At 70.8% G+C, this 53,145-nt stretch carries 61 protein-coding genes and 1 tRNA gene (2 of these 62 running past the window's edge); 26 read left to right on the top strand and 36 right to left on the bottom strand.

The window, feature by feature from the left end; all coding sequences use genetic code 11:
• From recJ to hemC, 5 genes are all read right to left on the bottom strand, one after another.
• Positions 1-718, bottom strand: partial view of a RecJ family nuclease gene (gene recJ / locus NKG98_RS12990; RefSeq protein WP_254766345.1) — the 5' end (the start) only. It extends 752 nt beyond the left edge of the window; 718 of the gene's 1,470 nt are visible here — the first part of the coding sequence; its start codon is at positions 716-718; the stop codon falls past the left edge of the window.
• Between the two features lie 41 nt (positions 719-759).
• Positions 760-1,869, bottom strand: a complete 1,110-nt coding sequence (locus NKG98_RS12995) for a CapA family protein (RefSeq protein WP_254769473.1) — start codon at positions 1,867-1,869, stop codon at positions 760-762.
• Between the two features lie 126 nt (positions 1,870-1,995).
• Positions 1,996-2,733 (bottom strand): uroporphyrinogen-III synthase, encoded by a 738-nt coding sequence (locus NKG98_RS13000; protein ID WP_254766346.1) that lies wholly within the window; start codon positions 2,731-2,733, stop codon positions 1,996-1,998.
• Positions 2,726-3,505, bottom strand: coding sequence for a uroporphyrinogen-III C-methyltransferase (gene cobA / locus NKG98_RS13005; RefSeq protein ID WP_254766347.1), 780 nt, complete (start codon positions 3,503-3,505; stop codon positions 2,726-2,728). The genes NKG98_RS13000 and cobA overlap by 8 nt, the downstream gene beginning before the upstream one ends.
• A gap of 1 nt (position 3,506) precedes the next feature.
• Positions 3,507-4,646, bottom strand: coding sequence for a hydroxymethylbilane synthase (hemC, locus tag NKG98_RS13010; protein WP_254766348.1), 1,140 nt, complete (start codon positions 4,644-4,646; stop codon positions 3,507-3,509).
• Positions 4,647-4,748: 102 nt separating this feature from the next.
• On the opposite strand from hemC, the gene NKG98_RS13015 reads away from it, so the two are divergent.
• Both NKG98_RS13015 and NKG98_RS13020 read left to right on the top strand, forming a co-directional pair.
• Positions 4,749-5,111, top strand: coding sequence for a group I truncated hemoglobin (locus tag NKG98_RS13015; protein WP_254766349.1), 363 nt, complete (start codon positions 4,749-4,751; stop codon positions 5,109-5,111).
• Between the two features lie 115 nt (positions 5,112-5,226).
• Positions 5,227-7,551 (top strand): nitric-oxide reductase large subunit, encoded by a 2,325-nt coding sequence (locus tag NKG98_RS13020; RefSeq protein WP_254766350.1) that lies wholly within the window; start codon positions 5,227-5,229, stop codon positions 7,549-7,551.
• Positions 7,552-7,571: 20 nt separating this feature from the next.
• Here NKG98_RS13020 and NKG98_RS13025 read toward each other — a convergent pair whose 3' ends face one another.
• The 6 genes from NKG98_RS13025 to NKG98_RS13050 form a co-directional block, all read right to left on the bottom strand.
• Complete coding sequence (locus NKG98_RS13025; RefSeq protein WP_254766351.1) at positions 7,572-8,243, bottom strand: hypothetical protein; 672 nt, start codon at positions 8,241-8,243, stop codon at positions 7,572-7,574.
• A gap of 222 nt (positions 8,244-8,465) precedes the next feature.
• On the bottom strand, positions 8,466-9,809 hold the full coding sequence (gene hemL / locus NKG98_RS13030; protein ID WP_254766352.1) for a glutamate-1-semialdehyde 2,1-aminomutase: 1,344 nt from the start codon (positions 9,807-9,809) through the stop codon (positions 8,466-8,468).
• Between the two features lie 69 nt (positions 9,810-9,878).
• A complete protein-coding gene (locus NKG98_RS13035) occupies positions 9,879-11,537 on the bottom strand; it encodes an ammonium transporter (RefSeq protein ID WP_254766353.1) in 1,659 nt (552 codons plus the stop codon).
• Between the two features lie 403 nt (positions 11,538-11,940).
• Positions 11,941-12,948 (bottom strand): porphobilinogen synthase, encoded by a 1,008-nt coding sequence (gene hemB, locus NKG98_RS13040; RefSeq protein WP_254766354.1) that lies wholly within the window; start codon positions 12,946-12,948, stop codon positions 11,941-11,943.
• A gap of 51 nt (positions 12,949-12,999) precedes the next feature.
• Entirely contained in the window at positions 13,000-14,079 is a 1,080-nt protein-coding gene (locus NKG98_RS13045; RefSeq protein WP_254766355.1) for an SDR family oxidoreductase, read from the bottom strand.
• Positions 14,076-15,659, bottom strand: a complete 1,584-nt coding sequence (locus tag NKG98_RS13050) for a succinic semialdehyde dehydrogenase (protein WP_254766356.1) — start codon at positions 15,657-15,659, stop codon at positions 14,076-14,078. The genes NKG98_RS13045 and NKG98_RS13050 overlap by 4 nt, the downstream gene beginning before the upstream one ends.
• 116 nt (positions 15,660-15,775) lie before the next feature.
• Between NKG98_RS13050 and NKG98_RS13055 the strand changes: the two genes are divergently transcribed.
• The 3 genes from NKG98_RS13055 (at position 15,776) to NKG98_RS13065 (ending at position 18,681) form a co-directional block, all read left to right on the top strand.
• The gene (locus NKG98_RS13055; RefSeq protein ID WP_254766357.1) at positions 15,776-16,939 is read left to right on the top strand and encodes an acyl-CoA dehydrogenase family protein; all 1,164 of its coding nucleotides are present in this window, start codon (positions 15,776-15,778) and stop codon (positions 16,937-16,939) included.
• 55 nt (positions 16,940-16,994) lie between these two features.
• Positions 16,995-17,411 carry an HIT family protein gene (locus tag NKG98_RS13060; RefSeq protein ID WP_254766358.1) on the top strand — a complete coding sequence of 139 codons (417 nt, stop codon included), beginning with the start codon at positions 16,995-16,997 and terminating at the stop codon, positions 17,409-17,411.
• A 97-nt stretch (positions 17,412-17,508) separates the two neighbouring features.
• Positions 17,509-18,681 carry an MFS transporter gene (locus NKG98_RS13065; protein ID WP_254766359.1) on the top strand — a complete coding sequence of 391 codons (1,173 nt, stop codon included), beginning with the start codon at positions 17,509-17,511 and terminating at the stop codon, positions 18,679-18,681.
• Between the two features lies 1 nt (position 18,682).
• Here the strand turns inward: NKG98_RS13065 and NKG98_RS13070 are convergent, their stop codons facing one another.
• Positions 18,683-19,069, bottom strand: coding sequence for a thiol-disulfide oxidoreductase DCC family protein (locus NKG98_RS13070; protein WP_254766360.1), 387 nt, complete (start codon positions 19,067-19,069; stop codon positions 18,683-18,685).
• Between the two features lie 101 nt (positions 19,070-19,170).
• Here NKG98_RS13070 and NKG98_RS13075 point away from each other — a divergent pair, with 101 nt between their 5' ends.
• Positions 19,171-19,494, top strand: a complete 324-nt coding sequence (locus NKG98_RS13075) for a 4Fe-4S dicluster domain-containing protein (RefSeq protein ID WP_254766361.1) — start codon at positions 19,171-19,173, stop codon at positions 19,492-19,494.
• 63 nt (positions 19,495-19,557) lie between these two features.
• On the opposite strand, the gene NKG98_RS13080 is transcribed toward NKG98_RS13075, so the two are convergent.
• Together NKG98_RS13080 and NKG98_RS13085 are read right to left on the bottom strand one after the other, a co-directional pair.
• Positions 19,558-19,722: a DUF6757 family protein gene (locus NKG98_RS13080; RefSeq protein WP_254766362.1), complete on the bottom strand. Its 165-nt coding sequence runs from the start codon at positions 19,720-19,722 to the stop codon at positions 19,558-19,560.
• A 37-nt stretch (positions 19,723-19,759) separates the two neighbouring features.
• Complete coding sequence (locus NKG98_RS13085; RefSeq protein ID WP_254766363.1) at positions 19,760-20,551, bottom strand: PHP domain-containing protein; 792 nt, start codon at positions 20,549-20,551, stop codon at positions 19,760-19,762.
• Between the two features lie 156 nt (positions 20,552-20,707).
• Here NKG98_RS13085 and NKG98_RS13090 point away from each other — a divergent pair, with 156 nt between their 5' ends.
• Positions 20,708-20,995, top strand: coding sequence for a DUF5789 family protein (locus NKG98_RS13090; protein WP_254766364.1), 288 nt, complete (start codon positions 20,708-20,710; stop codon positions 20,993-20,995).
• A gap of 25 nt (positions 20,996-21,020) precedes the next feature.
• Here the strand turns inward: NKG98_RS13090 and NKG98_RS13095 are convergent, their stop codons facing one another.
• The gene (locus tag NKG98_RS13095; protein ID WP_254766365.1) at positions 21,021-22,028 is read right to left on the bottom strand and encodes a DUF5784 family protein; all 1,008 of its coding nucleotides are present in this window, start codon (positions 22,026-22,028) and stop codon (positions 21,021-21,023) included.
• Positions 22,029-22,195: 167 nt separating this feature from the next.
• On the opposite strand from NKG98_RS13095, the gene NKG98_RS13100 reads away from it, so the two are divergent.
• A complete protein-coding gene (locus tag NKG98_RS13100; protein WP_254766366.1) occupies positions 22,196-22,369 on the top strand; it encodes a DUF5786 family protein in 174 nt (57 codons plus the stop codon).
• 113 nt (positions 22,370-22,482) lie between these two features.
• Here NKG98_RS13100 and NKG98_RS13105 read toward each other — a convergent pair whose 3' ends face one another.
• Positions 22,483-23,400, bottom strand: coding sequence for a YkgJ family cysteine cluster protein (locus tag NKG98_RS13105; RefSeq protein WP_254766367.1), 918 nt, complete (start codon positions 23,398-23,400; stop codon positions 22,483-22,485).
• 105 nt (positions 23,401-23,505) lie between these two features.
• On the opposite strand from NKG98_RS13105, the gene NKG98_RS13110 reads away from it, so the two are divergent.
• Positions 23,506-23,751: a DUF7561 family protein gene (locus NKG98_RS13110; RefSeq protein WP_254766368.1), complete on the top strand. Its 246-nt coding sequence runs from the start codon at positions 23,506-23,508 to the stop codon at positions 23,749-23,751.
• 3 nt (positions 23,752-23,754) lie between these two features.
• Here NKG98_RS13110 and NKG98_RS13115 read toward each other — a convergent pair.
• Positions 23,755-23,839: transfer RNA gene (locus NKG98_RS13115), tRNA-Glu, on the bottom strand.
• 162 nt (positions 23,840-24,001) lie between these two features.
• On the opposite strand from NKG98_RS13115, the gene NKG98_RS13120 reads away from it, so the two are divergent.
• Positions 24,002-25,810 (top strand): helicase C-terminal domain-containing protein, encoded by a 1,809-nt coding sequence (locus tag NKG98_RS13120; RefSeq protein ID WP_254766369.1) that lies wholly within the window; start codon positions 24,002-24,004, stop codon positions 25,808-25,810.
• Between the two features lie 165 nt (positions 25,811-25,975).
• On the opposite strand, the gene NKG98_RS13125 is transcribed toward NKG98_RS13120, so the two are convergent.
• The 3 genes from NKG98_RS13125 to NKG98_RS13135 all read right to left on the bottom strand — a co-directional run bounded on the left by NKG98_RS13125 (position 25,976) and on the right by NKG98_RS13135 (position 29,192).
• Positions 25,976-26,770, bottom strand: coding sequence for a helix-turn-helix transcriptional regulator (locus NKG98_RS13125; RefSeq protein WP_254766370.1), 795 nt, complete (start codon positions 26,768-26,770; stop codon positions 25,976-25,978).
• A 222-nt stretch (positions 26,771-26,992) separates the two neighbouring features.
• Positions 26,993-28,075, bottom strand: a complete 1,083-nt coding sequence (locus NKG98_RS13130; protein WP_254766371.1) for a class I SAM-dependent methyltransferase — start codon at positions 28,073-28,075, stop codon at positions 26,993-26,995.
• Complete coding sequence (locus NKG98_RS13135) at positions 28,068-29,192, bottom strand: 60S ribosomal export protein NMD3 (protein WP_254766372.1); 1,125 nt, start codon at positions 29,190-29,192, stop codon at positions 28,068-28,070. The genes NKG98_RS13130 and NKG98_RS13135 overlap by 8 nt, the downstream gene beginning before the upstream one ends.
• Before the next feature lie 509 nt (positions 29,193-29,701).
• Between NKG98_RS13135 and htpX the strand changes: the two genes are divergently transcribed.
• Entirely contained in the window at positions 29,702-30,577 is an 876-nt protein-coding gene (htpX, locus tag NKG98_RS13140) for a zinc metalloprotease HtpX (protein WP_254766373.1), read from the top strand.
• On the opposite strand, the gene NKG98_RS13145 is transcribed toward htpX, so the two are convergent.
• On the bottom strand, positions 30,578-30,892 hold the full coding sequence (locus tag NKG98_RS13145) for a HalOD1 output domain-containing protein (RefSeq protein WP_254766374.1): 315 nt from the start codon (positions 30,890-30,892) through the stop codon (positions 30,578-30,580).
• Between the two features lie 307 nt (positions 30,893-31,199).
• Here NKG98_RS13145 and pspAB point away from each other — a divergent pair, with 307 nt between their 5' ends.
• The 3 genes from pspAB (at position 31,200) to radA (ending at position 34,094) form a co-directional block, all read left to right on the top strand.
• The gene (gene pspAB / locus NKG98_RS13150) at positions 31,200-31,805 is read left to right on the top strand and encodes a PspA-associated protein PspAB (protein ID WP_254766375.1); all 606 of its coding nucleotides are present in this window, start codon (positions 31,200-31,202) and stop codon (positions 31,803-31,805) included.
• Positions 31,806-31,872: 67 nt separating this feature from the next.
• Entirely contained in the window at positions 31,873-32,943 is a 1,071-nt protein-coding gene (locus NKG98_RS13155; RefSeq protein WP_254766376.1) for an outer membrane protein assembly factor BamB family protein, read from the top strand.
• Positions 32,944-33,062: 119 nt separating this feature from the next.
• Positions 33,063-34,094: a DNA repair and recombination protein RadA gene (gene radA, locus NKG98_RS13160; protein ID WP_254766377.1), complete on the top strand. Its 1,032-nt coding sequence runs from the start codon at positions 33,063-33,065 to the stop codon at positions 34,092-34,094.
• 4 nt (positions 34,095-34,098) lie between these two features.
• Here radA and ddfA read toward each other — a convergent pair whose 3' ends face one another.
• The 9 genes from ddfA to NKG98_RS13205 form a co-directional block, all read right to left on the bottom strand.
• A complete protein-coding gene (gene ddfA, locus NKG98_RS13165; protein ID WP_254766378.1) occupies positions 34,099-34,428 on the bottom strand; it encodes a DdfA family disk-determining factor in 330 nt (109 codons plus the stop codon).
• An 86-nt stretch (positions 34,429-34,514) separates the two neighbouring features.
• Complete coding sequence (locus NKG98_RS13170) at positions 34,515-34,907, bottom strand: hypothetical protein (protein WP_254766379.1); 393 nt, start codon at positions 34,905-34,907, stop codon at positions 34,515-34,517.
• A gap of 142 nt (positions 34,908-35,049) precedes the next feature.
• A complete protein-coding gene (gene sufU, locus NKG98_RS13175; protein WP_254766380.1) occupies positions 35,050-35,469 on the bottom strand; it encodes a Fe-S cluster assembly sulfur transfer protein SufU in 420 nt (139 codons plus the stop codon).
• Positions 35,470-35,556: 87 nt separating this feature from the next.
• Positions 35,557-36,801 carry a cysteine desulfurase gene (locus NKG98_RS13180; RefSeq protein WP_254766381.1) on the bottom strand — a complete coding sequence of 415 codons (1,245 nt, stop codon included), beginning with the start codon at positions 36,799-36,801 and terminating at the stop codon, positions 35,557-35,559.
• An 80-nt stretch (positions 36,802-36,881) separates the two neighbouring features.
• A complete protein-coding gene (locus NKG98_RS13185) occupies positions 36,882-37,700 on the bottom strand; it encodes a DUF8054 domain-containing protein (RefSeq protein ID WP_254766382.1) in 819 nt (272 codons plus the stop codon).
• A gap of 78 nt (positions 37,701-37,778) precedes the next feature.
• The gene (locus tag NKG98_RS13190) at positions 37,779-38,072 is read right to left on the bottom strand and encodes a DUF424 domain-containing protein (RefSeq protein WP_254769474.1); all 294 of its coding nucleotides are present in this window, start codon (positions 38,070-38,072) and stop codon (positions 37,779-37,781) included.
• A gap of 38 nt (positions 38,073-38,110) precedes the next feature.
• Positions 38,111-38,875: a tetratricopeptide repeat protein gene (locus NKG98_RS13195; protein WP_254766383.1), complete on the bottom strand. Its 765-nt coding sequence runs from the start codon at positions 38,873-38,875 to the stop codon at positions 38,111-38,113.
• Positions 38,876-38,950: 75 nt separating this feature from the next.
• Entirely contained in the window at positions 38,951-40,192 is a 1,242-nt protein-coding gene (locus NKG98_RS13200; protein WP_254766384.1) for a cation:proton antiporter, read from the bottom strand.
• A 5-nt stretch (positions 40,193-40,197) separates the two neighbouring features.
• Positions 40,198-40,623, bottom strand: a complete 426-nt coding sequence (locus NKG98_RS13205) for a hypothetical protein (protein ID WP_254766385.1) — start codon at positions 40,621-40,623, stop codon at positions 40,198-40,200.
• A gap of 88 nt (positions 40,624-40,711) precedes the next feature.
• On the opposite strand from NKG98_RS13205, the gene thpR reads away from it, so the two are divergent.
• The 4 genes from thpR to NKG98_RS13225 are packed head-to-tail and all read left to right on the top strand — an operon-like array spanning position 40,712 to position 42,427.
• On the top strand, positions 40,712-41,269 hold the full coding sequence (thpR, locus tag NKG98_RS13210) for an RNA 2',3'-cyclic phosphodiesterase (protein ID WP_254766386.1): 558 nt from the start codon (positions 40,712-40,714) through the stop codon (positions 41,267-41,269).
• 53 nt (positions 41,270-41,322) lie between these two features.
• Complete coding sequence (locus tag NKG98_RS13215) at positions 41,323-41,475, top strand: 50S ribosomal protein L39e (protein ID WP_254766387.1); 153 nt, start codon at positions 41,323-41,325, stop codon at positions 41,473-41,475.
• Positions 41,476-41,484: 9 nt separating this feature from the next.
• Positions 41,485-41,763, top strand: coding sequence for a 50S ribosomal protein L31e (locus tag NKG98_RS13220; protein ID WP_254766388.1), 279 nt, complete (start codon positions 41,485-41,487; stop codon positions 41,761-41,763).
• Between the two features lies 1 nt (position 41,764).
• Positions 41,765-42,427: a translation initiation factor IF-6 gene (locus NKG98_RS13225; protein ID WP_254766389.1), complete on the top strand. Its 663-nt coding sequence runs from the start codon at positions 41,765-41,767 to the stop codon at positions 42,425-42,427.
• A gap of 124 nt (positions 42,428-42,551) precedes the next feature.
• On the opposite strand, the gene NKG98_RS13230 is transcribed toward NKG98_RS13225, so the two are convergent.
• Entirely contained in the window at positions 42,552-43,022 is a 471-nt protein-coding gene (locus NKG98_RS13230) for a hypothetical protein (RefSeq protein WP_254766390.1), read from the bottom strand.
• A 323-nt stretch (positions 43,023-43,345) separates the two neighbouring features.
• On the opposite strand from NKG98_RS13230, the gene rpl18a reads away from it, so the two are divergent.
• The 6 genes from rpl18a to NKG98_RS13260 all read left to right on the top strand — a co-directional run bounded on the left by rpl18a (position 43,346) and on the right by NKG98_RS13260 (position 47,858).
• Positions 43,346-43,522, top strand: coding sequence for a 50S ribosomal protein L18Ae (gene rpl18a, locus NKG98_RS13235; protein ID WP_254766391.1), 177 nt, complete (start codon positions 43,346-43,348; stop codon positions 43,520-43,522).
• Positions 43,519-43,965 carry a prefoldin subunit alpha gene (gene pfdA / locus NKG98_RS13240; RefSeq protein ID WP_254766392.1) on the top strand — a complete coding sequence of 149 codons (447 nt, stop codon included), beginning with the start codon at positions 43,519-43,521 and terminating at the stop codon, positions 43,963-43,965. The genes rpl18a and pfdA overlap by 4 nt, the downstream gene beginning before the upstream one ends.
• 9 nt (positions 43,966-43,974) lie before the next feature.
• Positions 43,975-45,312, top strand: coding sequence for a signal recognition particle-docking protein FtsY (gene ftsY / locus NKG98_RS13245; protein WP_254766393.1), 1,338 nt, complete (start codon positions 43,975-43,977; stop codon positions 45,310-45,312).
• A gap of 66 nt (positions 45,313-45,378) precedes the next feature.
• The gene (locus NKG98_RS13250) at positions 45,379-46,089 is read left to right on the top strand and encodes an SCO family protein (protein WP_254766394.1); all 711 of its coding nucleotides are present in this window, start codon (positions 45,379-45,381) and stop codon (positions 46,087-46,089) included.
• Positions 46,086-46,910, top strand: a complete 825-nt coding sequence (locus NKG98_RS13255) for a sulfite exporter TauE/SafE family protein (RefSeq protein ID WP_254766395.1) — start codon at positions 46,086-46,088, stop codon at positions 46,908-46,910. Before NKG98_RS13250 ends, NKG98_RS13255 begins: the two co-directional genes overlap by 4 nt.
• A gap of 102 nt (positions 46,911-47,012) precedes the next feature.
• A complete protein-coding gene (locus NKG98_RS13260; RefSeq protein WP_254766396.1) occupies positions 47,013-47,858 on the top strand; it encodes an NmrA/HSCARG family protein in 846 nt (281 codons plus the stop codon).
• Between the two features lie 24 nt (positions 47,859-47,882).
• Here the strand turns inward: NKG98_RS13260 and NKG98_RS13265 are convergent, their stop codons facing one another.
• From NKG98_RS13265 to NKG98_RS13275, 3 genes are all read right to left on the bottom strand, one after another.
• Positions 47,883-48,524 (bottom strand): rubrerythrin family protein, encoded by a 642-nt coding sequence (locus NKG98_RS13265; RefSeq protein WP_254766397.1) that lies wholly within the window; start codon positions 48,522-48,524, stop codon positions 47,883-47,885.
• Positions 48,525-48,620: 96 nt separating this feature from the next.
• Complete coding sequence (locus tag NKG98_RS13270) at positions 48,621-48,857, bottom strand: hypothetical protein (RefSeq protein ID WP_254766398.1); 237 nt, start codon at positions 48,855-48,857, stop codon at positions 48,621-48,623.
• Positions 48,858-49,035: 178 nt separating this feature from the next.
• Entirely contained in the window at positions 49,036-49,914 is an 879-nt protein-coding gene (locus tag NKG98_RS13275) for a sulfurtransferase (protein WP_254766399.1), read from the bottom strand.
• 274 nt (positions 49,915-50,188) lie between these two features.
• Here NKG98_RS13275 and NKG98_RS13280 point away from each other — a divergent pair, with 274 nt between their 5' ends.
• Positions 50,189-50,983, top strand: coding sequence for a sulfurtransferase (locus tag NKG98_RS13280; protein ID WP_254766400.1), 795 nt, complete (start codon positions 50,189-50,191; stop codon positions 50,981-50,983).
• A 4-nt stretch (positions 50,984-50,987) separates the two neighbouring features.
• On the opposite strand, the gene NKG98_RS13285 is transcribed toward NKG98_RS13280, so the two are convergent.
• Both NKG98_RS13285 and NKG98_RS13290 read right to left on the bottom strand, forming a co-directional pair.
• Positions 50,988-52,406 carry a dihydrolipoyl dehydrogenase gene (locus NKG98_RS13285; RefSeq protein WP_254766401.1) on the bottom strand — a complete coding sequence of 473 codons (1,419 nt, stop codon included), beginning with the start codon at positions 52,404-52,406 and terminating at the stop codon, positions 50,988-50,990.
• Between the two features lie 45 nt (positions 52,407-52,451).
• On the bottom strand, positions 52,452-52,664 hold the full coding sequence (locus tag NKG98_RS13290; protein ID WP_254766402.1) for a type II toxin-antitoxin system HicB family antitoxin: 213 nt from the start codon (positions 52,662-52,664) through the stop codon (positions 52,452-52,454).
• 134 nt (positions 52,665-52,798) lie between these two features.
• On the opposite strand from NKG98_RS13290, the gene NKG98_RS13295 reads away from it, so the two are divergent.
• A protein-coding gene (locus NKG98_RS13295; RefSeq protein WP_254766403.1) for a signal recognition particle protein Srp54 crosses the window boundary here: on the top strand, positions 52,799-53,145 show its 5' portion. The gene runs 1,042 nt beyond the window's last position; 347 of the gene's 1,389 nt are visible here — the first part of the coding sequence; it begins with the start codon at positions 52,799-52,801; its stop codon lies off the right edge, out of view.

A 53,145-nucleotide genomic window follows, 5' to 3' on the forward strand; every position in this document is an offset into this window, starting at 1 on the left:
CGTTCGAGATGCCGGGGACGTGGACGTCCGTGGCGTACTCGAGCAGTTTCGGGAGCGGCCGGGTCTGTTTCCCGTAGAGCGCGAGGTCGGTCGCGGTTTCGAGGACGCCGGCCGCCTCGCCCTCCTCGACGATGGCCGCGTTCGCGCCGCGCAGTTCGCCGCCGGAGGCCTGCATGTCGCCGACGGCGCCGACGACGGCCAGCGCGGCGAGGTCGCGGTTGTCCGCCCGGGGCGCGTCGGCCGCGGTGCCGCCGTCCGTGGCGGCCCGTCCGTCGGTCACGTCCGCCAGCGCCCGCGCGAGGACGTAACTCGCGCCGGCGCCGGACAGTTCGGAGGCGCCGTCGATGCCGAACAACAGCGGGTTGAGGTGGTACTCGGTGTCGGCGTCGGCGGGCCGGTGGTGGTCCGCGACGACGGGCGTGAACGCGCCCCGTCGCTCGTGGTCGGTTATCTCGTCGAGTTGGCCGCTCCCGAAGTCCGTAAAGAGCACCGTCTCGTAGTCCGTCGCCGCGATCCGCGCGATCGCCTCGGCGTCGAGTTGCTTCTCGAAGACCGCCTCGAACGGGACGCCCGCGCGTTCGAGCGCGCTCGCGGCGATCGCGGCGCTGGTCAGCCCGTCGGCGTCGATGTGGGAGGCGAGCAGGACGCGATCCGCCGCCGCGAGTCGCTTCGCGCACGCGGCCGCTCGCTCCTCGAGTTCGGGAACCGGCCCTGCCATCGGTCGTCACTGGGTCGGCTTGCGTCATAAAGTCGCGGTTGCTAGAGCGGGAGGACGAGCCCGTTCCCGTCCTCGGCGCGCTCGAACGCGTCGGCGGTCCCGAACGGCGCCGAGCGCTCGCGCATCGTCTCGCGCGCCCACGCCGCGGCCTCCGGGCCGGCGGGGCCGACCGCGAGGTCGTCGATCACCACCGGGTGGAGGCGCAGTTCCTCGAGGCCGTCCGCGCCGACGACGAGTTCGAACAGGAAGCTCCGGTCGTTTCGCAGCGTCTCGTCGACGGCGTAGTCGTCGAGCAGGTCGCCCGCGTCGTGGACGATCACGCCGTCGCCGTAGGTCTCGACGCCCTGGAAGACGTGCGCGCTGTGGCCGTGGACGACGGCGACGCCGCGGTCGATCAGCCACCGCGCGAACCGGACGTACCGCTCGTCGGGGTAGGCGACCCAGTTCGGCCCCCAGTGGATCGACGCGACGATCAGGTCGGGGTCGGCCGCGCGGGCGCGGGCGAGCGCCGTCCCGACCCGGTCTAACACCCCGCCGACGGTCGGGTCGGCCTCGGCGTAGGCGATGCCGGGAGCGTCGCGCGTCGCGCCGTACTCGGCGAAGTGGTCGGCGATCGAGAACGCCGCGACCTCGAGGCCGCCGACGCGGACGACCGAGGGGGTGAGAGACTCGTCGAGGGTCTCCCCCGCGCCCGCGGTCGCGACGTCGCTCCCGCCGAGCGCGTCGAGCGTGTCCCGCAGCGCCGTCGGCCCGTAGTCGAGCGCGTGGTTGTTCGCGAGCGCCGCCCACCGAACCCCGGCGCGCTCGAGCGCCGGGACGGCCCACGCCGGGTCCGCCCGGAAGTAGTACGCCCGGTCGGGGAACCGCTCCCCCCGCGTCGAGAGGCAACACTCCAGATTGACGAACAGGCCGTCGAGCGCGTCGAGACGGTCGAGGAGGTCGGTCCACGGTCCTGCGGGCACCACGTCGGCGTACCGCTCGTCGAGGTTCCGCCCGAGCATGACGTCGCCGCCGAAGCCGAGGGCGACGGTCTCGCCCGGATCGAGGTCGGGATCGACCTCGGCGTCGACCCGCGGCGGTTCGGCCGCCGGCGCCGAACAGCCGGCCAGCGTCGCCGAGGCGGTCGTCAGCGCCGCGGTCGCGGCGGTCAGCACGTCCCGTCGGCTCCTCGCGGGGCCGGACGAATCGGCGTCGGGTCGGTCCTCTCGCACGGTTTCACTCGGTCCGTGCCCGCCTCCACGTTGGAGAACGGGAAAACGACTTCGACCGACGGTCGGCTACTCTCGGCGCGTCGCCGCGACCGTCTCGCGGGCCAGCGCCTCGAACGTCGCCTCGCTCGCGACCACGTCGACGTCGATCCCGTGGTCGGCCGCGGTCTCCCGCGTCGGTTCGCCGATGACGCCGACGACGGCCTCGTCGAGGCCGGCGATCGCTTCCTCCCGGACGCCCCGCGCGTCCGCGGCACCGAGGAAGTGTTCGACCGTAAGCGAGGAGGTGAAACAGGCGGCGTCGAGGTCGCCGTCGGCGGCCAGTTCGGCGGACTCGCCGCTCCCCGCGGGGCGGACGAGCCGGTAGAGCACCGTCTCGTGGCTGTAGGCGCCCGCGACGTCGAGACCGTCGAGCAACACCTCGCTGCCGTGGTCGCTGCGGGCGACCTCGACGCGGGCGCCGTCGGCGCCGTCGTCCGCCAGCGCGTCGACGAGGCCGGCGGAGGTGTACTCCGCGGGGACGAGGTCGACCTCGTAGCCCGCCTCGCGGAGGGCGTCGGCCGTGGCGGGGCCGATGGCGCAGACGGCCGCCTCGCCGGGGTCCCAGCCGGCGTCGCCGACGAGTTCGGCCCCGGTCTTGCTCGTCAGCACGACGCGGTCGGCGTCGGTCCGGGGGACCGCCCCGGTCGGTTCGACCGCGAGCATCGGGTCCGGCACCGGCGTCGCGCCCAGCGAGTCGAGCAGGTCGACGGCCTCGTCGATTCTCTCGTCGTCCGGTCGGAAGACGGCGACGGTGGGCTCAGCCATCGTCGACCACCGCCGCGTCGTCGCGTTCGTTCGCCAGCCACTCGACGACCCGCTCGCGGGTCGCCGCCACCTCGCCGATCACCGTCACGGCGGGCGGTTCGATCCCGGCCTCGTCGCGGACGTCGACGATCGTTTTCAGGGTGCCCGTCGCCACCCGCTGGTCGGGCCACGTACCGCGCTCGACCAGCGCGACCGGCGTGTCGGGGGCCATCCCGGCCTCGCGCAGCGCGGTCGCGTAGTCTGGCAGCCGACCGACGCCCATCAGGACGACGATGGTCCCCCCGGTGGCCGCCAGCGCCTCCCAGTCGACGGCCGACTCCTCCTTGGCGGGGTCCTCGTGGCCGGTGACGAACGAGACCGAGGAGGCGTGGTCGCGGTGGGTGACCGGGATGCCGGCGACCGCGGGCGCGGCGACCGCGGAGGTGACCGCCGGGACGACCTCGAACGGCACGCCGTGGGCGGCGAGGTACTCGGCCTCCTCGCCGCCGCGGCCGAAGACGAACGGGTCGCCGCCTTTCAGCCGGACGACGGTCTGGCCCTCGCGGGCGAGTTCGACCAGCCGCTCGTTGATCTCCGCCTGCGAGGTGCGCTCGCCGCCGGCGCGCTTGCCGACGTCCTCGGCCCGGTCGTCGGGCACCAGGTCGATGATCTCCGGACCCGGCAGTTTGTCGTGGAGGACGACGTCGGCCGTCTCGAGCAGGCGCTTCGCCCTCACCGTCAGCAGGTCGGGGTCGCCGGGGCCGCTGCCGACGAGGTAGACCGTGCCCGTCACGTCACTTCCCCTCCGGCTCGTCCGCGGCGTCGGGCGACTCGTCGTCGCCCGCGGCCTCCCGGCGGGCGCGCTCGATCAGGTCGCTGGCGCCGCGGTCGGCGAGGTCGCTCGCGAACTCCCGCGCCGCGCGGCCGTGGGTCTCGACCGGCAGGTCGCGGGTCGCGACCACCGACTCCTCGCCGTCGCGGTCGAACACCTGCACGCTCGCGTGGACGTACTCCCCCTGGACGACGGCGTAGATGCCGACCGGCGCGATACAGCCGCCACCGAGTTCCGCGAGGATCGCCCGCTCGACGGTCGTCTCGACCCGCGTCCGCGGGTGGTCGATCGCCTCCCGGAGCGCCCGCGCGGTCTCGCCGTCGGCGGCGGTCACCGCGAGCGCGCCCTGACCCGGCGCGGGGACGAACGTCGTGGCCGGGAGCCGCTCGTACTCGACGTGGTGGGCCAGCCCGCTCCGGTCGAGCCCCGCCTCCGCCAGCACGAGCGCGTCGTACTCGGTCTCGACCTCGCGGCCGAGCGCCTGCCGTTCGATCTCGGAGAGGTCGTCGAACCACTCGTCGACCGTCCGGTCGAACTCGGCCTCGAAGTCGTCGTTCCCGGCGTTGCCCTTCCGCTCCCTGTCGGCCTCGCTTCGCTCCTCGTGTTCTGCCTGCAACGCGGGCGCGAGTAGCTTCTCGATTCGCGTGTCGACGTTCCCCCGGATCGGCTCGACGTCGAGGTCGGGGCGCTCGGCCAGCACCTGCGCGCGCCGGCGCAGGCTCGACGTGCCGACGACGGCTCCCTCCGGCAGTTCGTCGAGGCTCGACCCGTCGGCCGTGACGAGGGCGTCCCCCGGCGGGCCGCGCTCGGGGACCGCCGCGGTCACGAGGTCGTGGGGCTGTTCGGTGGGCATGTCCTTCATCGAGTGGACCGCGCCGTCGACGTCGCCGTCGAGGACGCGCTCGTCGAGTTCGCGGACGAACGCCCCCGTCTTCCCGAGGCGGTGGATCAACTCGTCTCTGATCTGGTCGCCCGTCGTCTCCACCGCTTCGAGGCTCACCTCGTAACGGCGCTCTTCGAGGGCCGCTTTCACCCCAGCGGCCTGCCGTCGGGCGAGCGGAGAGCCTCGCGTCGCCAGTCGAACCGTCCCGCGCGTTCTCATGGGCGACAGTCCGCGCCTCGGGTATGAAAAGCGTACGCTCTGCCCGCGCACTCGCGCCGACGGACGGAGTGATTTACGTTCGGACGGCCGAAACCGTCACGCATGAGCGACACGCTCTACGATCGCCTCGGCGGCGAGGACGCCATCGGCGCCGTCGTCGACCGCTTCTACGAGCGCGTCCTCGACGACGAGCGCCTCGCGCCCTTCTTCGAGGACGTCGACATGCGCGGACAGCGCGCCCACCAGACGCAGTTCCTCTGTGCGGTCACCGGCGGCCCCGTCGAGTACACCGGCCGGGATATGGAGACGGCCCACGCTCACCTCGACGTTCGCGAGGAGCACTTCGCGGCCATCGTGGGCCACCTCGCGGCGGCCCTCGAGGAGTTCGACGTCGACGCGGCCGACCGCGAGGCGGTCCTCGACGCGTTCGGGAGCTACGAGGACGCCATCGTCTCCGCGGACTGACTGACGTGTTCGCCCGCGACCCGTAGTCCGGTAGCCGAACACGTTCCCATCCTTTTCCATCCCGCAGGAACCGACGCGCCGGTTGAGGGTCGCGTACGGGAAAGCCCGAGGTGTAATGAAAGTACGCCGAAAGACGCTGGCGACGGCCCTCGCGGCCATCTTCGTCGCGAACCTCGTCGTGATGAGCGGCGGCGCGTGGCTCTCCTACGAGGCACAACCCGAGATCCCCGAGACGATCGTCGGTCCCGACGGCGAGACCGTCGCCACGGCGGACGACGTACAGACCGGCAAGACGGTCTTCCAGGAGAACGGGCTGATGAATCAAGGGTCGATCCTCGGCCACGGGAGCTACTACGACTCCGATTACACCGCCGACGCGCTCGAGTCGAAGACCGCACACATGCGGGACTACTACGCCGAGGCCGAGTACGGCGCGGCGTCCTACGACGACCTCGACGCCGGCGAGCGGGCCGCCGTGGCCGAACGGGTCCGCGAGGAACTGGATTCGAGCGGCTACGGCTCGCAGGTCGAGTACTCCGCGGCGGAGGTGTACGCCCACGAGCAGGTCCGCGAGGAGTACGTCGAGCGCTACCACGAAGGCGACCGCGAGCGCGGCGTCCCCGCGGGACAGATCCCCACCGCCGAGGAGGCCGAGCAGTTCGCCGACTTCGCGCTGTGGACCGCCTGGATCTCCCACACCGACCGCCCCGGCACCGACGTCTCGTTCACCAACGAGTGGCCGTTCTCGCCCGCCGCGGGCAACGACGCCGCCGGCGCCGCGATGACCTGGAGCGTCGTCGCGATGGTCCTGCTCGTCGCCGGCGCGGGCGCCGCCATCTGGCTCTACCGGGCGGTCGAACTCCCCGAACCCGAGGCCGAGGGGGTCTCGATCCCGCACCCGCGGGAGATCGACCTCACGCCGAGTCAACTGTTGAGCGCGCGGTTCGTGCTCATCGGCGCGCTCCTGTTCGTCGCCCAGACGCTGCTCGGCGGCTTGCTCGCCCACTATTACGTCGAGCGCGACGGCTTCTTCGGCCTCCACGAACTCGCGGGGATCGACATCCTCGCGTACCTGCCGTGGTCGATCGCGCGCACGTGGCACGTCGACCTCGGCATCCTCTGGATCGCGACCATCTGGCTCGGCGCCGGCCTCTTCCTCGCGCCGCTGCTGACGGGCTACGAGCCCAGACGGCAGGCGCTGTACGTCAAGGGACTGATCGGCGCGTTACTCGTCGTCGCCGTCGGCGGCCTCGCCGGGGTCTGGCTCGGCACGCACAACTACTTCGGCGACCAGCTCTGGTGGCTGCTCGGCAACGAGGGCCTCGAATACCTCGAAATCGGCCGGATCTGGCAGGCCGGCCTGCTGGTCGGCTTCCTCGGGTGGACCTACCTCGTCGCCCGCGGGTTCAGGCCGCTGTTGCGCCGCGAGCCCCGTTACGGGCTGGCGCACATGATCGTCTACGCCGGCGGCTCGATCGGCCTGCTGTTCATGGCCGGCTTCATGTACACGCCGGAGACGAACATCGTGACGACCGAGTTCTGGCGCTGGTGGGTCGTCCACATGTGGGTCGAGGGCGTCTTCGAGTTCTTCGTCCTCGTGGTGATCTCGCTGACGCTCGTCTCGATGAACCTGCTCTCGAAGCGCTCGGCCGAGAAGGCGGTCATCTTCCAGGCCATGCTCGTGATGGGCAGCGGCATCATCGGCGTCTCCCACCACTACTGGTGGGTCGGCCAGCCCGACGTCTGGGTGCCCATCGGCAGCGTCTTCTCGACGCTCGAGTTCATCCCGCTGCTTTTCATCCTCTACGAGGCGCTCCACGAGTACCGCGCGATGATGGACGCCGGCACGTCGTTCCCCTACAAGATGGCGTTTTACTTCATCATCGCCTCCTCGGTCTGGAACTTCTTCGGGGCCGGCGTGCTCGGGTTCTTCATCAACCTGCCGCTGATCAACTACTACGAGCACGGCACTTACCTCACCGTCGCACACGCCCACGGCGCGATGTTCGGCGCGTTCGGCTTCCTCGCGATGGGGATGGCCGTCTACATCCTCCGGGTGACCACCCGCAGCGACGCGTGGAGCGAGCGTCGCCTGCGCGCCGCGTTCTGGCTCTCTAACGTCGGCCTCGCGTTGATGCTGTTCCTCTCGCTGCTCCCGGTGGGCTTTCTCCAGCTCGAAGTCGCGTTCACCGAGGGCTACGCGGCCGCCCGGAGCCTCTCGTTCTACGGCTCCGGGACGGTCCAGACGCTGATGTGGCTGCGGATGCCCGGGGACACCCTGGTGATCCTCGGCTCGGTCGTCTTCGCCTGGGACGTCGCCGCGAAGCTGCTGTTCCAGCGCAAGCCGACCGCGACCGAGGAGTCCGACTCGCACGTCATCGCCGACCGCGTCTTCGCCGAGGGCGGGGACGACGGCCCCGCTGTCGCCGGCGACGACTGAGGATCCCCTCCGCCATCCGCCTACGGCGTTCCGAGCGTCCGCCGTCGCTTCGCGAGGTAGTACGCCGCCAGCGCCGGCTGGACCACCGGGACGAACAGGCTCACGAACGCCGCGCCGAGGTAGGCCGCCGGGTTCGGCCGCCACGACGCCCGCCGCGTGCTGACGTAGGCGGCGTCCCGGTGGATCGACACGGGAAACGCGCCGACCGCGATCGCACCCGCCACCCCGGCGGCGGTCGTCACGAGGCCGGGAATCGCGAGGACGTAGCCGACGGCGGCCGCCGCGAGGCCGAGGACGCTCGCCGCCAGCGAGAGGGCGACCACCAGCCACCACTCCGACCGGCCCGCGGGGGTGCCGAACCGCCGGTGGCGCCGGTAGAGGTAGAAGACGCCCGCGGCGGGCGCCCAGAGGAACGCGAACGCCGCTTCGAGCCACGGGATCGGCAGCCACTGGCCGGTCTCGCGGACCTGCCGCGCGTCGAGGAAGAGTGCGACCGTCATTCCGAGGGTCAGCAGGGCGTAGCCGAAGCTCCCGACGAGCACGAGCGTCCACCCGAGCAGCGGGACGGCGGGGTCGACCTCCCGGAGGACGCCGACGGCGCCGACGCCGACGACCGGCGGGAAGAGGTAACACAGCCGCTCGGCGACCCGCGCCGGATCGAACCGCCGGTCGCCCTCGGTGACGCGTCCCATCGCCTCCCGGGGATTCCCGTCGCGCGTGGATACGTCTACCGGCCGTTCGAGTTCGACGGCTCGCGGCACCTGCGGCGCTCGCGGCGTCCACGCTCCGCCTCGAAAAAATGGCGATGCCCTGTACTCCCTGTTGGCCACGACTGGCCGGGCGAACGGCCAACGGCCCGCGTCTTCAGCGTTGGGTGGCCTCGCAGCGGCTGACGGGGCGCGAACCGTTTAGGTTTAGAGCGCCTCCCGGTAGGCTTCGAGGGTGCGGTCGACGTCCTCCTCGGTGTGAGCGTAGCTGACGAACTGGCTCTCGAACTGGTTCTGGCTGAGGAAGATCCCCTGCTCTTTCATCTTCCCCCAGAAGATCCGCCGCCAGCGCTCCGTCTCGGCGCGTTTCACGTCGGCCGCGTTCTTCGGACAGTAGTCGTAGCGCGGGCAGTCGGGGTTCTGCGTACAGCCGGCCTCGCAGTGGCCCTCGCGGCCGCCGCCCGGCCCCTCGCGGGTGAACACCACCTTGAACATGCTGCCGGTGCCGACGACGGTGTAGTTCGGCGCCCGGTCGGCGAGGATCTCGGTCAGGCCCGCGCGCAGGCGCTCGCCCAGCCGGTCGACGTGCTCGTAGACGTCGTTCTCGGCGGCGAACGTGAGCGTCTCGAGGCCGGCGGCCATCGTCACCGGGTGACCCGAGAACGTGCCCGCCTGGAAGACGTCGCCGGAGGGGGTAAACTGCTCGACGATCTCCGCTCTCCCGCCGATCGCGCCGACGGGGAAGCCGCCGCCGACGATCTTCCCGAAGGTGGTGACGTCGGGGGTGACGCCGAACTCGCTTTGGGCACAGCCCAGACCGCCGACGCGAAAGCCCGTGATCACCTCGTCGAAGAGCAACAGCGCGTCGTGTTCCTCGGTGATCTCCCGGAGGAACTCGAGGTAGCCGGGGACGGGGTGGACGATGCCGTAGTTCGCGAGGATCGGTTCGGCGAGGACCGCCGCGATGTCGTCGCCGTGTTCCTCGAAGACCTCGGTCATCGCCGCCTCGTCGTTGAACGGGACCGGCAGGGTGTGCTCGGCGAACGCCGCCGGGATCCCCGCCGAGGAGGGTTTCGGGTTCTCGTGGTCGCCCTCGACGAGCGTGGACTCCTGTGCGCCGTGGTAGCCACCCTGCATGACGACGACCTTGTCCCGGCCGGTGTACCCCCGCGCGAGGCGGACGGCGGAGGTCGTCGCCTCCGTGCCCGAGTTGACAAAGCGGATCTTCTCGACGCTCGGGACGTGCCGGACGACGAACTCCGCGAGGTCGACCTCGACCTCGGTGGGGGCGCCGTACATCGGCCCCTCGCTCGCTCGCCGCTGGATCCCCGCCTGCACGGGTTCGGGGAGGTCGTGGCCCAAAAGCAGCGGCCCCAGCCCCATCACCCAGTCGACGTACCGGTTGCCGTCGGCGTCGATCACGTGGCCGCCGTCGCCCTTGCGGACGAAGAACGGGTAGGGCTCGATCGCCGCGCGAACGGCCGAGTTGACGCCGCCGGGCATGACCGACAGCGCCCGATCGTACAGCGCGCGAGACTGCTCGTCGTTCATGCGCGACCGTTGGGAGCGGGACGGCAAAGTAGTACCGAGGTCGTCCCGTGCCGACCTCGCGACGAACCGTCAGACCGCTTCGGCCCCGCTCTTGCCGGTACGAACCTGCACCGCGTCCTCGACGGGCAGGACGAATATCTTCCCGTCGCCGGGTTCGCCGGTGGTGGCGGCCTCGCGGATCGCGTCGACGACGTCCCCCGCGGGCACGTCGGCGACCACGCACTCGATTTTGATCTTCTGGTGGAGGTCGACGGTGTACTCCTCGCCGCGCCACTGGCCAGTCTTCGCGGGCTGGGAGCCCCGGCCGGAGACGTTGGTGACGGTCAGCGAGGGAGCGCCGACCTCCGCGAGGGCCGTCTTGACCGCGCCGAGGCGGTCGGGCCGGACGATGGCGGTGACCATCTCGATTCCGGACCCGCCGTCGGTCGACAGTTCGCGGTCGTCGCGACCGCCGTCGGTCGCGAGTTCGGGCTTGCCGAACTCGGGGTAGGTGTCGACGCCGTGTTCGGAGACGTCGAGGCCGTCGCGCTCGTGTTCGGGCGTGACGCGGGCCTGACCGGCCAGTTTGAACGCGCCGAAGACGGCGCCCGTCGCGGCGACCGTCCAGACGGTGATGACGGCGACGCCGACGACCTGCGCGGCGAGCAGGTCGGCCGAGAAGCCGTCGACGTGGACGAACGGCAGGGCGAGCACGCCCAGCACGCCCGCGCTCCCGTGGACGGGGAACACCGCGCAGACGTCGTCGATCTTGAGCGTGCGTTCGACGACGCCGAAGACGATCGGCAACTGGGCGCCGGCGAGGAACGCGACCGCGACCGCGCCCCACCAGGTGACGACGTCGGCGATGCCGGTCACGCCGACGAGGCCGGCCAGCAGGCCGTTGGCGACGTAGAGCGTGTCGACCTTCTTCGTCCGGTACAGCGAGACGGCGGCCGCGCCGAGCGCGCCGGCGGCCATCCCGAGGGTGGTCGCGAGCGCGACCCGGCCGACGTACGCGAAGTCGCCGAGGACGAGGTCGCCGCCCTCGACCGCGAAGACGGTCGCCGCGGTGCCGACGTTGAAGCCGTACCAGCCGAACGCCAGCACGAGCGTCCCGAGGACGGCGAAGGTCATCGAGTGGCCGGGGATGACGTTCGCGGAGCCGTCGTCGTTGAACCGGTCGAGACGCGGGCCGATCACGTACGCCGCGGTGAGGCCGGCGATGCCGCCCATCCCGTGGACGATCATGCCGCCGGCGAAGTCGTGGAAGCCGACGCCGAAGACGTCCGCGAGGAAGCCCCCGGCCCAGGTGAACCCCTCGACGACGGGGTAGATGACCGCCGCCAGCAGGAGGGTGTAGGTGACGTACGCGCGCAGTTTCGCCCGGCCGGCCACCGCGCCGGAGACGATGGTCGCCGCGGTCATCGCGAAGACGGCGCCGAAGAGCCAGTCGACCCACGCGTTCGGGTCGGACTCGGTCATCGTCCCGACCAGATCGGCGAGCGCGACCTCGCCGTCGCCGGTCGCCGCGCCGACGACGCCGGCTAGCCCGGCGCCGACGACGAAGAACGCGAGCACGCCGACGCTCCAGGTCAGCAGGTTCTTCGTCAACTGGTTCGCCACGTTCTTCGAGCGCACCTGACCGGATTCGAGCATCGCGAACCCGGCGTGCATGAAGAAGATGAGAAAGCAGACGACCAGCACCCACAGCAGGTTCACGCCCTCGGCGAGGACGGCGGCGTCTACCATCCCGTCACCTCCGCACCCGTGGCTATCGGCCGCCCGTCTAGTAGACGGTCGTTTGATTCTTTGCCATTCAACCGCGCGTTTGTCTTCCGAATCACGTTCGAGTGGCACGAGATAGCAGTGTATAAGGATTGTTGTTGACGTGCGTCTAAATATAGTGTCTGGCGCGTGGCGAACGACGAACTCTAGAGTCGATTTAATGGATATAAGGACGACGACCGTCCGGTTTCCGACCGAACGGGCACGCGAAACCCGACGTTCGTCGGGGTCGAACGCGGGGGCAATCCGCCGTTCGTCCCGGCGCGACCGCCGTATCGGTTCGATCGACGCTCGCGCGCGGCAATCGTTGCCGCTCGACGACCGCGCCGACGGTCGAGGTGGACGATCGTTCGATCGGCCCCGCCGGTCAGAGCCGGCGGGCCACGTCCTCGGCGAAGTACGTCAGGATCAGGTCCGCGCCGGCGCGCTTGATCGACAGCAGCGACTCGACGGCCACCTCCTCCAGGTCGAGCCAGCCCTTCTCGGCGGCGGCGTGGAGCATGGCGTACTCGCCGGAGACGTTGTAGGCGGCGACCGGGTGGTCGAACTCCCGGCGCAGCGAGGCGACGATATCGAGGTAGGGGAGGGCGGGCTTGACCATCAGCACGTCCGCGCCCTGCTCGACGTCCAGTCGCACCTCGCGCAGCGCCTCGCGGGCGTTCGCGGGGTCCATCTGGTAGTGTCGGCGGTCGCCGAAGGCGGGCGCGCCGTCGGCGGCGTCGCGGAACGGCCCGTAGAAGGCGCTCTCGTACTTCGCCGCGTAGCTCATGATCGGGACGTGCTCGTGGCCCGCGCGGTCTAACGCCGCGCGGATGGCGCCGACCATGCCGTCCATCATCCCGCTCGGCGCGACCATGTCCGCGCCCGCCTCGGCGTGGGAGACGGCGATCCGTTCGAGCGAGTCGAGGGTCGCGTCGTTGTCGACGGTGAGGGTGGCCGCGCAGGCCCGCTCGTCCGCGACGCCATCGCCCCGCAGTTCCTCCTCCAGCGGCCCGCAGTGGCCGTGGTCGGTGTACTCACAGAGGCAGACGTCGGTGATCACGTAGGCGTCGGTCTCCGCCGTGATCCGGCGGGTCGCCTCCTGAATCACGCCGTCGTCGGCCCACGCGCGGCTTCCCTCGGGGTCCTTCGAGCGCGGGACGCCGAACAGCATGACCGCCTCGACGCCGGTTTCGAGCACCGCCTCGACGCGGGCGACGGCCTCGTCGACGGGGACGCGCTCGTGGCCGGGCATCGACTCGATCGGGCGGCGTTCGTCGGTCGTGGCGTCGACGAACACCGGCGCGACGAAGTCCGTCGGATCGAGGCTCGTCTCGCTGACGAGCCCCCGAATACGGTCGCGTCGGAGTCGCCGGGGGCGGTGGGTGAGGTCCATACCGGGCAGTACCCGCGGGGCGGCCAAAAGCGGTGCGTTCTCGCGGGCCGGTCAGACCATCGCCTCGTCGCCGACGTCGGGGTGCTCGCGGACGAACGCCACGAGGTCGTCGACGTAGGACTCGAAGGGGGGACACTCGATCCCGGTCCCGGCCAGCGCCCGCCGCGTGTTCGGACAGGCGTACCGCGTCGGGTGGTCGAGGTAGTCGATCGTGGCGGGTTCGGCGGGCAGGCCGCGCTCGGCCAGCCGTGCCGTCGCCGCCCGGGCGAGCCCCTTCGTCGTCGGCACCGAGACCGTCCGGCGGCCCGCGGCCTCGGCGAGGGCGTCGACGAACGCCGGCACCGGCAGCGGCGCGGAGTCACAGAGCTGGTAGACCTCGCCGGCGGCGTCCTCGCGGCCGCTCAGGTGGGCGATGGCGTCGACGACGAAGTCCCGGGGGACGACGTTCAACTCCGCGTCGCTCGCCCCCGGCAGCGCGAACGAGGTCGCCAGCGGCCGCGGCTGGGCGAGCAGCAGGCGCAACAGGTAGTACGGCCCGTCGTACTTCTCGGTCTCGCCGGTCTCGCTGTCGCCGACGACGATCGCGGGCCGGTAGATCGTCGCGGCCAGCCCCTCGGCCATCCGCTCCTGAACCGCGACCTCCGCCCGGTACTTCGTCTCCTCGTAGTGGTTGTTGAACGTCTGGCCCTCCCGCAGGTGGTCCTCGGTGAACACGCCGTCGTAGCGGCCGCTGACGTAGCAGGTGCTGACGTACTGGAACCGCTCGACGTCGAGGGTCTCGGCGACGTCGAGGACGTGCTCGGTGCCCCGGACGTTGACGGCCTCGCCGAGGGCGGGGTCGACCGCGAGGTCGTAGACCGCCGCGAGGTGGTAGACCTCGCGGACGGAGGCGAGGTCGTCGAGCCCGTCGAGTCCGATATCGGGCTCGGTGATGTCGCCCTCGTACAGCCGGATCCGGTCGTCGTCGGGGCCGGCGATCTCGGCCGCTCGGCGTTCGGCGCGCTCGCGGTAGGCCGGCTGGACGAGGCAGGCGATCGGGCCGTCGCCGCGGGCGACCAGTCGTTCGATCAGCGCGGAGCCGAGGAAGCCCGGGAAGCCCGTGAGCAGGACTTCGGGGTCACGCTCGCTCATCGGAACGCACCCCCGAGGCGGCGCTGGAGTCGGGTGAGCGCCGACAGCCCGCGGACGAACCACCGCGTCGGCACCCCCGGCGGGGCGTCGAGCGGGCCGACCCGCGAGGTCGCGAGCGTCCGCGCGTCGACGTACCGCAAGAGCCCCTCGGGGCCGTGTCGCCGGCCCAGCCCGGAGTCGCCGACGCCGCCCATCGGCGCGTCGACGGCCGCCCAGCCGGCGGTGTAGGCGTCGTTGACGCAGACCGTGCCGGCCTCGATCCGGCGGGCGACCTCGCGGCCGCGCTCCCGGTCGCCGGCCCAGACGCTCGCGTTCAGGCCGTACTCGGTGTCGTTCGCCGCCTCGATCGCCGCCTCGGCGGTCGCGACCGGGGAGACGGAGACGACGGGGCCGAACGTCTCCTCGCGGGCGACCGGCGAGTCGGGGTCGACGTCGGTCAGCACGGTCGGCTCGTAGCAAAAGGGGCCGACGTCGGGGCGGGCGCGTCCGCCGGTCAGGACCGACGCGCCGCGCTCGACGGCGTCCTCGACGTGGGCCTCGACCCGGTCGAGCTGGTCGCCGTCGATCAGCGAGCCCACGTCGGGGCCGTAGTCGAAGCCGGTTCCCAGCGAGAGGTCGCGGGTCGCCCCGACGAACGCGTCGAGGAACGCCTCGTACTGCGAGCGGACGACGTAGATCCGCTCTGCGGCGAGACAGAGCTGACCGGCGTTGGTGAACGCGCCCTGGACGGCCCCGCGGGCCGCCGTCTCGACGTCGGCGTCCCCGAGGACGACCAACGGGTTCTTCCCGCCGAGTTCGAGCGAGCAGTCGATCAGGTTCCGTCCCGCCCGCTCGGCGACCGTCCGGCCGGTCTCGGTGCTGCCGGTGAACGCGACGTAGTCGACCCGGTCGATCAGCGCCGGGCCGACGACCGGCCCCTCGCCGGTGACGATCCGGAAGACGTCCCGCGGCAGCCCGGCCTCGTACAGCAGGTCCGCGAGCGCGAGCGCGACGAACGGCGTCTTCTCGTCGGGTTTGAGCACGACCGCGTTGCCCGCGAGCAGCGCCGGGACGGCGTCCGTGATCGCGAGCGTCAGCGGGTAGTTCCACGGCGAGATGATCCCGACGACGCCCACGGGGTCGTAGGCGACGCGCGCGTCGGTCGCGAGCGGAATCGCGCCGCGACGCTGCCCCTCCGCGAGCGTCTCGGGACCGACGTCGGCGTAGTAGGAACTCGTCAGCGGGACGTCGAGGACCTCCTCGACGGCGTGCCGGCGGGACTTGCCGGTCTCGACCTGGAGCAGGTCGAGCAGTTCCTCGCGGCGCGCGAGGACGAGGTCGCCGAACCGGCGCAGGATCGCCGCGCGCCGCTCGATCGGCGTCTCCGCCCACGCGGCCTGTGCCTCCCGGGCGCGCTCGACGGCCGCGTCGACGTCGGCCTCGGTGCAGGCGGGGATTCGGCCGATCGGCTCGTCCGTCGCGGGGGCGCGGACCGCGATGGTCTCGCCCCCGGCGGCGTCGATCCGGCCCGCGAGAGCTTCGAGCCGGCCGGACGGGAGCCGCGTCTCGTCGAGGATCGACCGGTGCGTTGTGCGTGTCATGTATCGGACAACGGGCTCGCCCCATCTCAACCTAGGCATCGCCGTTCGTTTCGCCCCGTGGCAATTCTTGCGAGAACATAGGTGGGCTTTTGACGCCCCCTCCCGGATGAACGATCATGCTGGACTACGTACAGCTCGAGGCGGACCTCGACGAGGAGGAGCGCCTGATCCGCGACACGGCCCGCGAGTTCGTCGCGGACCGCGTGCGCCCGGAGATCGGCGATCACTTCGAGGCCGGCACCTTCCCGACGGAGATCATCCCTGAGATGGGGGAGATGGGCTTTTACGCCCCCAACCTCGACGGCTACGGCTCTCCCGGCGTCTCCGAGACCGCCTACGGGCTGTTGATGCAGGAACTCGAGGCCTGCGACTCCGGTCTCAGGTCGATGGCCTCGGTACAGGGCGCGCTGGTGATGTACCCGATCTACGCCTACGGTTCGGCGGACCAGAAGGAGGAGTGGCTGCCGAAACTCGGCGCGGGCGAGGCCGTCGGCTGTTTCGGGCTCACCGAACCCGAGCACGGCTCGAACCCGTCGGCGATGGAGACCCGCGCCGAGCGCGACGCCGACGGCTACGTGCTCAACGGCTCGAAGACGTGGATCACGAACTCGCCGATCGCCGACGTCGCCGTCGTCTGGGCCCGCGACCGCTCCGCGGAGGACGACCCCGTCCGGGGCTTCCTCGTCGAGACCGACCGCGACGGCGTCACGACCAACGAGATCAAAGAGAAGCTCTCGCTGCGCGCGTCGATCACCGGCGAGATCGCCCTCAACGACGTCCGCGTCCCCGAGGAGAACGTCCTGCCCGGCGTCTCCGGGATGAAGGGGCCGCTGTCGTGTCTCACGCAGGCCCGGTACGGCATCGCGTGGGGCGCCGTCGGCGCGGCCCGCGACTGCTTCGAGACCGCCCGCCAGTACGCCACCGACCGCGAGCAGTTCGGCGGCCCGATCGCCCGCTTCCAGCTACAACAGGAGAAACTCGCGGAGATGGCCACCGGGATCACGACGAGCCAGTTGCTCGCCTACCGGCTTGCCGAACTCAAAGAGCGCGGCGACCTCCGCCCCCAGCACGTCTCGATGGCCAAGCGCCACAACGTCCGGATGGCCCGCGAGCAGGCCCGCGTCGCCCGCGAGATGCTCGGCGGCAACGGCATCACGACCGACTACTCGCCGATGCGCCACCTCGCGAACATGGAGACGGTCTACACCTACGAGGGGACCCACGACATCCACACGTTGATTCTGGGGCAGGATCTGACGGGTATCGCGGCCTTCGAGTGACGCGAAGCGACACGAGACCCGAAACCTTATTCGCGCGACCGTCACATCCTCCATCGTGACCGAAAGCTGTACGTTCTGTGACATCGCCGACGGGACGGAACCCGCCTACCGGGTGTACGAGGACGAGTCGACGCTGGCGTTCCTCGACGTCAACGCCGTCAGCGACGGCCACACGCTCGTCGTCCCGAAAGCGCACGCGCCGACGCTCTCGGCGGCCGACGAGGAGACCGTCGCCGCCGTCTTCCGGACCGTCCGCCGCGTCGGCCGCGCCGTCGAGCGCGCGCTCGAACCGGACGGCTACAACGTGTTCCAGTCCAACGGCGCGGCCGCGGGACAGGACGTGTTCCACCTGCACGCCCACGTCGTCCCGCGGTGGGAGGGCGACGGCATCCACTTCTCCCCCTCGCGCGAGCGGATCGATCCGTCGCGAGGCGAGCGCGTCGCCGACGCGCTCCGCGAGGTAGTCGAGTAGCCGGCCGTCGCCTGCCGGTACCGACGCACTCTTTCGTCGGCCGACGAGACTGTCTCCCGAGCGGTCGTCCGCGACGGCCGACGGGGATCCGAATCCGATGCGCTGGCGCTACCGGGAGACCGTCCTCGCGCTGTGTACGCTCGCGTTCTTCGCGACGATGGTCGCGCGGTTAGCGATCAGCCCGGTCGTCCCGGAGATCACCGCCGACTTCGGCGTGCCGAACTGGGCCATCGGCGTCGCCCTGACGGGGCTGTGGATGGCGTACTTCCTCTCGCAGTTCCCGAGCGGGGTGTTCGCCGACCGCTTCGGCGAGCGGCCGATCATCCTCGTCGCCGTCGGCGGGACGGCGGTTTCGAGCCTGCTCATCGCCCTCTCGCCGGTCTTCGGCGTCTTCGTCCTCGCGACGATCGCGCTCGGCTTCCTCGCGGGGTTACACTACAGCGTCGCGACGACGCTGTTGACCCGCACCTACGACGACATCGGCACCGCCATCGGCCTCCACAACGGCGGCGCGCCCGCGGCCGGCCTCGTCGCCCCGGTGCTGGCGGTCTGGATCAGCGGCCGCTACGGCTGGCGGCCCGCGGTCGCGCTCGGGGCGGCGGTCGCCGTCCCGATATTCGTCCTCTTCGCGGGGCGTGTCCGTCCGACCGAACCGCGCCGGCCCGACCAGCCGATCGCCGAGCGGTTCGAACTCGACCCGCTCGTCGAGTTGCTCTCGCGGCCGCCCATCGCGTTCACCGTGGGCATCTCGATCGCCTGCGCGTTCGTCTGGCAGGGGACGGCCTCGTTCCTGCCGGCGTTTCTCATCTACCACCGCGGCCAGTCGGAGGCGACGGCGGGAGTCGTCTTCTCGGCGTACTTCGTCGTCCAGGGGATCACGCAGGTCGGGATCGGCGCGGCCTCGGACCGGTACGGCCGCGACCCGGTGACCGCCGCCTGCATGGTGCTGGGCGCCGCCGGCTTCGCGGTGCTGGTGTTCGTCCCCGGCCTCCTCGCGGTCGCGGGGGCAGTCGCCCTCGTCGGGACGGGGATGGGCTGGTCGGCGGCCGCGCTGCCGCGTTTCATGGACCACCTCTCGGAGGCCGAGCGCGGCGCCGGTTTCGGGCTCGTCCGCACCGTCTACGGCGTCGTCGGCGCGCTCGGCTCCGCCGGCACCGGCCTGTTCGCCGACCTCTTCGGCTGGGGCGTCTCCTTTCTCGTCCTCGCCGGGTTGCTCTCGCTCGTCTTCTGTGCGCTCGCGCTCAATCGGGCGCTCTCGCTCGGGTACTGAGTCAGGACTCGCGTCGGGCCGGCGGCGGACGGCTGACGAGGCGGCCGAACAGCGCCCGGCGGTCGGCGGCCGCCCGGTAGAGGGGCTCGCGGACCCGGTCGCTGCCGGGTAGCCGGCGGAACGCGCGCGCGGGGTACCGTGACGGCGTCTCGAGGCGCGCCGTCGCCTCCTCGATGGCCTCGCCACAGGAGTAGACGGCGTCGTCGGTCAGCAGGTGGGCACACTCCTCGTAGTCGTCGGGGAGGCGTGCCCGCTGGTCCGGCGTCAGGTCGGCGAAGCCGACGAGTTCGAACGAGCCCCGCCGGGCGGCGAACTCGGCACACCAGGTGCAGAAGCCGCAGTCGTCGTCGTAGACCAGTCGCGGGGGGTGTGCCGCGTCGTCGCTCATGGGGTTGGGTACGGTCTCGACGGGGAAAGGTCGACCGGCGCTCCCGGCGGTTTTCGGGTCCATACTTTTAAGTCCGCGTCGCCCGTTCGCCTCTGCTAGCAATGGCCATAGATCCGCAGTTCAACGAGAACCGAGAGAAGGTCGACGAACACGAGGGCCACGCCGTCTGGGGGCCGGTCGACGAACCCGAGGAACTCGGCATCCACGGCACCCACGTCGCCGTCGACTTCGACATCTGCCTCGCCGACGGCGCCTGCCTCGAGGACTGCCCGGTCGACGTCTTCGAGTGGGTCGACACGCCGGGTCACCCGGAGAGCGAGCGGAAGGCGGATCCGGCCAACGAGGCCCAGTGCATCGACTGCATGCTCTGCGTGGACGTCTGTCCGGTCGACGCGATCGACGTCGACGCCGGGCGGACGGCGTGACCGATTCGCGGCCCGGTCACGCACACGACTGACAGTTCTCGAGGAAAATCGCGAAGCGCCGGCTCACTCGGCGCGGTCGACGTCGACTCGCTCCTTCAGCGCCTCCAGCCCGTCGGCCTCGGCGAGTTCCTGCAACCGCTCGCGGAAGTGGTCCTCGCAGAGGCCGACTCTGAGCCCGTCGGACTCCGCGGCGAACGCGGCCTCCCGGTCGCAGTAGTGGCAGTGCATACCCACCGGTACGGTACCACCTGCATTGAACCCTGCGCTATCGGTCCGATCGGGGGGTCGGAAGCTCCAGCGTTCGGTACGCGTCCCGCGAGAGGCCGGCCAGTCCGAGGCGGTCGTCGTGGGCGTCGCTGCCGCCCGTCGCGAGCAGGCCGTGGCGCTCGATCGCCCGCTCGACCGGCCCGAGGTCGACCTCGCGGTCGTATGGGTAGTCCAGTTCGACCGCGTCGAGGGCCGCGGTCAGGGCGAGCGCGCCCGCGGGGTCGCGGTACCGCAGCGGGTGGGCGAGCGCGACGACCGAACACGCCTCCGCGAGCAGGTCGCGGCCGCGGGCGAACGAGGTGACGTCCCGCGGGACGAAACACGGGCCGTCGTTCCCGATGAGGTGTTCGAACGCCCCCTCGTAGTCGTAGCCGGCGTCGGGATGGGCGTCGATCGCGCGGGCGACGTGGGGGCGGCCGAACCCCTCGTCGACGGACAGTCCGAGGTCGATCCCGAGGCGGTCCTCGACGCGCTCGACGATCGCGCGGCCGCGTTCGCGGCGGTCGCGCTGGATCCGCTCGATCTCGTCGTCGAGGGCCGGCGTGGGTCCGACGCCGTAGCCGAGCAGGTCCACCCGCCGGCCGTCGGTGGCCTCGACGCGGAGTTCGATCCCGTGGACGAGCGTCACCCCCTCGCGCTCGACGGCGGGGTCGTCGAACGGCTGGCGGCGGTCGTGGTCCGTGAGCGCGACCACCTCGACGCCCGCGCGGCGGGCGGCGGCGGGCACCGCCGCGAGGTCGAGGCTCCCGTCCGAGCGGGTGGTGTGGACGTGGAGGTCGGCGTAGGGCATACCTACACCGCTCGCCGGCCGGTCGAAAGCGTTTCGCACTCGCGCCGTGGCACGCGGTCCCGTTCTAGGCTCTCTAGGGAGTCGAAGGTGTACCGACGACCTAAAGAACGTTTATGGACAATGTTTATAATTATCGTTCACACAGTTGGGGCCACGATGCTCCGCAACGGCACCGGCGACCTCATCGACGCCCACGAGTACCCCGCGACCACCGAGGACCTGATCGAAGCGTACGGCGACCGGACCCTCGAACTCCCCAACGGCTCCGAGACGATCGGCGACGCGCTCGCCCGCCTCGACGGCGAGACGTTCGAGTCCTCCGAGGAGGCCCGTCTCGCGGTCTACTCGGCGGTCAGCCGGAAGGCGATCGGCCGCTTCGGTTACTCCGACCGTGACCCGACGCCCCTCGGCAGTCCGTACGCGCCCGACCAGGTCTCGTTCTGACGGCCCGTAGCTGTCCCTCTGCGGCTCAGTCGACGAACTCGATCGCTCCTTCGAGGTCCAGCGGTACCGCGCCCTTCCGGTAGCCCTCGACGCGCCCGTCCGGGCGGGCCCGGTAGACGACCGCCGGGCGGTGGCGGACGTCCGGCCGCTCGCCGCGGACCGCGGCCCACGAGTCGTCACGGAAACTCGAACAGTCGACGAAGAGGACGGCGCCGCCGCCGTGTTTCTCGAGTTGGCCGTTCGTCTTCGTCTCGGCGGTGTCGCGGACGGCGGCGACGGGCCCCGCCGCCGCGCGGTTCGCGGGCGGCTGGGGTCGGGTGACCTCGACGAGGACGTTCGTCGCCTCGTCGGTCGCCCGGAAGTCCAGCGAGTGCCCCGTCGTCACCTCGATCTCGGGGACGACGTCGTAGCCGGCGTCGGTGAGGACCTTCGCCGCGAGGAACTCGGCCATCGCGGCGCTCATGCGGACGCGGTCGACGTGGTCGCTCGTGCCGAGTTTGCCCGACATGACGTGTCTGTGCTCGTCGAGGACGCCGGTCGAGAGGAACGCCTCGAAGAAGCGGGTCGCCTCGCGGCGGCCGGCGTCGGGGAAGCCGGCGGCGTGTTCGCGGAAGAACGACCGGGTCGACTCGCGGCCGTCCTTGGACATGAACACCGGGAGGAAGTACCACGAGAGGTGCGGGTAGTCCGCGAGCCACGGCTCCTCCTCGTGGAGGGTCGCGAGCAGTTCGCGCTGGGCCCACCGCGAGACGTGGTAGGGGACCTCGCGCCAGCCGAACTTGTCGGTGCGCCACAGCGAGGACGGCGTCTCGGTGTTGCCCATCCAGTAGGCCTCGTCGTCGCGGCGGGCGAACAGCGCGACGTCGCCGTTTTGCATCTCGAAGCGGTGGGTCGCCCAGCCGCCGCCCGCGTCGAAGCGGGGGTCGACGGCGCGGGCGCCGATGTTGCTGTTCAGGGGCTGGAAAATCCGTCGTCGAACGCGTTGTTCGCTCCAGTGTTCGGGCGAATATCGAAAGCGAAGCGGCCGTGCCACGGCGACCCGTACGGGGCCGGCGTGCATACGTCTTCCCCTCCGCACACGGCGTCTCCCCGCCGGAAAATCGCCCGAGTGCGGCGGGTCGACTTCTGTGCACGCGCCGCGGGGGTGTGAACGACCGTTACATTGATTAGCGGCAACTTCCAAATATGAGTGTAGTTACCATGTCAATGGGTGCCTATGACGAGGACGAGCACGAGCGCCGTGAGCAGCAGGCCTCGAAGGTCGACGCGGACTTCGACGACGAGCGGACGATCTACCACGGGAAGATCGAGTACGACTCGGGTGATTCGGCGGAGGCGCTCCTGAACAAGTTCGAGGAGATCAAGTCCAACTAGCGGCCGACGGAGCCGACTGTTCTGCGGGGGCGTGTCGCTGGCGGCCGCTCGCAGCGTCGGCACCGCCCTCCCGGCCGCGCGGCGAACGACACCACCGGCAGCGGCGGCTGTGCTCACTCCCCCGGTACGGACTCCTCCACGGCGTCCCACCCCGGGGTCCCGGGTGCGCCGCGGTCGTCCTCGACCTCGCGGGCCGCGTCCGGGTCGGGGGTCTCCCCGCCGTCGCGGCGTCGCATCCACTCGCGGATCGCGCGGCCGGCCCACGAGTCCGCCGCCAGCGCCCGCGCCCGCGCTCGCTCGTAGTGGGGTTCCGATATCGAGAGCGTCCCGGGGCTGGAGGCGGCCGCGACGGCGAGGAACTCCGCGCGGTCCGCCCGGCTGAGGGCGTCGTCCGCGAGGCGGTCGACCCGCCCGGCGAGGTCCCCGGGCCGGGGGTGGACGAACACCTTCTGACCGATCGCCTGCGGGCCCAGCAGGAGGCTCCCGGCGTCGGGGTCGTCGGGGGCGTCGTCGACGAGTCGCTCGCCGCCGACGGCCCCCTCGACGCGCTCGCACTCGGTCTCCTGGCCGAGCGCGAGGTTGTGCGCGGGGTACTCGGCGCACTCGCTCGGGTACAGGTCGTCGTCGTGGATCCGACACTGCAGGGTCGTCGGATCGAGGAAGACGCAGGTCGGCAGCCACGCGGCCGCCTCGCGGTCGAACGGCGCGACCGGCTTCGGCGGCTTGCGCAGGCCGACGAAGAACGCGGGCCGGCCGGCGACCGCGGCGAGTTCGCGGCCGTCGACCTCGACGCGTCCGTCGATCCCGTCGGCCTCGCTCGCGCGCCAGAGCCGGGGGGTCAGCGCGTCGCCGAGGCCCGCTTCGAGGAACGCCCGGACCTCGTCGCGGGTGAGTGGCACGAGGTTGTACGTGTCGTCGAGCGGCCGCCGGGGCCCCCGGCGCTCGTGTTCGATCGCCTCCCTGACGGCCGGGTCGAGCAGCGGCCGCCAGTCGATGCAACAGCCCGCACAGCCCTCGCAGTTCACCTCCATGCGACGGCGTACGACGCGGGCGCGCAAATACTGTCCCCCGGTCGTCGCCGGTCGCGGGGCCGCCCGAGGGGAACGACTTTCAGCGTCGGCGACCGATATTCGGCTATGGCACAGGGGACCTGCGACGGCTGTGGACGAGCCGTCACGGCCGCCGGCGGCGTCGCCAACCTCTGGACGTTCGGCGACCGCGACGGCAGCGAGGGCACCGGCATGACCCTCGAGTTCGAGGACGGCTCGACGCACCTGCTCTGTTACCCGTGTATCGACGCGCTGCCGGACGGGCCGACGGCCGCGGACGTCGAGCGACTGGAGCGGGTCGACGGGGAGACGTCGCGGCTCGTCGGCCCCTAAAAGCGGAAGGGGTGGGATTCGAACGCCACGAGGCCCGAAGGCCTCCGCGGGCGAGGCCCGCGGTGCTCTTCCGCTGAGCGACCCTTCCGCACGCGGGGGCGACGGCGGAGTTCGTATTCGTAATCTGGTCGCTACCGACCGCTAGGGGTCGGTTTCACCGCCGCCGGCGCCGGGTGTCGCCCCGGCCGTCGCCCTCGCGGCGGGAGACGCTTCGCAGACTTTAGGGCGCCGCCGGACGCTCACCCGAACGGTGAACCCCGAGCGGATCTTCGAGGCGTTTCCGGCGCCCAGCTACCGCGGCAACCAGGAACGGGCCCTCCGTGACGTCCGCGACGCGTTCGCGGCCGGCAACGACGTGGTGCTGGTACGTGCGCCGACCGGCAGCGGCAAGTCCCTGCTCGCGCGGGCGGTCGCCGGCTGTGCCCGGCGGGTCGACGAGGCCGACCCGAGCGAGGCGACCGGCGCCTACTACACGACGCCGCAGGTCTCGCAACTGGACGACGTCGCCGCCGACGACCTGCTCGCGGACCTCAACGTCGTCCGCGGGAAGTCGAACTACACCTGCATCCTGCCGGGGGAACTCGACACGCCGGTCGATCGGGCCCCCTGCGTCCGCGAGCGCGGCTACGACTGCTCCGTGCGCCACCGCTGTCCGTACTTCTCGGACCGGGCGATCGCCTCGAACCGGTCGATCGCGGCGATGACGCTCGCGTACTTCATGCAGACCGCCGGCAGCGAGGTGTTCCGCAAGCGCGACGTCGTCGTGATCGACGAGGCCCACGGGCTGGCGGAGTGGGCCGAGATGTACGCGACGATCCGACTGGGGCCGCGGACGGTGCCGTTCTGGGACGACCTGCGGGTCCCCGCGGTCGACGGCCTCGACCGGGCCGCGCGCTTCGCGGAGAACCTCGCCGGGGTCTGCGAGCGCCGCAAGGACGACCTGCTCGGCCGGGAGGAACTCTCCCCGCGGGAGGTACGCGAGCGCGACCGCCTCCAGGAACTGCGCGGCGACCTCGACTGGTTCGTCTCGGACTACCGCGACCCGGAGAGCCCGACGACGTGGCTGGTCGATCAGGCCGACCCCGCCGACGCCGACGACGAGGACGTCGGCGGGCCGCTGACGATCAAGCCGATGAACCCCGAGCGCTACCTCGCGCACACGGTCTGGGACCGCGGGAACAGGTTCGCCCTGCTGTCGGCGACGATTCTCAACAAGGAGGCGTTCTGCCGGCACGTCGGCCTCGACCCCGCGAACGTCGCCCTCGTCGACGTCGGCCACACCTTCCCCGTCGAGCGCCGGCCGCTGTACGACGTCACCCGGGGGAAGATGACCTACGAGGCCCGCGACGAGACGCTGCCGAAGGTCGCCCGAACGATCGTCCGGATCATGCAGGCCCACCCCGACGAGAAGGGGCTGATCCACGCCCACTCCTACGACATCCAGGAACGACTGGCGGAGTACCTCCGGGAGTTCGGCGTCGGCGAGCGCGTCCGCACCCACTCGCGGGACGGCCGGGACGCCGACCTCGAGGCGTGGAAGGCGAGCGGCGACCCGGACGTCTTCCTCTCGGTGAAGATGGAGGAGGCGCTGGATCTGAAGGGGGACCTCTGTCGGTGGCAGGTGCTGTGCAAGGCGCCCTTCCTCAACACGAGCGACTCGCGGGTCGCCCACCGTCTGGAGCAGGGCCAGTGGGCGTGGTACTACCGGGCGGCGCTGCGGACGGTCGTCCAGGCCTGCGGGCGGGTCGTCCGCGCGCCCGACGACCGCGGGGCGACGTACCTCGCGGATTCGAGCCTGCTCGACCTGTTCGAGCGGGCGAGAACCGACATGCCCGACTGGTTCGCCGATCAGGTCGACCGCATGGAGCGCCCGGACCTGCCGGCGTTCGAGCCGCGGACGGCGCTCGGAGGGCCGAACGAGGGGTCGGGTCGCGACGGCGGTGACGCGGCCGCGGACGGGGACGGGGACGAGGGGTCGTACTCCTCGCGGCGTCGGCGACGGGCGCGACGGTCGTCGCGGTCGAGTCCGCTGGCGGACGTCTGGGAGACGGACCGGTAGCCCGACTCCCGTCGGCGGTCGACGACGCGCGGTCCGGTGTCAGTCAGAGGGCACAATCGCAGGGGTGTCCGAGCATCGCGACCGACTGCCGCCGTGTCGACGGTCGGCGCCGTCTCCCAATTATCTACGCCCCGGGACGTGTTTCAGGGGGTGAAACACCCGACCTCACTCCGGCGCCGCGAGGTCGGCCGGGTCGACCGGGCGCGCGCCGTCGCGGTGGCGCCGGTACCACCGGCGGGCCCACTCGCGCAGTCGGTCGTCGTCGCTCTCGACGACGCCGGCGAGGCGACCGCCGTCGTACGCCCCGAGGAAGACCGTCTCGCCGTAGAGCGTCACGCCCATCGACGGCGCGGTCGCGGCGACGTAGAGGTCGTAGCCGTCGAGCGCGACCGACTCGCGGAGCCGTTCGGGGTACCGCTGCTCGACGAACCGGAACGTCTCCTCGCCGAGGACCAGTTCGGTCGGCGCGTCGCCGTAGACGATGGGCGCGTGCAGCGTCATGAACTGGCGGCTCATGACCGGCGAGACGCCCCGGAACCGGTCGCCGTCGGCCGCTTCGAGGCGGTCGGCGTACCACTCGACCGGCCGCTGGGGGTTCTCCGCGGTCGCCGACGCGACCCGGGCCGTCTCGAGCCAGGCGGGGTCGAGGCCGTCGACGCCGTCGAGGTGGGCGAAGACCGGAGCGACCCGGTCGAGCGTCCGGAACCGCGCCCGCGCGCGCCGGTAGCTTTCGAGGGCCAGTTCGCCGAGGCCGGTGGCGACGTACGTGCCGTCGTCCCGGCGACACCAGTCGCGCTCGCGCAGGTCGGCGAGCGTCCGGTGGACGGTCGTCCGCGAGGCGCCGGTCGCCTCGACGAGGTCCGCCGGCCGCGCCGGACCGTCGGCGAGGCGTTCGAGCAGGTCGACGCGCGCGGCCGACGCCGAGAGGTAGGCGACGTCGCGGTCCGGCTCGTCGGTCATCTCGATGAAAGTTCACGCCAGTCTAGGTAAACCGTTACGATCCGTACCGGCGCGGCCGGCCGTCCCGCCGCCGCGGCGTCGGCGGCCGCTCAGAGCGCCAGCGACGCCGTGTAGGCCACCATCGAGGTGACCATCAGGACGGCAAACAGCAGCGCGAAGACCTGACTTCTGTCCATCGTGAGTTCGTTCTCCCGCCGGGGGCAAGAAAGTCACGCACGCGGGTCAGTCAACCCGCGCGTCGACGACGACGTGGGCGACCCCCGCGCTGTGGCTCTTGACGCGCCGGCGGTCGAGGACGTCGAGCGAGCGTCCCGCCGCCTCGACCGCCGATTCGAGGCGTTCGAGCGGGCGCTCCCACAGCAGCGCCTCCGGCGTCGCCTCGTGGTAGTGGAGGACGCCGCCCGGCCGGAGCGCCGCGAGGGCGGCCGGGAGGAACTCGTGGGCCTCCTCCGTGCGGGTCCCGTCGCCCGACTCGTCGACGCCGTCGGCCCGGCCGTAGTAGCCCATCACGACCCGGTCGACCGACAGGTCTCCAGCGAGGTCGCGGCAGTCGGTCGTGTAGGCGTCGACGCGGTCGGCGACGTCGTTGCGCACCGCGTTCTCCAGCAGGTAGCGGAACGCGGTCGGGTTGAGTTCGGTCGCGGTCACCCGCGCGCCGGCGCGGGCCATCGGCAGCGTGAAGTAGCCGACGCCGGCGAACATGTCGAAGACGTGCTCGTCGGCGTCGACGAGGTCGCCGGCGCGGGCGCGCTCGGCCTGATTGCCCGGCGAGAACATCACGCGCGCGGGGTCGAGGCCGTACCGGATCCCGTGTTCGACGTGGACCGTCTCCGTGTCCCGCGCGCCGGCGAGGTGGCGCGTCCGGGGCTCGCGGTAGGTGCCGGCTTCGCCGTCGTTTTCGATCCCCTCGTCGGCGAGGACGGTCTCGGCCTCGCCGTGGAGGTCGAGCAGCGCGTCGGCGAGGGCGGCCTCGTCGGGGCAGTCCTCGGGAACGCACACGAGGACGACCGAACCGATCACGGCCCACGACCCCGGCGCGGCCGCGATCTCGGCGTCGCTCCAGCCGCGCTCGGCGAGGAGGTCGTCGAGGTCGCGACGGCGGTACTCGGGGTCGACCTGCCGGATCACCTCGCGGACGGCCGTCTCGGCGGGCGGGTCGGTGATCGGGAGCGCGACCGTCTCGGCGTCGTACTCGCGGACGCGCCGGTCGTCGTCGTAGACGCCCTCGGCGCGCAGCGACGCGATGGCGGCCTCCGAGCGGCCTTTCTCGACGACGGCGGCGAGCGGGGCCTCGTCCTCAGTCATCGCTCTCGTCGGGCAGGACGTGCAGGCCGGCGCGGCTTTTCAGCACGGAGACGGTCTCGGCCCCGGGGTCGAAGTAGTCGGGTCGGGCGACCGTCTTCGCCTGGTAGGTCTCGGGGTCGAGCACCTGGACGGCGTGGTCGTCCTCGACCGCCACGACGGTGGTCTCGACGGCGTCCTCGTGCTCGCCCAGTTTGCGCGCGTCGGGGGAGGCGCCCTCCTCGTAACTCGCCTCGTAGCGCTCGCCCGTGGTGAGGCGGGTCCCCTTGAGGTTGCCGTGGGCGCTGCGGACGAGCACCGGGCCGCCGTCGTCGTCCGCGAGGTCGATCACGTCGCCCGGCGTGTACGGCGGGAGCCTGACCGCGTAGGTGACGCGGTAGACCTCGTTGCCGTCCTCGTCCTCGGTGACGAGCGTCTCCGAGTCGGTGACGGTGCCGCCGTACTCCTCGACCATCTTGTTGGCGATCTTCTTGCCGATCTTGTTGGTCGAGACCTTGACGTCTAGCCCGTCGTCGACCTCGCCCATCTCGGTGACGAACGCGTTGCGGTCGCCCGTCGCCTCCATGTCGGCGACCACGGTATTGGCGATCGTCTTCGCCCGTTCGACCTCCTCGGCCGTCGGGGTACGCTCGGCGGCCCGGATCTGGACGACGCTCGCGTAGTAGTCGCCGGCGATCCGGCCACAGCGCGTACACGTCTGGCGGGCGATCTTGACGGGCACCGTCACCTGCTCTTCGACCGGGGTGCCTCGCACCACGCCGGTGAAGTAACAGTGCATCCGGATCGTGTTCCGGTCGACCTCCTCGGGTTCGACCTGCCAGGCGACGTCCTCGACGTCGACGTGGACGCCCAGCGCCTCGCTGACCTCCTCGATCGCGACGTCGGTGTAATCCTGTGCGCCGACGTCGACCCACCGTCGACCGCGGTGGACCGCACCGCACTGCGCGCAGACGCGCACGTCGATCCGGTCCGGCGCGTCGACGAACTCGAAGTCCTCGAAGTAACAGGCGTCACAGAGGTCGACCTCGGCGCCGGGCCGCAGCGGGTCGGACGCGTCGCTCTCCGACCGCTCGGGCACCGGATCGCCACAGCGCGGACAGAACGCGCGCGTGTCGCTCATCGGTCACGGTTGGCGATTGATCTCCATAAGCGGCCCGTTCGACGTCCCGGACGGTCGCCGCCGCCTCGATTCGTTCTCGCGCGCTGAAAACTCCACTCGAAGCGAAGGGGTCCGCGGGACGTCGGCCTATTTTCACGGCGTGAAAACTCCACACGAAACGAGGGGGTTGCGCGTCCGGCGACGGCGGCGCCGGATCGCCGGAGAGCGTCTGCGGGCTACGAACCGGTCGTTCTCGGGTTCCCGGGTCGACCCGTCCGATCGGCGCGGCGCGGACCCCGCCCGCGCGGACCCCTCCGGTTCCGGTCGAGCACGGGGATCGATCCGTCAGACGTCCGTCAGACTCGTCCTTCGGGTGGCCCGTCAGACGTTGCCGGGCCACACGGCCTCCAGGCGAAATAGGGGGGTTCGCGTGTCGGCGTCGATAGGTGTTGGGGCGGTGACAAGTCGGCCCCCGCGTGCGACGGACCGATGCGGCGACACTTATCCCGCTCGCGTCCGTACTGGTTCGCATGAACTGGCAGACGGACTGGGGGCTGCGGTTTCGAATGTTTCTGACGATGTTCCTGCTGTTCGCGCTGTACATCGTCTTCGCCGGCGTGATCACCGCCTACTTCAGGGGCGGTCTGCTCGTCTTCGCGGTGCTGTTCGGCGGGATGTCGATGGTGCAGTACTACTTCAGCGACACGCTCACCCTCCGGAGCATGGGCGCGCGGACGGTCTCGGACGACGAGTACCCCGAGTTGCACGCCTCGATCGAGCGCCTCTCCCAGCAGGCCGACCTCCCCAAGCCGAAGGTGGCGGTCGTCGACTCGGGGGTTCCCAACGCGTTCGCGACCGGACGCAACCAGAAAAACGCCGCCGTCGCGGTGACCACGGGGCTACTGAACACCCTCACCCGCGAGGAACTCGACGGCGTGCTCGCACACGAACTCTCGCACGTGAAAAACCGCGACATGATGGTGATGACGATCGCCTCGTTCCTCTCGACGATCGCGTTCATGATCGTCCGCTGGGGCGCGTTCTTCGGGGGCGGGCGCAACCGACAGCAGGGCGGCGTCGTCGTCGCCATCCTCGTCTCGCTGGTCGTCTGGATCGTCAGCTACCTGCTGATCCGCGCGCTCTCGCGGTACCGCGAGTTCTCCGCCGACCGCGGGGCCGCGGTCATCACCGGCAACCCGTCGGCGCTGGCGTCGGCCCTGCTCAAGATCTCGGGGCGGATGGACGAGGTTCCCAAGCAGGACCTCCGCGAGGAGGCGGAGATGAACGCCTTCTTCATCATCCCGATCAGGTCGGGGGTCGTCGGGCGGCTGTTCAGCACCCACCCATCCACCGATCGCCGGGTCGAGCGGCTGCGCCAGCTCGAACGCGAACTCGAGGTGGCCTGATCACTCGAGGCGGCGGACGACGACGAAGCCGTCCCCGTACACCGTGACGCCGTAGCCGGCAAGCGGGAACCACAGGTGGCCGTCGGCCCGCCGGCTGTCCGAGTTCGTGGCCGCGAAGATTTCGTCCAGCGCGTCGGGGTCGACGCGGTCGTACAGCAGTTCGAGGTCGGTCGGCTCCGTCCCGGACAGTTCCGCGACGGTCGAGACGACGGTGGCGGACAGCGACTCCCCGTCGTCCGGGTCGTGGTGGGTGTGGGCGGTGTTGATCGTCGGGTCTCCGCTCGGGCGTGGACTGTTGCTCTCTGACGCGTTCATGGCTGAATCCCCGTCTTCGCCGAGTGTCTCCCTCGCTGACAGGGGAACAACGGTATCACGGGCGATACCATAAAACCCCGTCAGACATTTTACAGCTATTTGTCTCACAAAATAAAGTACGAACGGCGAGGGGTGCCGGTTCGCGTCGCCCGCGGCGTAAGACGCCACGCCGTCGGGCGATTCGCCCCGTCAGGGCGTCGTCGTCGTCCGATCTCGCTCGTCGGCGCCGCCCGACGGCGCCCCGCCGGGGGGACGCCGGCGCCGTCGACCAGTGACACTTTACCGGTTCGGTACCCTGCCTCGACGCATGGGACTGCTCGACGGACTCCGCGCCATCTTCGGCACCCGGGCGGAGACGGACGCGAGCCGCGACGCCGACCCCGAGGACCTCTTCGGGATGAGCACCGCCTACCTCACGATGGAGGCCGACCTCGGCTACGAGTCGGTCGGCGCGGGCGCGCTCTGCTTCGCCGGCGTCGACTCCACCGACTTCCGCGACGCCGTCGACGAGGTGCGGGCGATCCTCGAGGCCGGCCGCGAGGACACCGGCACCGACTTCGCGGTCACGGAGGACGACCACGGCTACCACTGGGTCGTCTTCGAGGAGTCGGACCCCGAGGACCTCGTCACGAGCATGCACTTCGCGGCGGACACGTTCGTCGAGCGCGGCTACGGCTCGCGGCTGCTCGCCGCGGTCTTCGGCTACGAGGGCGAGAAGGGGCCGGCCTACTGGATCTACTCGTTCCGCCGGGGGGCGTTCTACCCGTTCGCCCCCCGCCCGGGCCGCGAACGCGACTCGGGCGTCGAGTTCAAACTCGAGTCGGTACTCGACGGCGAACTCGAGATCGAACGCGAGAAGGAGTACTGGTACCCGCTGTGGCCGAGCGCGAGCGGGCGCCACCCGTGGGAGTAGCCCCGAAGTCGCGTTCCGCGTTCGCGTTTCGCATCCGTTTTGACGCCGTCGTGCGTACCCCGACCCGGTGAGCGACTGGAACCAGTTCCGGGGCGACGCCCGGAACACGGGGCTGCGAGTCGACGTCGAGGGGCCGGACCGACCCGAAGCGGCGTGGACGGCCGACCTCTCCGGGGCGCCGGTCGGCGCGCCGGTCCTCGGCCGGGAGACCGTCTACGCGGGCGACGACCGCGGCAACCTCTACGCCTTCGACGCCGAGTCGGGCCACCGCTGGTGGGTCTCGGAGGCGTTCGACCCCGTCGCCTCGACGCCCGCCGCGGCCGACGGGGTCGTCGGCGTCGCCCGCGCGGACGGGACCGTGGCCGCCCTCGACGCGACCTCGGGCGACCGCCGCTGGGAGTACGAGGCGACGGCGCCGGTCGAGGCCGACCTCGCGCTCGCAGACGGGACCCTCTACGTCGGCGACGCCGACGGGCTGACGGCGCTCGACGCGGCGACCGGCGACCTCCGCTGGGCGAACGAGACGTACGGCCCCGTCGCCGGCGCCCCGGCCGTCGCCGACGGGCGCGTCTACGTCGGCACGGCCGACGAGGCGGTCCACGCCCTCGACGCCGAGACCGGCGAGGAGGAGTGGAAGGCACCCACGGACGGGACGGTCGTCGGCGGACCGACCGCGGTCGACGACCGGGCGTACGTCGCCGACGACGACGGGACGCTGCTCGCACTGGACGCCGAGACGGGCCAGACGTGGTTCGCCTACGAGGCCGGCGCGGCCTTCACCTCCTCGCCGACGGTCGTCGACGAAACGACGTTCGTCCCGGCCGCCGACGGCTACGTTCACGTCACCGACACGACGTTCGGCAACCGAAAGCTCCGGGGACTGCTGTTCGCGAAGAAGGGAATCGGACTCGACGGTCGTCCCCGCGGGTCGCCGGCCGTCGCGGGCGACGTCTGCTGCGTCGCCGACGCCAGCGGCGGCCTCTACGGGATCGACCGCGACGACCTCGACTTCGACTGGCACCTCCCGCTCGACGCCCCCGTCGCGACCGGCCCGGCGCTCGCCGACGGCCGCCTCTACGTCGCCCGCGAGGACGACCGCCTCGCCTGTCTGGCGTGGGACGTCGACCCGTCGCCGTAGCGCGCCCTCGTACCTGAACCCTCGGCACCGACCCGGCGTCGCCCGGCCGCCGCCCGGCACTTTCACTTTCACTCTCCTGTTAACGAGGCTTTATGAGGGATCCGGCGCAACGGACGGGTATGGCAGACGTAGACCTCGAGACCCTCCCGGGCGTCGGACCGGCGACCGCGGACAAACTCAAAGACGCTGGCTTCGACTCCTTCCAGAGTCTGGCCGTCGCCTCCCCCTCGGAGCTGTCGAACACGGCCGACGTCGGCGAGTCGACCGCCGCCGACATCGTGACGGCCGCCCGCGACGCCGCCGACATCGGCGGCTTCGAGACCGGTTCCGCGGTGCTGGAGCGACGGAACAAGATCGGCAAACTCACCTGGCACATCGACGAGGTCGACGACCTCCTCGGCGGCGGCATCGAGACCCAGTCGATCACCGAGGTGTACGGCGAGTTCGGCGCCGGCAAGTCCCAGGTGACCCACCAGATGGCCGTCAACGTCCAGCTTCCACAGGAGGTCGGCGGCCTCCACGGCAGCGTCATCTTCATCGACTCCGAGGACACCTTCCGGCCCGAGCGCATCGACGACATGGTCCGCGGGCTCCCGGAGGAGGCCATCGAGGCGACCCTCGAGGACCGCGAGATCGAGGGCAGCCCCGACGACGAGGAGACGATGGAGGCCCTCGTCGACGACGTCCTCGAGAAGATCCACGTCGCGAAGGCGTTCAACTCCAACCACCAGATGCTGCTGGCCGAGAAGGCACAGGAACTCGCCGGCGAACACGAGGACTCCGAGTACCCGGTCCGCCTGCTCTGTGTCGACTCGCTGACCGCGCACTTCCGCGCGGAGTACGTCGGCCGCGGCAACCTCGCCGACCGCCAGCAGAAACTCAACAAGCACCTCCACGACATCGACAAGGTCGGCAACCTCTACAACGCCGCCATCGTCGTCACGAACCAGGTCTCCTCGAACCCCGACGCGTTCTTCGGCGACCCGACCAAGCCCATCGGCGGCAACATCCTCGGCCACAAGTCGACGTTCCGCATCTACCTCCGCAAGTCCAAGGGCGACAAGCGCATCGTCCGCCTCGTCGACGCGCCGAACCTCGCCGACGGCGAGGCCGTCATGCGCGTCCAGGACGGGGGTCTGAAGCCCGAGTGACCGGTTAACCCGATCCCGATCCCGATCCCGATCCCGTTTTCCTCCCGCCTCGCGCCGCCCGGTCGTCGCCGGGCGGGGCGAGCGAGACCGTCACCCGTTCCCGGTCGTCGACGGTGACCTCGTACCCGCAGTACGTGAACGTGACGCGGCCCGCCCGCGGCCGCCCACCTCGCGTCGGTTCGAACAGCGCGTCCAGCGCCTCCGGATCGACCACGTCCCACAGCGGCGGCAACCCGAGCGGGTCCCTGTCCGCGGCCGCCGCCACGGCGTCGACGATGGCTTCGGTGACGGATCGGCGTTCGTCCTCCGTTCCCTCGGAAATCTCGGTAATCATCGGACTCCGTACGCCGCTGGACGACAAAAGCCTACCCGTGGGTCCAACGGCGCCGGAACCGCCGAAACGCCGCGCGCCGCCGCCGGTCATTCCAGCGCGTCGAGCGCCGCCCGTCGCTTCTCGACGACCGCCTCGATCCGCGCTTTCTTGTCCTCGGGGTCTTCGAGGCCGTGTAGCCAGCGGACGCCGGCGTAGAACGCGACCAGTCCGTCGATCTCCTCGTCGGTGAGCCTCCCGAGGTCGCCGGCGGCCGACTCGTAGATCACCGGCGCCTCGACGCGCTCGGTCACCCGCTCGTAGCCGCCGTCGGCGACCAGTTCGTCGACGTAGTCGTACGACCGGAGTTCCTCGGCGAGCGCCTGTCGGAGCCGTCGGGCGGCGTCGCGCTCGCGCTTCCAGTACAGCAGGTACGAGCCCGCGGCGGTCGCGATCGAGCCGATGACCGCCCCGAGGACGAAGCCGGTGGCCGTCTCGACCATGCGGTCGCTTCGCCGCGACGGCGGGTAGGACCGCGGCTTGCGAGCGTGGTCGGCCGTCACGCGACGGCGTCGCGTGCCGAACCGACTGTACGCGGCCGCCGGCCCGCAGGCTCACCGGCGGCGAGTCGGGGACCGAGCAGAATCAGTCCTCGGTCGTCGTCTTGTCCTTGTCGAGTTCGCCGCGGTAGATCTCGGCGCCGTCCTGTGCGACCTTCTCGGCCAGCACCGCGCACTTGACCCGCATCGGCGAGATGTCGACGCCGAGCATGTCGGTGACGTCGTCGCGGTCCATCTCCAGCAGGTCGTCGACGGTCTTGCCCGCGAGTTCGGTCGAGAGCATGCTCGCGGAGGCCTGGCTGATCGCACAGCCGTCGCCGGAGAACGCGACCCGCTCGATGGTCTCGCCGTCCTCCTCCAGACGGACGTCCATGCGGATCTCGTCGCCGCACATCGGGTTCTCGCCGACGTGCGAGAAGGTGGGGTCCTCGAGTTCCCCGTAGTTGCGGGGGTTCTTGTAGTGGTCGAGGATCTGCTGTCTGTACATGTCCGAGCCCAGTCCCATCGTACGCGTCGGTACGGTCGTCCCCCCGAAAAGGGTTCCGACCGCCCGCAGACCCGTCGTCGCGCGACGGCCCGGACGCGGGTCGCGTTACGCGAACAGGTCCCGCGCGTCCTCGACCGCCTCGACCAGTTTGTCGACCTCCTCGCGGGTGTTGTAGACGTAGAACGAGGCCCGCGCGGAGGCGGCGACGCCGAGTTTGTCGTGTAGCGGCTGGGTGCAGTGGTCGCCCGCGCGGATGGCGACGGCGTGGTCGTTCATGATCGAGGCGAGGTCGTGGGCGTGGACCGATTCGAGGTTGAAGCCGACGAGGCCGCCCCGCTCGGGGCCGGGTTCGGGGCCGTAGATCTCGACGTCGTCGAACTCGGCCAGCCGTTCGTAGGCGTAGGCGGCGATCCCCTCCTCGTGCTCGCGGACGCGTTCCATCCCGATCCCTTCGAGGTAGTCGACGGCGGCGTGGAGGCCGACGGCCTCGGCGATGGGGGGCGTGCCGGGCTCGAACCGCCACGGGAGTTCGGCCCACGTGGACTCCTCGAAGGTCACCTTGCGGATCATGCCGCCGCCGTAGAGGTACGGCGCGAGTCCTTCGAGCAACTCGCGTTTGCCGTAGCAGACGCCGATGCCGGTGGGGCCGGCCATCTTGTGGCCGGAGAAGGCGTAGAAGTCGGCGTCGATCGCGTTCACGTCGACGGGCCGGTTGGGGACCGCCTGCGCCCCGTCGATGAACGCGAGCGCGCCGTGGTCGTGGGCGATGTCGACCAGTTCCGAGACGGGGTTGACGGTGCCGAGCGTGTTCGAGACGTGGACCGCGCTCACCATCGCGGTGTCGTCGGTGATGCACTCGCGGGCGTGGTCTACGTCCAGCCGGCCGTCCTCGGTGATCCGGACGTACTTCACGTCCGCGCCCGTCCGCCGGGCGATCTGTTGCCACGTCACGAGGGAGGCGTGGTGTTCCATCTCCGTGAGCACGACCTCGTCGCCGGGGCCGAGTTCGTTCAGCCCCCACGAGTAGGCGATCAGGTTCTCGGCCTCGGTCGTGTTCTTCGTGAAGATGATCTCCTCGCGGCCGTCGGCGCCGACGAACTCGGCGACGCGGTCGTGGGCCTCCTCGTAGGCGATCGAGGCCTCCTGGCTGAGGTGGTGGATGCCGCGGTGGACGTTCGAGTTGTACCGCCGGTAGTAGTCGCTCATCGCCTCGACGACCGGCTCCGGGGTGTGCGTCGTCGCCGCGTTGTCGAGGTAGACGAGCCGCTCGCCGTCGAAGCTCCGGTCGAGGATGGGGAAGTCCTCGCGGATCCCCTCGACGTCGAGGGGCTCGAGGTCTTGCTGGCTCATTGTCCGTACGGAGGGTCCCCACACAAAACACTCCTTCGGTCGTGCCCGGCGCTCGCGGCGGTTCGGTCGAGCGGAGCCGGCTACTGTGCCACTTCGAGGATCCGCGACCCGCAGTCGTCGCAGGTGACCGCGTACACCTGACGGGAGCGACAGCACGACTCGACGGTCTCCTCGTCGATCGAGATCGGGCCGTCACAGGTCGGACAGACCTCGACGAACGCCCGGAGGCCGCTTGCCACCCGACTGCGGGTCTGGACCGACAGCGCCCCCCAGCCGTCGACCCGGTCGGCGAGCACGTCGGCGCCGGCGATGTCGGCCAGCAGCGCGGCTTCGGACTCCCAGCGCCCGGCGAGGCCGCCGTCGACACGGGCGCCGACGGCGTCGGTCTCCCCGCGCGAGGCGACGGCGACCCCGTCGGGGTCGACCCCGAGGAACGCGGCCACCTGCCGCTCGCGGTCGCCGTCCCGGTACTCGACGACCCGCTCGCGCCACGCCTCGCGGACGTCGTCGGCGAGACAGAGGTCGTCGACGTCGTCGCAGGGGGCGACGACGCCGGCGTCGAGCAACGTCTCCTCGGGGTTGGCCCCGTCCCGACCGACGTCCGTCGCCTCCGGCGCCTCGAAGTCGGCGGGGGCCTTGTCGAACGCCGCGAGCAGCCAGTCGGGGAAGTACCGTTTCGTCAGCGTCGGCGTCCCGGGGACGAGGTAGCCGCGGAAGTAGATCGCCCCGAGCGAGACGCCGAGGACGACGGGCCCGGCCGGCGGGACGGCGATCGCGGCGGCCGCCGCGAGGACGACCGCGATCGCCATGTTGACAGCCGTACACGGGATACAGCGGTTCTCGCCGGTGTACTCCGGCTGGCGGAGCCAGTCGATCGTGCGCGAGAGCGCGGAGTGCATACCCACGAGTACGCTTCCCCGCTCAAAAACCTTCGTGTCCGATGGTAATTCGCAATCGCGTCGACGGTCGACGGGATCTCAGAACAGCCGCAGCAGTTGGGCGTGTCGCGTCTCGCCGATGTCGAGGACGTTCGCCTCCTCGACGAACCCGGCCTCGACGGCGAGGGCGACCGAGCGGGTGCCGACGATGTTGGCGACAGTCGCCCGCGCCAGACTGTCGACGACGGCCTCCTCGTCGACCTCGTCGCCGGCGTAGAACTCCTCGGTGACCGTCAGCGAGAGGTCGCCGGTCTCGAAGGTCTCGCCGAGGACCTCCCGGTCACAGACCGCGACCAGCAACCCCTCCTCGGTCTCGCGCTCGCGGACGATCAGCGAGCCGTCGGCGCCGGCGCCGTCGGCGGTGTCGCCGGTCATTCTCGCATCCGCTCGCGTTCCTCGACGAGGCGTTCCTCGGCGCGCTCGCGCATCTCGTTTGCCTCCTCGGCGATCTCCTCGGCCTCGTCGTACTCGCCGAGTTCTTCGAGGATACGGGCTTTCTCCTCGAGTACCTGCGCGTCGCGCAGGCCGAGGCGGATCGCGTTGTCGACGCAGTGCAGTGCCTCCTCGGCGAGGCCGCGCTCGGCGAGGAAGAACGCCCGGTTGTACCAGCCCTGGGCGAACCGTTCGTCGATCTCGACGGCGCGCTCGGCGTGTTCGAGCGCCCCCGCGGTCTCGCCGAACTCCCAGAGGGCGTACGCGAGATTCGTCTCGGCGCTGGCGGCGTGCTCGCTTTCGTCGTCGATCCGAAGCGCCTCGCGGTGGGCGCCGATCGCCTCGTCGTACTCCTCGAGTTCGGCGTGGGCGACGCCCTTGTTCACCCACGCCTCCTGTTCGACGAGGTCGTCGTCGGCGAAGCGGGCCGCGCGCTCGAACGCGTCGGTCGCCTGCTCGAAGCGGTTGATCCGCATGTAGTTCAGCCCCACGTCGAGCAGTTCCTCGGCGTCGACCTGCGCTTTCGGGATCTGGTGCTGGTCGAGCGTGTCCGCGATGACGCGCGAGTCGACGGGGTCGACCTTCGCGGGGTCGACGTCTAGCTCCGGTGGATCGAGGTCGAACTCGTCGTAGGGATCGTCGAAGCCGGCACCTTCGGAGAAGCGGTGCCCGCGGTCGCGGTCGCGCTCGCCCTGGTCGGTCATCGGCGCGGAGTTGGGTGCCGCGATGGTTAAGACCTGCGCTCGGCCGCGAGCGTCCCGACGGGCCGGCGGGCGCGTTCAGACCTCGGGCTCGGTCCCCGCGGCGTCGGTGAAGACGAGGTCGTCGCTCCGGCGCAGCCAGTCGACGCCCCACTTGACCGTGACGGGGACGAGCGCGGTGGTGAAGATGGCCGTGAACACGAGCACCGAGAACAGCTCCTGACCGATGATGCCCGACGAGAGGGCGATCGAGACGATGACGATCTCGACGGTGCCGCGGCCGTTCATCCCGAAGCCGATCACCAGCCCCTCCCTCGCGGAGAGCTTCGTCGGCAGCGCGAACAGCCAGCTACCGGCGATCTTGCCGACGAACGCGACCACGACGACGGCGGCCAGCAGTTGCGGGTTCTCCGTGAACACCCCGAGGCTGAGGTCGAACGCGACCGTCACGAAGAATATCGGGGCGAAAAAGCCCATCGCGAGGTCGTAGATGACCGTGTACATGTGCTCGTAGATGTCGGGTTCGAGCTGGGCCTGCCGGAGGAACAGCCCGGCCATGAAGCCGCCGACGATCATGTGCAGATCGACGGCGGCGGCGAAGAACGCGAAGGACAGCGAGACCACGAGCGCGACGGTGAACGCCGACGTCTTGTCGACGAAGTCGTGGCGCTCCATCCGCCGTTCGAGGTGCTCCCAGAGGTACGGGAGAAAGCGGTCGCCGACCACGATCACGATCGCGAAGTACGCGAGCGCCTCGGCGGTCAGCGTCGCCAGCCCCAGCAGGGAGACGTCGCCCGTCTCGACGAAGCCGGTCACGCCCGCGAAGACGACCATCACGCCGACGTCCGAGAGGAGCGCGCCGCCGAGCAGGACGCTCGCGATGCGGGTGTCGAGGATGTCGAGGTCGACCAGGATGCGCGACTTGGTCGCGAGCGAGGTCGCCGCCATCGCGATGCCGACGAACAGCGCCTGCTCGATGGAGGCGCCGATGGCGACGCCGAGGCCGTAGCCGAGGGCGAACGGGACGACGAACCCGCCGAAGGCGACCATCAGCGCCTGCGGGCCGAGCTGGACGAGTTCGTGGATGTCCACCTCCATGCCGACGTAGATCATCAGCAGGAAGACGCCGAGTTCGGCCAGCACGTCGAGCTCCGGCGCCGGCTGCAACACGCCGAGCAGCGCGGGGCCGAAGACGATGCCGGCGAGCAGTTCGCCCATCAGCGCCGGGTAGCCGGCGCGCTCGGCGAGGGTCCCGACGATCCACGCGAGCGTGAGCACCGCGAGCAGGTTCAGCAGATCGATGCCGGCGGCTTCGACCATTCCATCTAGTCGGTGGTCGCTCGAACGTTAAGGAACCACCCGCTCGTCCGTCCGAGGAGGAGGGCGGTCCACGCCAGCCCGACCCCGCAACCGAGGCCGACGAGGTGGGGCCGGACGGCCGCGACGGCCGGTGCGACGAAGAGGTCGACCGTCGCGCCGACGAACGCGGCCGCTGCGACCGCGGCGAGCGCGACGTCGACGGCCGGCTCACACCCCACCGCCGCCCGCACGCGCCGACCGACGTCCCCGAGGTACGCCGGCGCGACGAGGCCGGCGGCGACCGCGAGCAGTCCGAGGAAGGCGGCCGTGACGACCGAGAAGCCGCCCCCGGCGCTGCGCCCGAGCACGAGCGCGGCCGCGACCGCGAGGTGGACGGCGGCGTCGGCGGCGCCGAGGGTCGTCCGGAGGCTGCGGCGGGAGCGTGCGCTCATCGCGGGCGTGTGGCGTACGCGTCGCCGACCCGAAAAGGTCTGCCCGGCAGGAGGACGGTTTCAAGTCCGGCGGCTCCGAACCTCCGGTATGCGACTGTTCGTCAGCGTCGACCTGCCGGACGAACTCGCGGAACCGGTCGCCGACCTCCAGGAGGCGTTCGCGGACGCCTCGGGGCTGAACGTCACCGACCCGGAGCAGGCCCACGTCACCCTGAAGTTCCTCGGCGAGGTCGACGAGGATCGGTTGCCGGCACTGTGCCGGGAACTCGACGCCGCGGTCGCCGACGCGGGGGTCGACCCCTTCACCGCGCGGTACGGCGGGCTGGGGGTCTTCCCGAGTCTCGACTACATCAGCGTCCTCTGGCTGGGCGTCGAGGCGGGCGGCGAGGAACTGACCCGGCTCCACGAGGCCGTCGAGGAGCGGACGACGGCGATGGGGTTCGAGCCCGAGAGCCACGAGTTCACCCCGCACGTCACCCTCGCGCGGATGGAACACGCCGGCGGGAAGGACCTCGTTCGGAGACTCGTCCGCGAGCGCGACCCGACCGTCGGCGAGACGACCGTCGACGAGGTACGCCTCACCGAGAGCACGCTGACGCCCGACGGACCGGCGTACTCGACGGTCGAGCGGTTCCCGCTCGGCTGATCGCCGTTCAGATGGACAAGATTTTAAGCCAGCGTAAGCTACGTCCGTCCACTATGGGCAAGAAATCGAAGGCCAAGAAGAAGCGGCTGGCCAAACTCGAGAACCAGAACAGCCGCGTTCCGGTCTGGGTCATGCTCAAGACGGACATGGAAGTGCAGCGAAACCCCAAGCGCCGTAACTGGCGGCGAAGCGACACCGACGAGTGATCGAGAGCCATGAGCGCCAGTGATTTCGAAGAACGCGTCGTGACGGTACCGCTGCGGGACGTGAAGAAGGGGGCCAACCACGAGGCCGCCGACCTCGCGATGACCATCGTCCGCGAACACCTCGCCAAGCACTTCGCGGTCGACGAGGACGCCATCCGACTGGACCCCTCGATCAACGAGGCCGTCTGGTCGAACGGCCGGTCGAACCCACCCCGAAAGCTCCGCGTCCGCGCCGCGCGCTTCGACGAGGCGGGCGAGGCCGTCGTCGAAGCCGAGGTCGCCGAGTAACTTGCTTCGCGCCGCCTTCGCGGGGTCGGCGTACGTCGGCGTCTTCGCCCGCGCGACCGACTCGTGCGTGCTGGTCCGTCCCGACGCCGACGACGCCCTCGTCGCCGACCTCTCAGCGGAACTCGCGGTGCCCGCCGTGTCGACGACCGTCGGCGGCGCGTCGACGGTCGGCGCGCTGGCGACGGGCAACGAGAACGGCCTGCTGGTCAGCAGCCGCGTCCTCGAATCCGAGCGGGAGCGACTCGAGGAGGCCGTCGACCTGCCCGTCGTCGCCCTTCCCGGGGCCGTCAACGCCGCGGGGAACGTCGTCCTCGCGAACGACTACGGCGCGTACGTCCACGCCGACCTCCCGCGGGAGGCCGTACAGGCGGTCGAGGAGGCCCTCGACGTCCCCGTCGAGCGCGGCGACCTCGCCGGCGTGCGCACCGTCGGGATGGCGGCCGTCGCGACCAACGAGGGCGTGCTCTGTCACCCGAAGGCGACCGACGCCGAACTCGACCACCTGGAGGAGGTACTCGACGTCCGCGCCGACGTCGGCACGATCAACTACGGCGCGCCGCTGGTCGGCTCCGGCCTGCTCGCAAACGAGTCGGGCTACGTCGTCGGTCAGGACACGACCGGACCGGAACTCGGCCGAATCGAGGACGCGCTCGGCTATCTGTAACCGGCGAGACGTCGTCGACTATAGTACTCTTCGTCCGTTCTGTAGGCCGTAGCCGGCCGAACGCCCACGTTCGTAGCCCGGGGCGTCGGAGCGAACCCCGCCGCGGCGCCCCGCGGACCCCGACTCAGTCGATGGGGTCGAGCATGTCGACGAATTCGAGGACGCTGTCCTGCGTGTACGTGATGACGTCGACGACGAGGTACTCGGTCTCGACGATGAGTTCCTCGGTGTAGACGATCCGGTCGGCCATCTCGCCGATCCGGTCGGCCATCGCCCCGATTTCGTCGACGGTGTAGAGGACGCCGTCGAGGCTCTCGAGGTACAGCACCTCGCCGGTCTCGGAGAGCACCATGACGACCCGGTCCACCTCACAGCAGCCGTTCCGGTTCAGGAACAGGTAGTAGGTGCTGCCGTCTGCAAGCGGCGCGTAGATGAACGATTCGCCGAAGTACGTCTCCGCGAACGAGACGGACGTTCCGGGCTCCAGTTCGATCTGGTAGGAGTCGTCGTCGCTCTCGGCCGCGGCGGTCGTCGCGGCGCCACCGCCGGCGACGGCGGCGACGCCGAGGTTCGAGATGAATTTCCTGCGGTTCATTGTGTGTCGTCCGCCCAAGTGACGCATCGGTGTTGGGCAGTATTGCAAATACAATGCAAACACGATAATAAATGTGTTGATCGAAGGTCGTCGGAATCGGCCTTGGAACGTTCGAATACTTCCCTGTGGTCCTATGCGGGGTCGGTCGGCGGGGACCGCCGTCCCATCAGTCGCCGGTTGGTATTGTGATATTTAAGCAAAACCATTGTGCGCGTCTCGGCGTTCGAGTCGGACTGCCGACGGTTCCCGCCCCGCTGTCCGGCTTCTCCCGGGTGCTCGCACGAACGGGAACATTCTTCCGACTCCCCGACGCAGGGGTTAGCATGAGTAAGTTCACCGTCACCGGTCGGTTCAAGGATCGTTCGAGCTACACGGAGTTCGAGACGGCCATCGAGGCCGAAAACGAGTCCGTCGCCCGCGAGCACGTCCTCTCGCAACTCGGCAGTCGCCACGGCGTCAAGCGCACGCAGGTCGAACTCGAGGAGGTCGCGGAACGATGAGCAGCCAGCAGCAACTCCAGGAACTCTCCCAGCAGCTTCAGGAGATCCAGGAACAGATCGAGGCCCTCCAGGGGTCGGTCGAGAACATCCGCCAGCGCCAGACCGAGGTCGACGAGGCGATCGAGGCCCTCGAATCGATCGAGACGGACTCGGTCGTCCAGGTTCCCCTCGGCGGCGGCGCCTACGTCCGCGCGCGCGTCGAAGACGTCGAGGAGGTCATCGTCGAACTCGGCGCCGACTACGCCGCGGAGTTCGAGCGCGACGGCGCCGTCGACGCCCTCGAGAACAAGAAAGACCGCCTCGACGACCGCATCGACGAGATCACCGAAGAGATCTCCGAACTCGAAGCCGAGAGCACCCAGCTCGAAGGGCAGGCCCAGCAGCTCCAGCAGCAGGCGCTCCGCCAGCAGATGCAGGGGATGCAGGGCGGAGACGAAGAGTAGGACCGGGGCATGTTCGACAACCTGAAGGAGAAGCTCGGGAGCTTCCGCGAGGAGGCCGAGGAGGCGGCCGAGGAGAACGTCGAGGCGGTCCCCGAGGAGGAACTCGCGGACGCCCCCGAAGAGAACGTCGAGGACGCCCCCGAGGGGGCCGACGCGGAGGCGGACGCGGGCGACTCGCCCGGCGCGGCCGTCGAGGCCCCGGCGGACCCCGAAGCGGCCGTCGATCCGAAGCACCCCGAGGGTGACGCCCGGCCGTCGGCTACCGATCCGTCGGCGGTCGCTGCGGAGCCCGAGACGACGGGCCGGCCCGAGTCGGACGACGAGGCGATCGGCCAGCCGGACGCCGATACCGCCGAGGCCGAACCCGAAGCCGCGCCCGGGGCGGATGCGGCCGCCGGCTCCGAACCCGAAGCGGGCGGCGACGCCGACGCGGGCGAGTCGGCCGACCCGAACGCGACGGGCTTTGGCCGCAAGGCGAAGTCGCTCGTGCGCGGGCGGTTCGTCATCGAGGAGGACGACCTCGAAGGGCCGCTGCACGAACTCGAACTCGCGTTGCTCTCGAGCGACGTCGAGATGAGCGTCGCCGAGGAGATCCTCGACAACATCCGCGAGGAACTCGTCGGCGAGACGCGCACGTTCACCACCTCGACCGGCGCGGTCGTCGAGGAGGCGCTGCGCGAGGCCATCCTCGACGTGATCAGCGTCGGCCAGTTCGACTTCGACGAGCGCCTCGCCGTCGAGGACAAACCCGTCGTCATCATCTTCACGGGCGTCAACGGCGTCGGGAAGACGACCTCGATCGCCAAACTCGACCGGTACCTCGAGGAGCGTGGCTACTCGACCGTGATGGCAAACGGCGACACCTACCGCGCGGGGGCCAACGAGCAGATCCGCGAGCACGCCGAGGCGCGGGACACGAGGCTCATCAGCCACGAACAGGGCGGCGACCCGGCCGCGGTGCTGTACGACGCCGTCGAGTACGCCGAGGCAAACGACGTCGACGTCGTGCTGGGCGACACGGCGGGCCGACTGCATACCGACGAGGGCCTGATGGACCAACTCGAGAAGATCGGCCGCGTCGTCGACCCCGACCTGACCCTGTTCGTCGACGAGGCGGTCGCCGGTCAGGACGCCGTCAACCGCGCCCGCGAGTTCAACGAGGCCGTCGAAACCGACGGCGCCATCCTGACGAAAGCCGACGCCGACTCCAACGGGGGCGCGGCCATCTCGATCGCCCACGTCACCGGGAAGCCGATCCTCTTTCTGGGCGTCGGTCAGGGGTACGACGACCTCGAACGGTTCGACCCCGAGAAGATGGCCGACCGCCTGCTCGGGGACGAGGCGTAGGGTCGCGGCCGCCGTTCGACGATCGCACCAGACGGCTCTTGCCCGGCCCGTCACTACGTCGGTACGATGTACCGACGGACGCTACTGCAGGGCGCGGCGGCGGGGACGCTCGTCGCCGCGAGCGGCTGTCTAACCGAGGCCTTCGAGGACGAGGGCGGGCCAACGGCCCTCGATCCTCCCGCCGACGGGCCGCCCGAGGGCGCGGACCTCTCCTACCCCACCCACGGGGAACCGTTCCCCGACGTGACGCTCCCGGATCCGATCGCCGGGACGACGGTCGACACCGCCGACATCGACGACGTCTTCGTCTGCACGGCGATCTACGCCTCCTGTCCGTCCGAGTGTCTGATGATGGTGAGCAGCCTCGCCGAGGTCCAGCGCGAGACGATCCGGGAGGGGATCGACGACGAGGTGACGTTCCTCGCGATCACCTTCGACCCCGAGCGGGACACGGCCGAGGTGCTCGAAGACCACGCGAGGCTCAACCGCGTCGATCTCGAGGCGGGCAACTGGCACTACCTCCGCCCCGAGGACGCCGCGGAGGCCAAGGCGGTCGTCGAGGAGCGCCTCGGGGTCGCGTTCCAGCGCGACGGCGGTGACGCCGGGGACGCGGCCGACGAGGGGGCCTACGACTTCACCCACCTGACGCTGACGTTCCTCGTCAACCCGGAGGGGTACGTCGAGCGCGCGTACACGGGCGATTTCACCCCGGTGCGGGGGCCGAGCGTCGAGGAAGTCTTCGAGGACGTCGTCGCGGTCCGGTCGGCGTTCGAATGAGCGTCGCGGCGGCCGTTCTCTCGACGTGCTCCGATCCGGGACTCGATCCGACGCGCGCCGAACCGGTCGCCACGTCGGTGTTTCTCCTGATCGGCCTCCTCGGCGGGGCGCACTGTCTGGGGATGTGCGGTCCCCTCGTGACGACGTACGCCGACCGCCTGCGGGCGGCCGAGGACCCGAGACGGGACCTCCTGACGGTGCGGGCGGTCCGCCAGCACGCGCTGTTCAACCTCGGGCGGGCCGCCAGCTACGCGTTGCTCGGCGGGCTGTTCGGCCTCGCCGGGTCGCTCGCGTTCGTCACGCCGCGGTCGGTCAGCGCCGTCGTCTCGGACGTCCACCTCGTCGCGGGGGTCCTCGTCGGCGCGCTCATCGTCGCGATGGGGCTCAACTACCTGCTCGGGCGCGGCGCGCTCGGCGGCGGCCTCGCGGCGCCGCTGCTCGGGCCGGCGCTCGGACGGCTCCAGCGACGGCTGCTCGCCCGGGTCGACGCGTGGGTCGGCGGCCCGCGGATCGTCGGCCTCGGCGCGGCCCACGGGCTGTTTCCGTGCCCGATCACGTATCCCGCGTACCTCTACGCGTTCGTGCTCGGGTCGCCCCTCGCCGGCGCCACCTCGCTGGCCGCCCTCGGCCTCGGGACGATTCCCGCGCTCTTCCTGTACGCGACGGCGTTCCAGTCGGTGAGCGTCGAGACGCGCGCCCGCCTCCACCGGCTCCTCGGGGCCGCGTTCGTCGTCCTCGGCTACGTCCCGCTCCAGCACGGCCTCGCGGTCGTCGGCGTCGACCTCCCGCCGCTGCCGCTCCCACACTACCAGCCGCTGTGAACCACCCGACGGGCGGCCGGCCCCGGGGCCGAGGTGTGGCCGCCGGACCGTTGCAGGTGCCCGCCCGGGATTCTTGTGACGGATCGTCGTACCGTCCCCGCCATGGCACCGGACGAGGTTCTCGTGATCGGATCGACCGGCACCCAGGGCGGGGCGGTCGCCCGCCACCTGCTCGACCGCGGGGTCGACGTGGACGCGCTCACGCGCGACACGGACGGTCCTGCCGCCCGCGACCTCGCCGAGCGCGGCGCCGAGGTCGTCGAGGGGAACATCGCCGAGAAAAATACGATCGAGCCGCTGATCGCGGACGCCGACGGCGTCTTCCTGATGACGAACTTCTGGGAACACGGCTACGACGACGAGGTCGATCAGGGGACGAACGTGGTCGACCTCGCCGACGAGGTCGGCGTCGACCACCTCGTCTTCTCGTCGGTCGGCGGCGCCGAGCGCGACACCGGCATCCCCCACTTCGACTCGAAGTTCGAGATCGAGGGGCTGATCGACGAGCGCGGCCTCCCCGCGACGGTCGTCCGGCCGGTCTTCTTCGCGCAGAACTTCGCGGGCTTTCGCGAGTCGATCGAGGACGGCACGCTGGCGATGGGGCTCGAACCGGGGACGCCGCTGCAGGTGCTCGACGTCGAGGACCTCGGGGCGTTCGTCGCCGAAGTCTTCGCCGACCCCGACCGGTACGTCGGCGAGGCGTTCGAACTCGCGAGCGACGAACTCACGCTGCGCGCGATGGCGGTGCGCTTTGCCGACGCGCTCGGGAGCGAGGTCCGCGCTCACCACCTGTCGATCGACGACGTTCGAGAGCACCAGGGCGAGGAGTACGCGGTGATGTTCGAGTGGTTCAACGAGGCCGGCTACGAGTCGCCGATCGACGAGTTGCAGGCCGACCACGACGTCGCGTTCAACCGGTTCGAGGAGTACCTCGAACGGGAGTGGTAGCGGCGGCCGCGGGCGACTCCCGGACTAACAGACCGGCTTCGGGTTCGCGCCCATCCCTTCGAGCGTCTCGACGTACTCGCCGTAGGCGGCCTCGATCGCACCCGTAGCAGCCTCCCGGGCGCGCTCCCAGTCCCCCTCGTCCTCGCAGACCGCGTCGAGCAGGTCGGTCGCGCGCTCGCGCTGGTCGTCGAGGTCGGCCTCGAACTCCCGGAAGAGCCCCGCAGTCTCCGGGTCGGCGTCGCCGACGAAGTAGCCGATCACCTGATCTTTCGAGCGCTCGCTGGCGAGGGTCCGCCCGACGAGCGCGCCGAGGCGCTCGACGGTGTCGTCGAGGTCCCGGAGGTACCCGTGCAGCGCCGGGAGGTCGGCCGCCGCCGGGTCGTGGTCGTCGACGCGCTCGGCGACGGTCTCGTAGTGGCCGCGCTCCTCCGTGGCGGTCGCCGCGAACGCCTCGCGGGCGCCGTCGTGGGTCTCGTCGTCGGCCCACGCCTCGAAGGTCTCCCGGGCGGCGTGCTCGGCGTCGGCGGTCGCCCGGAGGACGGGTCCGGCGTCGATCTCGCCCCCGGTGGCGGCGTACAGCGACTTGGACGACCCCAGTCGCGACAGGGCGGTGCGGTTCTCCTCGCGGACGGTCTCGACGAAACTCTCGGCGTCGGGATCGGTCATGGACGTTCGTTCGGGGAGGCCGGAAGTTAGGCCTATCGTCGTCGACAACGGCCAGTCCCGCGGTGGCGGGCGGCCCGCCGGACCCGGCCGGTCGAGCTAGCGGTCGCCGTCCCGTCGACTCTCCGCGTCGGGTCGGTCCGGGCTGACCAACCAGCCGAGAAACAGGACGATCGCACCGAGGAGGACGACCACCAGAAACAGTTCCGCGACGACTTGGAGCCCTCCGTAGCCGCCGTCGACGCTGATGAACCCCGCCGCGAGGACGACGATCGTCACCACGAGCAGTTGGTTCGTCGCCGTGCGACTCGAGAGCCACGAGTTCTCGTCGGCCATCGGTTCACCGCTCCGACGCGAACGCGGTAACGGTTCCGGTTCCCGTACACTGGGTTGGCCGGAGACGGTCGAGTCGGCACACGGGTCCCCTTCGGTCACCGCTCCGCTACGAGGACTCCTTCACTCCGTTCGGTCCCCCTCGCCTTTCTCCACGGGTCGGCTTCGCCTCCCCGTTCCGCTACGAGGCGTCGCTCTCCGCCTCGCCTTTCTCCACCGGCGCGTTGACGAGGTTCCCCCACTCGGTCCAGGACCCGTCGTAGTTGACGGCGTCCTCGTAGCCGAGCAGTTCGTGCAGGGCGAACCACGCGACCGAGGAGCGCTCGCCGATACGGCAGTAGGCGACGGTCGTCTCGTCGCCGTCGATGCCCTCGGCGGCGTAGAGTTCCTCGAGTTCCGCGCGGCTCTTGAAGGTGCCGTCGTCGTCGGTGACGGCGGCCCACGAGATGTTCTTCGCGCCGGGGATGTGGCCACCGCGCTGGGCGGTCTCCTGCAGGCCCGGCGGGGCGAGGATATCGCCGCGGTACTCCTCGGGCGAGCGGACGTCGACCAGCGGGACGCCGCGTTCGATGGCGTTCTCGACGTCCTCGCGGTAGGCGCGGACGCTCTCGCGCGGGCCGCCGGCCTCGTACTCGACTTCGGGGTACGCCGGCACTTCGTCGGTGGTCGGGTAGCCGTTCTCCACCCAGTACTCGCGGCCGCCGTCGAGCAGGCGGACGTCGTCGTGGCCGTAGTACGTGAACTGCCAGTAGGCGTAGGCGGCAAACCAGTTCGAGTTGTCGCCGTAGAGGACGACCGTCGAGTCGTCGTCGATCCCGTGGCTGCCCAGCAGGTCCTCGAAGGCCTCCTTGTCGAGGACGTCGCGGCGGGTCTGGTCCTGTAGCTGGGTCTCCCAGTTGAACCCGACCGCGCCGGGGGCGTGTTCCGCCTCGTAGGCCTCGGTGTCGACGTCGACCTCGATCAGCCGAAGGTCGGCGTCGTCGCTCCGGAACTCGTCGAGTCGCGCCTCGACCCAGTCGGCCGAGACGAGCACGTCGTTCGCGTAATCGTCGTCTTCCATGTGGCCCTCACTTGGGCGGAGCCCCGTTTAGCGGCTGGCCAACCGGCCAATTCGGTCGCCGCCGATCCATATCGGAAACGCTTGCCGCGACTCGTCCGGTCCGGCACCGCGAACGGCGCCGCCGCGGGCGCGGCGGGGCCGCTCGGCGGCGAAACGCGCCGCCGCGCCGCGACGCCGGCGCCGCCGGCCGGCAAACGTTGCCTCGGGCTCGGGACGGGAGAGAGACGTGCCGCCATCGACGCGCTGACGACCGTCGCGCCGAAGCGGGAGACCGATGGACGACTCCGTCGTCGTTTCGTTCGAGTGGCTCGCCGACCGCCTCGACGACCCGGAGGTGCGCGTCGTCGACGTACGCGACGGCTGGGAGTTCGAGGGGATCGGTCACCTGCCCGGCGCGGCGAACGTCCCGTTCGACCGGTTCCGGGACGACGGCGACGCCGACCGGGGGACGCTCCCCGGCGCGGACGCCTTCGCGGCCCTGCTCTCGGAGGCGGGGATCGAGCGCGGGGACACGCTCGTCGCCTACGATGACACCTTCGGCGTCTTCGCCGCGCGCTTTCTCGTCACCGCCCACGAGTACGGCCACCCCGACGTGCGACTGCTGGCGGGCGACTACAGCGCGTGGAGCCGCGAACGCGAGACGACCACGAACGCCCCCGCGTTCGAGTCGACGACGTACGAACCCGACCCGCTCGCGTCCGCGGAGAGCCCGCTGGTCGACCGCGCGGCGGTCGAGGACGCGATCGAGGAGGGCGCGTTGCCGGTCGACACTCGCGACCCCCGCGAGTTCGCGCAGGCCCATCTCCCCGGCGCGGTCCGCTTCGACTGGCGCGAGGTCGTCGACGAGGAGCGCCGCCGGCTGCGACCCCGCGAGGAGGTCCGCGACCTGCTCGCCGACAGCGGCATCGCGCCCGACCGCCGGATCGTCCTCTACTGCAACACGGCCCGGCGGATCAGCCACACCTTCGTCGTCCTGCGGTGGCTCGGCTTCGAGGACGTCGGCTTCTACGAGGGGAGCCTCGCCGAGTGGCTCGCGGCGGACGGCGCCGTCGAGACCGGCGGCGAGTAGGCCGTCAGCCGTTCGTCCCCCGCCAGTCCGGCGCCGTCGAGTACGACCGCGAGGAGAGGTCGTCGAACGCCTTCAGCACCACCTCGTTCAGCGCGGGGTGGACGTGGACCGCGTCGGCGACGGCGTCGACGGTGCCCGGCCCCGACTGGATCGTCACGGCGACCTCGTGGATCATCGTCGCCGCCTCCGGGCCGACGACGTGACAGCCGAGGATCTCGCCGCCGCCGGGTTCGGCGAGGACCTTCACGAAGCTCTCGTCCTCGCCGAGGATCAGGCCCTTCGGCGCCGCGTCGTAGGTGACGAGCGTCGACTCGTACTCGACGCCCGCCTCGGCGAGTTCGCCCTCGGTCTCCCCGACGCTTGCGACCTGCGGCGAGGTGAAGATGGCGTGGGGGACCCCCTCGTAGTCGACGGTCTCGCCGGCGTCGTCGAGGACGTTCGCGGCCACGACGCGGGACTCGTAGTCTGCGACGTGCTTGAACGGGTACGCCGCGAGGACGTCCCCGAGCGCCCACACCCCGTCGGCGGTCGTCGCGAGGCGTTCGTCGACCTCGACGTGGCCCCGGTCGTCGACCTCGACGCCGGCGTTCTCGGGGTCGAGCGTGTCGGTGTTCGGCCGCCGGCCGGCGGCGACGAGCAGCGCGTCGGCCGCCACCTCCGTCTCCTCGTCGTCGCCCGCCTCGACGGCCACGGCGACGCTCCCGTCGTCGCGTTCCCGCACGGCCCGGGCCTCGTGGCCCGCGTACACCTCGCAGTACCGGTCGATCGAGGCCGTCACGAGGTCGCTCACGTCGTCGTCCTCGCGGGGGACGAGGCGGTCGCTGCGGCCGACGATCGACACCTCGGTCCCCAGCGCGGCGAAGAAGTAGCCCAGTTCCGCGCCGATGTAGCCGCCGCCGACGATGGCGAGGCTATCGGGTCGCTCGTCGAGGTAGAGCGCGTCGTCGCTGGTGAGGTAGTCGACGTCGTCGAGGCCGTCGATCGGGGGCGCGACGGGCCGGGAGCCGACGGCGATCACCACGTCCTCGCCGCGGATCCGGTCGCCGCCGTCATCGAGTTCGACGGTGCGCTCGTCGACGAACCGGCCGGCGGTCCGGTAGCGGGTCACGCCGTCGGCGCGTTCGAGGGACTCGCGCTGGCGGTCGGCCCTGGCGTAGACGGTGTCGTGGACCGCCTCGGTGACGGCGCCGTACTCGACCCCGCGGAGGTCGGCGTCGATCCCGAACCGGTCGGCCCGGCGGATCTCGGAGACGAGGTCGGCGCGGTGGATGAGCGCCTTCGAGGGGACACAGCCCCGGGTGACGCAGGCGCCGCCGAGCGGGCCGGGTTCGAGGACGGCCGCCTCCAGCCCGCGGTCTGCCGCCGCGGTCGCGACCTGCGAGCCCGAACCGCCGCCGAGGACGACGATGTCGTACTCCTCCATGGCGGCGGTACGGTCCACGGGCGCCGGCTTATAACCCCGTCCGGCTCAGAGCCAGTCGTCCCCGCTTCCGGCGGTGCCCTCCTCGTACGTCGCGAGCACCGAGGCGAGGTTCTCGAGGGCCTCGTCCTCGCTGCCCCCCTGACTGGAAATGCCGGTGTCGTCGTCGGTCGCGACGTAGAGGCCGTCCTCGACCGTGACGGTGACGGCGTCGTCCTCGGCCAGTTCCTCCGCGGTCGGCTCGTCCGACGGATCGGTCATACGCGTCCGTATCGGCGGCGTCGTCAAATACCTGCTGACGGCGGCCGGCGACCGGTGGCCGGCGCCCTCGCCGGCGTCGACGGGAGAGCGGCCGAGAAAAAGCCTTTAACGCCGCCGCCCCGTAGCCCCGGTAAATGGTACTCGACGATCTCGGCAGTTCTCTGCGGGGCACCCTCGACAAACTCCGCGGGAAGTCCCGAATCTCCGAGGAGGACGTCGAGGAGGTCGTCAAGGAGATCCAACGCTCCCTGCTGTCGGCCGACGTCGACGTCTCGCTCGTGATGGAGCTGTCGGACAACATCAAGCACCGCGCGCTCGACGAGGAGCCGCCCGCCGGCACCCCGGCGCGTGACTTCGTCCTCCGCATCGTCTACGAGGAACTGGTCGACCTCATCGGCGAGTCGACCGAACTCCCCCTCGAAGAGCAGACGATCCTGCTCGCGGGCCTGCAGGGGTCGGGGAAGACCACCTCCGCGGCGAA

The sequence above is a fragment of the Salinilacihabitans rarus genome (assembly GCF_024296665.1).
In the GTDB taxonomy this organism is placed as follows: Archaea; Halobacteriota; Halobacteria; order Halobacteriales; family Natrialbaceae; genus Salinilacihabitans; species Salinilacihabitans rarus.

Coding starts and splice junctions, on each gene's coding strand:
- NKG98_RS13000 (WP_254766346.1), bottom strand. CDS start 2,733: ATGGCTGAGCCCACCGTCGCCGTCTTCCGACCGGACGACGAGAGAATC.
- hemC (WP_254766348.1), bottom strand. CDS start 4,646: ATGAGAACGCGCGGGACGGTTCGACTGGCGACGCGAGGCTCTCCGCTC.
- NKG98_RS13015 (WP_254766349.1), top strand. CDS start 4,749: ATGAGCGACACGCTCTACGATCGCCTCGGCGGCGAGGACGCCATCGGC.
- NKG98_RS13020 (WP_254766350.1), top strand. CDS start 5,227: ATGAAAGTACGCCGAAAGACGCTGGCGACGGCCCTCGCGGCCATCTTC.
- NKG98_RS13025 (WP_254766351.1), bottom strand. CDS start 8,243: ATGGGACGCGTCACCGAGGGCGACCGGCGGTTCGATCCGGCGCGGGTC.
- hemL (WP_254766352.1), bottom strand. CDS start 9,809: ATGAACGACGAGCAGTCTCGCGCGCTGTACGATCGGGCGCTGTCGGTC.
- NKG98_RS13035 (WP_254766353.1), bottom strand. CDS start 11,537: ATGGTAGACGCCGCCGTCCTCGCCGAGGGCGTGAACCTGCTGTGGGTG.
- hemB (WP_254766354.1), bottom strand. CDS start 12,948: ATGGACCTCACCCACCGCCCCCGGCGACTCCGACGCGACCGTATTCGG.
- NKG98_RS13045 (WP_254766355.1), bottom strand. CDS start 14,079: ATGAGCGAGCGTGACCCCGAAGTCCTGCTCACGGGCTTCCCGGGCTTC.
- NKG98_RS13050 (WP_254766356.1), bottom strand. CDS start 15,659: ATGACACGCACAACGCACCGGTCGATCCTCGACGAGACGCGGCTCCCG.
- NKG98_RS13055 (WP_254766357.1), top strand. CDS start 15,776: ATGCTGGACTACGTACAGCTCGAGGCGGACCTCGACGAGGAGGAGCGC.
- NKG98_RS13065 (WP_254766359.1), top strand. CDS start 17,509: ATGCGCTGGCGCTACCGGGAGACCGTCCTCGCGCTGTGTACGCTCGCG.
- NKG98_RS13070 (WP_254766360.1), bottom strand. CDS start 19,069: ATGAGCGACGACGCGGCACACCCCCCGCGACTGGTCTACGACGACGAC.
- NKG98_RS13075 (WP_254766361.1), top strand. CDS start 19,171: ATGGCCATAGATCCGCAGTTCAACGAGAACCGAGAGAAGGTCGACGAA.
- NKG98_RS13080 (WP_254766362.1), bottom strand. CDS start 19,722: ATGCACTGCCACTACTGCGACCGGGAGGCCGCGTTCGCCGCGGAGTCC.
- NKG98_RS13085 (WP_254766363.1), bottom strand. CDS start 20,551: ATGCCCTACGCCGACCTCCACGTCCACACCACCCGCTCGGACGGGAGC.
- NKG98_RS13090 (WP_254766364.1), top strand. CDS start 20,708: ATGCTCCGCAACGGCACCGGCGACCTCATCGACGCCCACGAGTACCCC.
- NKG98_RS13100 (WP_254766366.1), top strand. CDS start 22,196: ATGTCAATGGGTGCCTATGACGAGGACGAGCACGAGCGCCGTGAGCAG.
- NKG98_RS13105 (WP_254766367.1), bottom strand. CDS start 23,400: ATGGAGGTGAACTGCGAGGGCTGTGCGGGCTGTTGCATCGACTGGCGG.
- NKG98_RS13110 (WP_254766368.1), top strand. CDS start 23,506: ATGGCACAGGGGACCTGCGACGGCTGTGGACGAGCCGTCACGGCCGCC.
- NKG98_RS13125 (WP_254766370.1), bottom strand. CDS start 26,770: ATGACCGACGAGCCGGACCGCGACGTCGCCTACCTCTCGGCGTCGGCC.
- NKG98_RS13130 (WP_254766371.1), bottom strand. CDS start 28,075: ATGACTGAGGACGAGGCCCCGCTCGCCGCCGTCGTCGAGAAAGGCCGC.
- NKG98_RS13135 (WP_254766372.1), bottom strand. CDS start 29,192: ATGAGCGACACGCGCGCGTTCTGTCCGCGCTGTGGCGATCCGGTGCCC.
- htpX (WP_254766373.1), top strand. CDS start 29,702: ATGAACTGGCAGACGGACTGGGGGCTGCGGTTTCGAATGTTTCTGACG.
- NKG98_RS13145 (WP_254766374.1), bottom strand. CDS start 30,892: ATGAACGCGTCAGAGAGCAACAGTCCACGCCCGAGCGGAGACCCGACG.
- pspAB (WP_254766375.1), top strand. CDS start 31,200: ATGGGACTGCTCGACGGACTCCGCGCCATCTTCGGCACCCGGGCGGAG.
- radA (WP_254766377.1), top strand. CDS start 33,063: ATGGCAGACGTAGACCTCGAGACCCTCCCGGGCGTCGGACCGGCGACC.
- ddfA (WP_254766378.1), bottom strand. CDS start 34,428: ATGATTACCGAGATTTCCGAGGGAACGGAGGACGAACGCCGATCCGTC.
- NKG98_RS13170 (WP_254766379.1), bottom strand. CDS start 34,907: ATGGTCGAGACGGCCACCGGCTTCGTCCTCGGGGCGGTCATCGGCTCG.
- sufU (WP_254766380.1), bottom strand. CDS start 35,469: ATGGGACTGGGCTCGGACATGTACAGACAGCAGATCCTCGACCACTAC.
- NKG98_RS13180 (WP_254766381.1), bottom strand. CDS start 36,801: ATGAGCCAGCAAGACCTCGAGCCCCTCGACGTCGAGGGGATCCGCGAG.
- NKG98_RS13185 (WP_254766382.1), bottom strand. CDS start 37,700: ATGCACTCCGCGCTCTCGCGCACGATCGACTGGCTCCGCCAGCCGGAG.
- NKG98_RS13195 (WP_254766383.1), bottom strand. CDS start 38,875: ATGACCGACCAGGGCGAGCGCGACCGCGACCGCGGGCACCGCTTCTCC.
- NKG98_RS13200 (WP_254766384.1), bottom strand. CDS start 40,192: ATGGTCGAAGCCGCCGGCATCGATCTGCTGAACCTGCTCGCGGTGCTC.
- NKG98_RS13205 (WP_254766385.1), bottom strand. CDS start 40,623: ATGAGCGCACGCTCCCGCCGCAGCCTCCGGACGACCCTCGGCGCCGCC.
- thpR (WP_254766386.1), top strand. CDS start 40,712: ATGCGACTGTTCGTCAGCGTCGACCTGCCGGACGAACTCGCGGAACCG.
- NKG98_RS13215 (WP_254766387.1), top strand. CDS start 41,323: ATGGGCAAGAAATCGAAGGCCAAGAAGAAGCGGCTGGCCAAACTCGAG.
- NKG98_RS13220 (WP_254766388.1), top strand. CDS start 41,485: ATGAGCGCCAGTGATTTCGAAGAACGCGTCGTGACGGTACCGCTGCGG.
- NKG98_RS13230 (WP_254766390.1), bottom strand. CDS start 43,022: ATGAACCGCAGGAAATTCATCTCGAACCTCGGCGTCGCCGCCGTCGCC.
- rpl18a (WP_254766391.1), top strand. CDS start 43,346: ATGAGTAAGTTCACCGTCACCGGTCGGTTCAAGGATCGTTCGAGCTAC.
- pfdA (WP_254766392.1), top strand. CDS start 43,519: ATGAGCAGCCAGCAGCAACTCCAGGAACTCTCCCAGCAGCTTCAGGAG.
- ftsY (WP_254766393.1), top strand. CDS start 43,975: ATGTTCGACAACCTGAAGGAGAAGCTCGGGAGCTTCCGCGAGGAGGCC.
- NKG98_RS13250 (WP_254766394.1), top strand. CDS start 45,379: ATGTACCGACGGACGCTACTGCAGGGCGCGGCGGCGGGGACGCTCGTC.
- NKG98_RS13255 (WP_254766395.1), top strand. CDS start 46,086: ATGAGCGTCGCGGCGGCCGTTCTCTCGACGTGCTCCGATCCGGGACTC.
- NKG98_RS13260 (WP_254766396.1), top strand. CDS start 47,013: ATGGCACCGGACGAGGTTCTCGTGATCGGATCGACCGGCACCCAGGGC.
- NKG98_RS13265 (WP_254766397.1), bottom strand. CDS start 48,524: ATGACCGATCCCGACGCCGAGAGTTTCGTCGAGACCGTCCGCGAGGAG.
- NKG98_RS13270 (WP_254766398.1), bottom strand. CDS start 48,857: ATGGCCGACGAGAACTCGTGGCTCTCGAGTCGCACGGCGACGAACCAA.
- NKG98_RS13275 (WP_254766399.1), bottom strand. CDS start 49,914: ATGGAAGACGACGATTACGCGAACGACGTGCTCGTCTCGGCCGACTGG.
- NKG98_RS13280 (WP_254766400.1), top strand. CDS start 50,189: ATGGACGACTCCGTCGTCGTTTCGTTCGAGTGGCTCGCCGACCGCCTC.
- NKG98_RS13285 (WP_254766401.1), bottom strand. CDS start 52,406: ATGGAGGAGTACGACATCGTCGTCCTCGGCGGCGGTTCGGGCTCGCAG.
- NKG98_RS13290 (WP_254766402.1), bottom strand. CDS start 52,664: ATGACCGATCCGTCGGACGAGCCGACCGCGGAGGAACTGGCCGAGGAC.